The sequence below is a fragment of the Macrococcus equipercicus genome (assembly GCF_004359525.2).
GTDB lineage: Bacteria > Bacillota > Bacilli > Staphylococcales > Staphylococcaceae > Macrococcus > Macrococcus equipercicus.
Genome location: NZ_SCWC02000003.1, coordinates 1 through 57671 on the forward strand (window position 1 = coordinate 1; position 57671 = coordinate 57671).

A 57671-nucleotide genomic window follows, 5' to 3' on the forward strand; every position below is an offset into this window, starting at 1 on the left:
AAACTCTCCATAATAGTTTGTCTGATAAAAGCTCGTTGACTGCTTAAGCCAGTCACTCTGAAAGTACTAAAGTACTCAAATTATTGGAATTAACGTTGACATATTGTCATTCAGTTTTCAATGTTCATTTTTCGTCTCACAAGATTTAACTATACTCTCTTTCGTTTTGAAAGTCAACTCTTTTTTAAATTTTTTTTAAAATCAAGTTTTAGTATGTTGTTATATCTCTGCCGGACAAGATTTAATTATACTCTCATGTGAAGTATAAGTCAACTCTTTTTTTAATTTCTTTTTTTGAGCTGCCGTTATCTCTGCCGGACAAGATATAACTATACAGGGTTGCAAGCCCTTCTACAAGCGCAAAATTTACACTTTTAACAATTAATTAATATTTCTTAATGCATTAATTTTATCCAGTGCTTTCTCGGGATCGCTGTAACCTAATTGATAGAGATCGTCGAGCTTTCCTTTATCTTTCTCCATGCGATCAACTTTTAAATCAGCTGATGGCCGGATGACTACTACATTGCCCACTTCTTCCTGACGATTAACATAGTGGAGTGTTTCATTATAGCGGGCCGGCCGTCTGCGCATTGCTTCATCAACTTGCGGATAACCTTTCACTTTAAACCATTTAGCAAGACGGCTTGATTTCTTCACGTAACCTTTTGGCCGTGTCAGTATAACGACATTTTTAGTAATGCCGTCTGCCTGTGCCTTACGCAGCGGGATAGGATCAGTCACGCCGCCGTCCAGCAATTTCTTACCTTGATAGTCAACGACAGGTGCCATTAACGGAAGCGAGCTTGATGCTCTCAAAATTGTGAGCAGATCTTTGTTCAAGTAAGACTGGTCAAAATACTCCGTCTCTCCCGTTTCACAGTTAGTACACGCAACGACATATTGTCCTTCATATAGAAGAAAGTCCTTCATATGAAAAGGTACATGAACACTTGGAATTTCATTGAAGATAAAGTCCATGCCGAACATTTCACGGTTTTTAATATAGTTCTGAAGAGATAAGTATCGTTTGTCCCCTAAAAAATCAAGGCTGACCTGCCTATTACGCCCACGCTGCTTCGATAAATAGGAAGCTGCCATATTGGCTCCTGCAGAAACACCGATGATATAGTCGAACTCGATACCTTTATCCAGAAACAAATCCAGTACACCCGCTGTATATATACCGCGCATACCGCCGCCTTCTAATACTAATCCTGTCTTATTCATTATGTCACTCCTTTGACTATTCCATATTATAGCAAATAGCACTTTATAAAAAAAGCGGCCGATTATCGGCCGCTTCACTATACAGTCTTTATTTAATCGTAAATGCTTCTGTGTAAAGAGAGGATGTGCCGCGTTTTAATCTAATATTCGCGTTCCCTGTTATTCCTTTAGTCGTCTTTGCTGTGATAACCGTTGAAGCAGAGCCTCGAGCATCTGTAGTCAAAGTAACAGCCGGACTGTAGCCCACTGCACTCCATTGATTGTTCATATAGAAAGAACCGAGCTGAGTGCCTGCCGTATTATAGATGCCTACTTTTAAATCATTATAAGTTGTATTAGGTGTCAGACCATTCAATACAAGTGTCGTATTAAATGACTGACCATTTGTAACTACAGGCAGTACAAAGTCATATCCAGTACTCGAGACAAGGGAGGAATAACCATAGCTGCCTTGCTTGAAAGTCGACTCATCATACCATTTATAAGTCGCTGCCGGTGTAGACCACGGTTCAGTTGCAGGTTCTGTAGATGCTGCCGGCACTTCAAAGGAAAGTATAGGTGATGCCTGATCCAGTGTCAGTCCTTTCTCCTTGAATGAAGTATAGGACTCATCGCGCGACAGCCAGCTGACGATATTAGTTAACAATGTGCTGTCATCTTGTTCTTTATAACCGTCATAAGTCTTTTTAGTCTGGCCGTTATCTTCTCTTAAATATTTAGGAGTTGCATCTTCTACCATAGAAGAATCACCGATGAAGGCAGCTTTTCCTAATCCCACTTTACTGATAGCTACATAAGCACCTTCATCTTTACCGCCGCCGAAGTATACTCCTTGATCGACTGCCGGTCCCCATTTGTCCGCTGTTGTTAATCCTGACGGGACGTACACGAGGCCTTTAGCGATGTCAGGGTTGGTCAGTGCGATAGTAGAGCCTGCATGCATCGCTACGCTGTTGATACCGGCAGTGATACCGAATGCTCCTGCATCTTTGACGATATCTGTCGCGACAAGGTCACTTAACGCATTATATCGGAATCTCACTCCGAAATTATTGGACAGCCAGTCAGAACTTGTAACGCCTGACATTCTGACAGATTGCGCTTCTTCTGCTGTCATTCCTTTAGCAGGTGCCCCGTAAGCACCTCGACGATAGCCATTAAAAATTTCCGAAGAATCATAGCGGTTCAAATTTCTATCTGCATTATAATGATCGGCGATAAAAAATACACTACCGCCTTCTTTAACGTATTTTAAAATTGCATCTTGTTCCGATTGTTTGAATGGAATGTTCGCTTCCGGTATAACAAATACATCGTACGGTGCTAAATCTTCATAAGTGACTGCTGTTTTTTTACGAAGCTCTTTAACTTGATAGCCTTTTGCTGCTACACCCCGACCGAAATCAGAGAACGCGCCGTCAATGACCCAGTCTGCTGCTCCTGCGGTCTGCCCATGTGTATTGTCAACGAGTACGCTTTGTCCATTAGAAACTGCCGGATTAATGACTGGCGCCTGATCGTTGTAAGTTTCTGCATAAAGAGCCGGTGTGCCGAGCATGAACGTTGTCATTGTAGCAATAACTGCTTTTTTAATCATTAGTTTTCCTCTTTTCACTATGATGGCATAGATCCATGACACCCTCTTATTATTAGCAAAGTAGTTTTAATTCTGTGTAAATGATATGTAAGTAAATAGGCGATTTCGTTTTCAATCTTTACAGGATTGTTATAACCGCTCAAAGACTTCTTTTGTTATCATTTACTAGAACGTTACAAAAATAGGAATAGGAAAAGGAGCATCATCATGTTTAAAAAAATCGTGAAAACTTCTGTCCCTGCTTTAATGGCCGTTGCAGTACTTGCAGCTTGTGGCACGACAGACAATAAATCAGAAACTCAAAAAGATTCTACTGCGTCATCAAGCAAAGAAGGCTACACGCCTGAAAAATTAACTGTGCAGTTCGTTCCTTCTCAGAATGCTGAGACACTTGAAGCAAAAGCGAAGCCCCTTGAAAAGTTATTAAAAGCTAAACTGGGCATCCCGGTTGAAGTATCTGTATCTACTAACTACAATACAATTGTTGAAGCGATGAAGTCTAAAAAAGTAGATGTCGGTTTCCTGCCGCCAACAGCTTATGTGTTAGCACATGATCAAAAAGCGGCTGACGTCCTGCTGCAGGCACAGCGTTACGGTGTTAATGATGATGGTTCTCCAACTAAAGAACTCGTTGATTACTACAAATCTCAGTTTATCGTTAAAAAAGATTCTGGAATCAACAGCCTGAAAGATATGAAAGGCAAGAAAATTGCGATGCAGGATGTCACTTCTACAGCGGGTTATGTGTTCCCTGCGGTCGATTTGAAGAAAGAAGGCATCGATCCACTGAAGGACATGAAAGTGACAACAGTTAAAGGTCATGATCAGGCAGTCATTTCATTATTGAACGGCGATGTGGATGTCGCAGTAACATTCCAGGATGCACGTAGTATTGTTAAAGGCGACCAGCCAAACGTCTTCAAAGATACTAAAATCGTCAAATATACAGAAAAAATTCCAAATGATACTATCTCTGTTCGTTCAGATATGACTGACAAATGGAGAGATAAATTAACAACAGCGTTTATCGATATCAGCAAAGATAAAGAAGGACAAAAAGTTATCCGCGAAGTTTATTCACATGAAGGTTATGTGAAATCAGATGATTCTAAGTTCGATGTTATTCGTGAGTATGACAAAAAAGTCAAAGAATAATTTCTTGAGCATAAATATGCTACTAAGAAGGCTAAACTCACATGTGTGAGTTTAGCCTTTTATTATAAAGGAGTGTCATGATGAGCCAAATCATATTTAATGATGTCAGCAAAGTGTATCCAAACGGCCATGTCGGACTGGATCACATCAACCTTGAAATCAATCAAGGAGAATTTATAGTGATTGTCGGTCTGTCAGGTGCCGGGAAATCAACGCTGCTCCGTTCTATTAACCGCCTGCACGAAATTACATCCGGCGATATCTCGATTAGCGGACAGTCGATTACGAAGGCTAAGGGAAACAAGCTGCTGCTGATGCGCCGGAATATCGGTATGATCTTCCAGAGTTTTAATCTAGTGAAGCGTTCTTCAGTCATCAGAAATGTACTGTCAGGACGTGTGGGCTATCATCCTACTTGGAAAATGGTGCTCGGTCTATTTCCGAAAGAGGATAAGCAGATTGCTCTTGAAGCGCTTGACCGCGTCAACATCGTTGAGAAAGCTTATAACCGTGCTGACGAACTGTCAGGCGGTCAGCAGCAGCGTGTATCAATTGCACGTGCACTGGCACAGGAGCCGGAAATTATTTTAGCTGATGAACCGGTTGCCTCTCTTGACCCGTTGACTACTAAGCAGGTTATGGACGACTTACAGCGCATCAATAAAGAACTCGGCATCACTATCATCGTCAATCTGCACTTCGTCGACCTGGCTCGTGAATATGCGACAAGAATCATCGGACTGCAGTCAGGCAGAATTGTATTTGACGGACCAGTTGAACAGGCAACAGACGATGCTTTCAGCCGCATATATGGACGGGAAATTAAAGATGATGAGAAAATGGGGGTTAACTGATGAACCCGTCAATTAACAATGCTAAGCGCTATAAAACCATCTTCTCCCTGCTGCTGCTCACGGCTTTAGTCATCTGGAGCGGCTTTGAGACAGGATTCAGTTTAGAGAGCCTGGCGCTCGGCGCACCGGAAATGATGAACCTTGTTAAGGAAATGCTGCCGCCGGACTGGTCTTATTTCAAAGAAATTATTGCACCGATGCTCGACACTATACGTATGGCTGTTCTCGGCACGACATTCGGCTCACTGCTTGCACTGCCCGTCGCTCTGCTGTCAGCAAACAATGTCTTCAGATCACGCTGGGTGAACATGCCCGTACGTTTTTTACTCAATATTGTCCGGACGATTCCCGACCTGCTGCTCGCTTCTATATTCGTCGCAGTCTTCGGTATCGGTGCACTGCCCGGTATATTCGCGCTGACTGTACTGTCATTCGGCATCGTCGCCAAACTGTTCTATGAGGCACTGGAGAATATCGACAACGGGCCGCTTGAAGCGATGACGGCAGTCGGTGCCAATAAATCAAAATGGATAGCGTTCGGTGTGCTCCCGCAGGCACTCGCACCTTATCTCTCATTTGTATTATTTACGTTTGAGATCAATATCCGTGCGGCTGCCGTCCTCGGTCTTGTCGGCGCCGGCGGTATCGGATTGTTCTATGATAAGACACTCGGTTACTTTGAGTATCCGAAAGTGACTGCGATTATACTGTTCACTCTGCTTATTGTAATAATCATCGACTATACGAGCTCGAAAGTGAGGAAGAAACTGTTATGATTAAAAACTATGATCATTTAAAGCCTAAATCATCAGCGCCTGTTATTATCAGAAATATCCTCCTCATTATTCTGCTGCTCGCCGTATACATATGGGCATTCAGTGGCATGCCGGCGATAGCAATAAAAGAAAAGTCATGGGAGATTCTGTCAAACATATTGTCCGGTATCATCCACCCGGACTGGAGCTATGTCTATATGCCTGATGGCGAGGACTTGCTGCGCGGTCTGCTTGAGACATTCGCTATCGCCTTTTTAGGTACTATCATCTCAGCGGTTCTATGTATTCCATTCGCTTTTTTAGCGGCGCGCAATATTTCCAACCGCTTGCTGTCAGAGCTCAGCAAATTTCTGCTCAGTGTCATCCGCGTATTCCCGGAGATCATTATGGCGCTGTTATTCATTAAAGCCGTCGGTCCCGGGGCATTCGCCGGGGTGCTGGCAGTCGGGATCCATTCAATCGGTATGCTCGGCAAACTGTTTGCTGAAAATATAGAGAACCTTGACCTCGGACCGTCTGAAGCATTAACGGCAACGGGGGCAAACAAGACAAAGACATTGATGTTTGCCGTCGTGCCCCAAATACTGCCGGCATTCATTTCATTTGTGCTCTACCGCTTTGAGATCAACTTAAGAAGTGCATCTATCCTCGGCTTAATCGGTGCAGGCGGTATCGGTACGCCGCTCATTTTCGCACTGCAGGGAAGAACATGGGAGCGCGTCGGCATTATCCTGATCGGCATCGTCATTATGGTCATCATCGTCGATACTTTGTCAGGTGCCATCCGGAAGCGGCTCATCTAATACTATTTCACAAAAAAGCAGTGAAGCTGGATGCTTCACTGCTTTTTTGAACTTCTTTATATTTCTGTACGTCCTGATATAGCTTTAGACAGTGTCACTTCATCCGCATACTCAAGGTCACCGCCGACCGGCAGGCCATGAGCAAGACGCGTCGTCTTAATGCCGATTGGTTTGACGAGGCGCGAAATATACATAGCTGTCGATTCTCCTTCGATGTTCGGATTCGTCGCCAGAATTAACTCCTGTACTGTTTCATCCTTTAACCGGTTCAACAGACTTGGAATGTTGATATCTTCAGGTCCAATGCCTTCCATCGGAGAGATGGCACCTTGCAGCACATGATACAGCCCTTTGTATTCACGCATCTTCTCCATCGCAATGACATCTTTCGATTCCTCAACGACGCAGATCATCGAGCGGTCGCGCGTCTTATCCGCACAAATATAACATGGATCCGTGTCCGTAATATGACCGCAAATAGAGCAGTATGTCAGCTCACGCTTTACGTCGACGAGCGCTTTCGCGAAGTTCATGACGTCCTCTTCCTTCATATCAAGCACATGGAACGCAAGTCTCGCCGCTGTTTTCGGGCCGATTCCCGGCAGTTTCATAAAGCTGTCTATGAGTCTTGAAATAGGTGCAGGATAATGCATTACATCATTCCTGGAATGTTCATTCCTTTAGTATGCTGACCTAAACGCTGAGCCGTCACATCATCCGCTTTAGATAATGCTTCGTTTGTTGCTGCCAGTACTAAGTCCTGTAACATTTCGATATCTTCTGGATCTACTACTTCTTCCTTGATGATGACATCAAGCACTTCTTTATGACCTGAAACAACAACAGTCACCATACCGCCCCCTGCTGTTCCTTCAATACGTTCGTCTTTTAATTTTTCCTGCTCTTCCGCCATTTTCTTCTGCATTTTCTGCATTTGTTTCATCATTTGCTGCATATTTCCGCCACCGCGCATAATTAGTTCCTCCTATTAATCAATTAAATTTATTGTATCTTTACCAAACAACTCTTCTGCCGTCTTGATGATATCATCTTTTGGCTCTGCCTTCACTTCTGACTGCTGCTTCTTGTTTTTAATGTAGTCATGTCTGACCTGCAGCCACTGTGAATCAGGTACACCTACCATTTTAACTTTTTTATTGATGATTGTGTATACAATCGACTCAATCTGTTCACGTTTATCGTCACCTTTATTGACGAGTTCACAGTGAATATCTTCCTCGAACTTGATCAATACATGCGTGCTGCTCGCTGCCACCGGTTCTGAGTTCTGCAGCAGGCTGACGAGCGCCCTATCATTTTGCTTCACATGGTCAATCAGCGCCTGCCAGTTCTCCTTCAAATATGTCAGATCTTCGCGATTGGCGTTATCCAGTACATTTTCTATTTGTGCAATTGAGAACTTGTTTACATGGCGCTCTGCTTTCGGTTTTGCCTTAGCCGGTGCTGCTGTCGGATTCAGCTGAATATTCGAAAGCTTCTCCTCGAACTCTTTCATCCGCGCATCGATGTACTCGGTACTCGCACCTGCCCCTTTCTCGTGAGACTTCACAAGTTCAGACAGTTTGACGATGAGCACTTCAAAGTGAATGTTCATATTGACTGCAAACCGCATCGACACAAGCGTGTCATTAATTTTATCAATCATCTCATAAATGACAGACAAGTCGACTTCATATATTTGGCCGTCTCCTTTAGTGCCTGTTGCAACATCAACGATGACGTCACGTAAATAATAAATATAGTCAGTCACAAGACGGTTTACTTCCTTGCCGCCGCTTAACAGCTGATGATATAACTCAAAAGCCGTGCGTACGTCATGCGTTACAATCGCATCAGTCAGCTGCCGCAGATCTTCTTTACCGACACTGCCCGTCACGTCCAATACATGTGCCAATGTCAGCTCTTCGTCTCCGAACGCAATCGCCTGATCTAAAATACTAAGTGCATCACGCATACCGCCTTCTGCTGTCTGGGCGATAAATTCAAGTGCCGGCAGTTCAAACGAGATGCTTTCCTTGTCACACACATATTTCAAATGCTCGACAATATCAGGGGTAGCAATTGCCTTGAAATCAAATCGCTGACAGCGGGAAATAATCGTCGGCGGTATTTTGTGCGGTTCTGTCGTCGCCAGAATGAAAATAGCATGACCCGGCGGCTCTTCCAATGTTTTTAACAAAGCATTGAAAGCACCTGTCGTCAGCATATGCACTTCGTCAATAATATAGACTTTATATTTGGATTCACCTGGTGCATATTTCACTTTATCTCTAATATTACGGATTTCATCAACGCCGTTGTTACTCGCTGCATCAATTTCAATGACGTCCGAGTTTGTCCCATTCGTGATTGACAGACATGATGCGCATTCATTGCACGGTTCACCGTCATGGCGTTCTGTACAGTTGATAGCTTTGGCGAATATTTTCGCGATACTTGTCTTCCCTGTACCACGCGGTCCGTTGAATAAATAAGCGTGTGATATTTTGTTTCTCGCTATAGCGTTCTTCAGCGTAGTCGTAACATGCTTCTGCCCAACTACTTCTTCGAAAGCCTGGGATCTGAACACACGATATAAAGCCTGATAACTCAAGACGTCCCCTCCATCAATATTGGTCCTTTTATTATACCATTAGACATAACCGCTTCATAACAAAAAAGAGGAGACTTATCGGCATGAGCTGCTGATAAGTCTCCTGAAACGTTGTTATTTCTTTTTCATTTTTTTGTAGAGCCAGTATGCTGCTGGGTTCAGCGGCTTGATGAAATCGCCGAGCTGTTCATCAATATAGGCGTTGAACCCTTTCTTGAACTTCGCGACACCCAGGTCAGGCGATGATTCTGTAAAGTCACCGCTGACGCCATAGAAGTTATAGCGCTTCAGGCCAAGCTGATTGGCAAACTTAATCATTTCCCACTGCATGTTGTACGCGCCCATGAACTGATTATAGGCAGGATTAGAGCCGCTTGATAAGTAATACAGCTCATGATTGTTGAAAACATAAATAGCACTCGCCAGCTCAAGTATATCGCCGTCACTTGCTCTTAAAGCGTCCGTTTCTGCGACTTTCTTCTCGAGCTGTGCTACCGCCTTCTCGAGTTCGGCTGTTTTATTTTTCAGCTTTCTGTAGTCGGGGTTCTCTGCCAGTTCTGCTGCTGCCTTGTCATAATCCGTACGTTTTGCGCTCAGCTGGTCGTTCAGGCGTTTTAAGTAGTCATTCAGATCGATATACGTCATTACGACGCGCGCGTTATCTCCGTACATTTGTTTCATGCGCTTAAATGTCTGCAGGTCAAACAATGAGAAATCATGCTTGTCTTCCGCCATCTTATACAGTCTGAAAAATTTCTTTATCTCATCATCTGATAAGTCACGCATCTGTACGCCCATTTCGATAGTCTTATTAATGTTTCGGCGCGTCTTATACTCCATTTCTTTCAGCAGTTCAGCATCTGTCTTATCCGTTAAATCGAGCACTGACAAGAAGCGTGCCTGGGAATCCATGGAGTAACCGACACTGTAGCCTTGGTGCTTATAACCGAGGCGTTCCATTCCGGTGATAATATCGTCAACTTCAAATGACTCAGTGACATGGCCGTCGCCGTCCAGATGGTTGCGTGTAACATAAGGGTCCACTAATACAAACAGCCCTTTATGCTTCTTCAAATAATTAGTTAAATGCGTGTAGAAGAAATCGACAAGTGCTTTGTCATGATGATCAAACACCGGCCCTTTATGCGTATAGAAATAATTGAAGAATTTAAAGCTCGGCGCACCGTTCAACAAGCAGGCGGCCAGCACTTTATCCCCTTCTTTCACTCCTACGAGATGGACATCGAGGTTTAATGCCTGACGACCCGCGTAGTGAGCTTTAGATTGTGTATAGTGACTGAAATGGTCGTTAACAAACGATTCAAATTCATCTATCGTCAAATTACAAAACTTCATTAAAAAACTCTCCCGTTCTGTGATTGTTTCTATGTCGTTATTTACTATAACACTTTCGTGTAATAAATATGTAGTAATACTATTTCTTTATCTTATATCCAATGTTATTGAAAGCTCCACTCAGCTGAAAATGTTCAAAAAAAAGACCTAGTCTCCTAGGTCTATCTATTAGATGTACGATTAATTTTTATATAAATACCGTGCACCTCTGCTTCGTTTAACAGTCACAAGCGGAACCTTGGTCGACAGCTCAAAGACGGCTGCCCCAGCCACATATAAGTGACCACTTAATGCTGCTTCCTTCCGGACCTGACATGCTTCATGGGCTTATATTGACTCGGACCGTCTTCTCAACACTACGTGTCAAGGTCAGGCCTCACAAAATGTTACCCTCAGCAGAGGGATTCGGTCTTGCCTAAGCGGCTTGCAAGTACAGGGAACCGCTACCTCCCCACTTAGCACGGCAGAATCTATCATACTATACATTATGAATATTTGGCAAGGAAAACACTGCTGTTTTTTGATTATGCTTTCTTATGAGCTGGACGTCTGGAAAAGTCGACGAACTTAAACTCGCTGGCACAGTGCTTTGATATATTGTACTGAAAAGGCAGCGCATTAGCCAGATGGACAGTTGAGCGGACAGTTGCTGCATAAGGCGGCGTCACTTCTCCGAACAGCTCTAGTTCACTTGCTGTCATCGGTTCAAATGTGATAGCTTTGTTGGAGAAGCTGATGGTCTGTTCCAGCTGATTCTCTATATAAGAATAAATGGACTGCCGGGCAATTTCCTTCGTTAAATTCGGCATAAGACTAACTAGGAAGTAGTCAGTATCGATAATATTGACTTTTCCTCCTTTACGCCTTGTTCTGACGACTCTAAACAATTCTGTCTGCTCTGCAAGGTCAAGCGCTGCCATCACGACAGGATAATCCCCGGCGTTCACTTTCTCGAATATTTCTACAGCTGTCACATAGTCCATATTGAGTGATTCTTTAATTTCTTCAAAGCTGATGAGCTGAGATACAGGGAAATTCATTGATTCATTGTAAATAACTACAGAACCTTTACCTTTTAATTTCTGGATAAAACCATTTGTTTGCAGCAGACTAAGCGCTTTTCTTACTGTTTCACGTGAGACATTGTATTGCTTCACGAGTAAATTTTCAGAAGGCAGCTGTTCATGCTGCTTATATTCACCATTGACGATCTTACCGCTCAGCTCCTGATAAATTATTCGATACTTATTTCTATTCATTTTATCGGTCACCCCTTGTTTCCAAATCATCTTAACATAAAATAACTGTTTTGGAACAAAGTGATTGCAATTATTTTTTAACAGCTACTGCCTGATAAGGCTTAAGCGTACGGCTATATGATTCGTAATTGTTAATCAGTACAGTTCCTTCAAGCGCTATATCATCCGGCACAGTGACTTCCTGCGCACTGAAGTTGGCCACTATAATCAATGTATCATCGTCCAGCCTGCGCTCATAAGCAAATAATTCAGGGTGATTTTCCAGTAACGGCAGAACTTTGCCGTACGTGATAATCTCAAAGTTATGTCGCAGCCTGATTAAATGCTGATACGTATAGAAGATAGAATTCTTATCTGCAAGCGCCTGTTTGACATTGACCGTCTTATAGTTTTTCGCCGTTTCAATCCACGGTGTTCCAGTTGTAAAGCCGGCATGCTCACTATCATCCCACTGCACAGGTGAACGCGAGTTATCCCGTGATTTATGCTGCAGTATACGCATCGCCTGATCGTCTGAAATGCCGCGTTCTTTCATAATAGAATAGGCATTCAATGACTCCACATCACGGTACTGCTTAATATTGTCGAAATACAAGTTCGTCATGCCGATTTCTTCGCCCTGATATATATACGGCGTACCTTGCAGCAGATGCAGCGCTATCGCGAGCATTTTAGCACTTAACACACGGTTCTCTTCTGTCGAATCATCACCGAAACGCGACACAACACGGGGCTGATCATGGTTGCACCAGAAAATAGCGTTCCAGCCGCCTCCTGCTTGAATACCGAGCTGCCACTTGAAGAGAATCTGCTTCAGCTCAACAAAATCAAATGGCTGTTCAGACCATTTTTCACCGTCTTTATAGTCCACCTTCAAATGATGGAAGTTAAAGACGCTGCTCAGCTCACGACGTTCAGGATTTGTGTACTTAATGCAGTGCTCGAGTGTCGTTGAACTCATCTCACCGACTGTCATAAACCCTTCTTTATCGCCGAATGTATTGCGGTTTAATTCATGTAGAAATTCATGAACTCGTGGTCCATCTGTATAGAACTCCTTGCCGATTGCTTCAGAATTCTTATATTCTGCTTTAGAGATCAAGTTGATGACATCGAAGCGGAAACCATCCATCCCGAAGTCAATCCAGTAATTGATCATATCATAAATTTCCTGGCGGAGCTTACTGTTCTCCCAGTTCAAGTCTGCCTGTGTGACATCGAAGAGACGGAGATAGTACTGGCCTGTCACTTCGTCTTTCTGCCAGGCATTGCCGCCGAACTTCGACTCCCAGTTCGTCGGCGGATTGCCGTTGTCTCCGTCTTTCCAGATGTAATAATCACGGTAAGGATTGTCCTTCGACTGACGTGACTCTACAAACCAGCGATGTTCTGTTGATGTATGATTGATGACGATGTCAGACATAATCTTAATACCGCACGCATGGGCCTCATTAAGCAGACGTCTGAAATCCTCTTTCGTACCGAAGTCAGGATTGATTTCATAGTAATCGCTGATATCGTAGCCGTTATCGTTCATCGGAGAACAATACACCGGCGTCAACCATAAATAATCCACGCCGAGCGTCTTCAAATAGTCCAGCTTGTCGATAATCCCGTTAATATCACCGTGGCCGTTACCTGTCGTATCATTGAATGACTTCGGATAAATTTGATAGACCACTGATTTCTTCCAGTCGGAAACTCCCAATTAAAAAACTCCTAACGTTTTGAAATAGTTTCAGTTGAACAAGATTTATAAGTTAATCGATTTCTCTGATGACTTCTTTATTATTCTTCTGAGCAAATCTTGAGAAGATGAGTGTCAGCACAATCGGCAGAATCACAGCGATCACCATGCCGAGCAGGAACGTCAGGCGGAATCCTTCATTGATCGAAATGATACCTGGCAGTCCGCCAACCCCTACTCTACCGAGCAACTGCTGTGAACCGAATATAGAACCGACAATCCCTGTCGTGATAATTGCTGCGACGAAAGGATATTTAAGCGGGATGTTCACACCGAACATCGCAGGTTCTGTGACGCCTAACCAGCCTGATATTCCCGATGTCAATGCCAGACCTTGTTCTTTAACCATGCTGCGTCGTTTGTACAGCCACCATGCAGCGAATGCCGCTGAACCTTGTGAGATATTTGAAATAGCAAGTATCGGCCATAAGTACGTGCCTTTTAAATTTGAATTCATCAGCTGGAAATCTACCGCAAGGAACATATGATGCAAACCCGTGACGACGAGTGGTGCATAAATAAGGCCGTAAATCAAACCGCCTAACCAGCCGGCTCTTGTGAAGATCCACTGAATGACATCTGTAATCTGTGTACCGAGCCATAAAGCGACTGGTCCGATAAGAATGAATGCAAGAAAACCTACTAAGAGTAATGAGACAGGCCCAACAACAAGCATTTTAATCGAATCATGGACGCGTCTATTTAAGAAGCGTTCAACTTTCGCCAGCACCCACGTTGCAATCAATACAGGAAGTACTTGCCCTTGATAGTTCAATTTCTCAATATGCAGTCCAAAGACGTTCCATTCAGGAATCTTTGTCAGTTCACCTGTATCTTGATCACCAAGAGTGTACTGTGACGCAAGACCCGGGTGACACATAACAAGACCGAGCACGAGACCGAGAATCGGACTGCCACCGAACACCCGCATCGCTGACCAGCCGATTAATGCCGGCAGGAAGATAAATGGTGCCGCTGCAATAAAGTTAATAATTTCAGCTAAGTCTTTTAACTGCGGGAACATCTTAACAAGCGGTTTATCGCCGAACAGTCCGCCGGCTGTTAAAACGTTGTTTACACCAAGTAGTAAACCAGCTGTAACGATAGCCGGCAACAACGGGATGAAGACATCTCCTAATGTTTTAATTGCACGCTGCAACGGATTCATCTTTTCTGCCGCTGCCGCTTTGACATCATCTTTCGTGCTTTCTCCGATGCCCGTTTCCTCTACAAACACTTTGTATACGTCATCGACTGTACCCGGCCCGATCACAACCTGGAACTGATTGTTTGCTGCAAATGAACCTTTGACAAGATTTAACTTATCCAGTGCAACTTTATCGACTTTCGTCTCATCAACCAATGCTAAACGTAATCTTGTGACACAATGTGTTGCTGCGTTGACATTCTCTTTACCGCCGACCGCTTCAATAATTTGTCTGACTTCATCTCTATTGACCGCCATTTTGCCATCTCCCTTATTTTTGTTATCCTCATTGTAATCTGTCTATACAAGTATGTAAAGGCTTTCTGAAAAGGGTTACAAATTCTTCAGGCTATATAACAATAACCAGCTGGGCAATTATCATTGTTCACTGGATCATCTAATTATTTTTTAACACAAAAAAAGATGCCCCGGAGAGGACATCTACATATCAAAAAATTAGTCTTGGTTTTAAAATAATGGCGGAGGAAGAGGGATTCGAACCCCCGCGGGCCGTTAAGCCCCTGTCGGTTTTCAAGACCGATCCCTTCAGCCGGACTTGGGTATTCCTCCAAATAAGACAATAACAATCTTATAACACCCATTATTTTTTGTCAATGCTTTTCACGAAATTTATTCATATTTATTAAAGGCATAGAATCACTTAATGCTGAATAATAGACTAATCTATCTTTTTAGCAAGCGTCGTAATATATTCAAAAAATTGCTCACGGTCTACATCATAAACTACATTTACTGGCCGGCCATTTTCTTCTTCATATGTTCTTCCTTGAGCAGGTCCTTCTGTAATCACATTTGACTGAATGACTTTTGATTTCACTAAGTCAGGGTTGCCGAGAGCAGCAGTTGTTAAGACATCCCACAGATAATAAGTGGAGTTTGTCGCGAAATGCTTAAGCGGCGGCACCATGGCATAACTTACTCCTAAAAAATCGACTCCTTCAAATGCTCTTTCATCCGCCCACATTTGACGTACTTCTGTCGTCAAAGGAACTTGTAAAGTGCTCTCGAGTGCCACCATGTCTATAGCGATAGATGACTTAAAGACGACACCTACTGCTTCTGGATCCCAGAAAGCATTCCATTCTGCTGTCCCATCGTGCTCTGGTTCATGGACATTACCTTCTGCAAGATAAGTTCCACCCATCCAGACTAGACGCTCAATTTTCTCAGTAATAGCGGGTTCCACTTGAAGTGCTTTAGCTAGATCTGTCAGCGGACCTGTGAATAAGAGTGTCGTTTTCTCCGGTTCTGCCATTACTTTATCAATTAAGTGCTGATAAGCTTCTTGTTCTGCAAGCGGTGCCAGTGTCTGGCGTTCATTTAATATCGGTAATGCATCCATAAAAAAGGCATGCATCCGCCAGTCTTTTGGAAACGGATTTTTGCCTCGTTCCTTCGACATGGCCGTCTCAATTTTGTTGTCACCAAATCGTGCAATAATTTTGCGGCTCGCAAAAGTAGCAGGTTCAATATAGCAGTCAGCATCGATTACACTGACGCCTGTCAGTTTTATATTGTCCATCTGCAGCAATAAAAATAAAGAAATTAAATCGTCAACTCCACCATCATGATTAAAATATACATTTTTCATATCAGTTATCCCCTATATTGTTGATTTGTCTTCTTAACTTTATAATTATAATATAACTATTAGTTGAACACACCTCTTCAAAAAGCTTTTCCTGTAAGTTTAAAATTTACAGTACAGCGCTACATTACGCATGACGAAGGAGACCATATGATCAGTTCTTACGAAGTGAAGGTATATGCCAATCGACAGGCATTATCGAAAAAAGGCAAGATTGCTTCATTTGTGCTTGAGGCATTTAATGCTAAGAAAAAAGATGAAGATTTTCTTGTCCAGTTCATCGACCATGACAAGACGCATTACATGGAGAATATGACTTATCGTATCCGTAAATCAGAGGATGAAGATATCTATCAGCTGCAGTTCAAAAAACGTTACCCTGTTACAGCATCGGTTGACGAAGCGGTGAGCCAGGCGGAGCAGGACGGCTTTAAGGATGGCAGCTTTGAGATCGAATACGGTGCCGGCAGACAGACGCTCAGTGTCTACTACGAAGCGGAAGTGTCAGCTAAAGACCACGTGCTTCCTGACCTTGCAACAAGTCACCTGCACTTAAAAGAGCAAGTTCATGACGCCTTCAAAACGTATTTAAATACTATTACTGCCCCGTCTATCATCGGTCCTATTGAGTTTGAACGGCATATAGGCAGACTTGATGATTATAAGATTAAACTCGAGAAGTGGGATATTAAAGATAAACATATTATAGAGTTATCCGCTAAAGTATTGACTGAACAGGAAGCCAGAAAGCTACAGCAGTTACTCATCGAAAAACTACAGTCACTTCACGTTTATGAACCAGAAGATCAGCTGAAAACGACGATGATCTTTAATCATTACTGAACACTGTACAGCGCAGCATTCAGCCGGATGCTGCGCTGTTATTTTAAAAATAATGTTTGAATGACTTTCATTACTCATGTTGACTTTTATACTCAATGTGATATTATCACTTTTAAGCGTTAAAGTGAAAGAGAGGATTTTACATCATGGATCATAAGTCACAATGGATGTCATCTACAGGTTTTATTCTCGCAAGTGCAGGCTCCGCTATCGGTCTCGGTGCCATCTGGAAGTTCCCTTATATGGCCGGCCAGTATGGCGGTGGTGCTTTCCTGCTGTTATTTCTATTATTCACCATACTAATCGGCTTACCGCTCTTAATGATGGAGTTCAGCATCGGTAAATTAGGACAGACATATACGACTGCCCTATACGATAAACTGACCGGCTATAAACTATTCAATTTAATCGGCTGGAATGGCAATCTTGCTGTCTTCATCTTATTCGCCTTTTATAGTGTCATCGGCGGCTGGATCATCATCTATATCGGCAGAACGCTGCTAGCATTCGTTAACATCATTCAGCCGCAAAATGCAGCAGCATCATTCAACTGGATTATCAGCACGCCATGGACCGCTTTACTTGGTCAGTTTCTGTTCATCGCAATTACTGCACTTATCGTCTCGATGGGTGTCGAAAAAGGCATCGAACGCGCATCAAAATGGATGATGCCGCTGCTCTTCCTTTTATTTATTGTTATCATCATCCGTTCACTGACGCTGGAAGGTGCCGCTGAAGGGGTCCGTTACTTTCTGACGCCCCGGTTTGAAGATATTACTTTTGAGTCCATCGTCTTTGCGCTCGGGCAGTCATTCTTCGCCTTATCACTCGGAACAACTGGCATGATCACTTATGCCACTTATTTAAACAAAGAAGCGAATATCGGGACTGCTTCTTTCTCCATCGTCATTATGAATCTGCTCGTCTCCATTATGGCAGGACTTGCAATCTTCCCGGCAACCGCATCGTTTCACGTTAAACCCGAGCAAGGACCTGGCTTACTGTTCATTGTGCTGCCGCAGATTTTCAACCACCTGGCATTCGGTAATGTCTTCTACTTACTGTTTTTAATATTATTTCTATTCGCAGCACTGACATCTTCCATCTCGCTGCTTGAACTCAATATTTCAAACGTCACGAAAAATGATAACTCGCAGCGCCGCCGCTGGTCACTGCTGCTCAGTGGCTTTATTATTATCGCAGGCATACCTGCTGCCTTGTCGTTCGGTGTATTAAATGATATCCGCTTCGGCGCTGGCACGATATTCGACAATATGGATTACCTCGTATCGAATATACTGATGCCACTCGGTGCTTTAACGACTACTATAGCCTGCGGACACTTTATGGATAAAGACGCCATCATCAGCCAGTTCAACAGTAAGACTAAAACTATCAGCGTCTGGTTTATAGCGATTAAATATATTCTGCCCGCTGTCATTCTGCTGGTCTTTATAATGCAGTTCATATAAAAAAATCCTGCCGCTCAACTGAGCAGGCAGGATTTAATTAATAAAGCGGCCGTTATAAGGATTATTAGCACGGCGATCTATAATGAACATGACGATTAAAAACAGCAAACCTAATGCGATAAAAACAAAAGCTCCGAATAATGATGTTTTATAAACAGCGAAACCCGCAATAATTTCAATCAGTCCAAGGACGAAGACAAACAACTTCTTGTATGTTGTGCTCATTCATTTCACCTCTTCACAAAATTCTATAAGCCTATCATACAACAAACCCTCTACAAAGTACGGCTGAAAGATTGCACAATTTTGTGACATGATTTTAAAAATTTCACTTCATTAACATCTCACAAACAGTTGCAGGCAGTTCTTTTGTCACCTTTTTTATAGATGCTATACTGATTGATATAAGGAGGCATCACAATGAATACTAAATACAATGATTTATTTCAACCTTTACAATTAAATAACGGTGTAGCACTGCGCAATCGCTTTGTTCTTGCACCACTGACACATATTTCTTCTAATGCAGACGGAACAATCTCGGATAGAGAGATTCCTTACATGGAAAGCCGCTCAAAAGACGTAGGCATGGCGATTACAGCTGCGTCTCATGTCACTGAATTAGGCCAGGCCTTTCCAGGACAGCCTTCCATCGCCCGTGACAGTGACATTGAAGGACTAAAACGCTTAGCGGCAGCAATGAAAAAGAACGGCGCAAAAGCTATCATCCAGATTCATCACGGCGGCGTCCAGGCATTGCCGGAGTATACTCCAAACGGTGACGTTGCAGGACCAAGTGCGATGGCGCTCAAAAGCTTCCGTCAGGCGCACACGCACACTGCCAGAGAAATGACAGAAACAGAGATCAACGAGACAATCAAAGCATTCGGCGCAGCGACACGGCGTGCCATTGAAGCAGGATTCGATGGTGTAGAGATTCACGGCGCAAACGGCTATATTATCCATCAGTTTGTCTCTCCTCACTTCAACAAGCGGACAGACCAGTGGAAAGATCCATTGCTATTCGCTCTGAAAGTTGTCGATGAAGTCGTCAACACAGTAAAAGAATACGGCAATGAAGAATTCATCATCGGTTACCGCTTCTCACCAGAAGAAGCGTTTAACCCGGGCATTAAGATGGAGCTGACTGAAGAACTGATTAAACGATTAATCGAAAAGCCGCTCCACTATTTACACGCTTCACTGATGCACATTCATGGTGAAGTCCATGAAGGTAAATACGAAGGCCAAAGCCGTATCCAGCTGCTTCATCAGTGGGTCGATGGTCGCATGCCATTGATCGGTATCGGTTCCATCTTCACAGCAGACGAGGCTATTGACGCTCTACATACAGGCGTAGAACTGATCGCAATGGGCAGAGGACTTCTGCTCGATCACGCATTTGTCAGCAAGATCAAAGAAGGCAGAGAAGACGAGATCATCTCTTACTTCGACCCTCACCACCCAAATAAACACGACCTGCCTGACCCATTATGGCAGCAGTTCAAAGCCGGCTTCTATCCACTGCCTTCTAAAGAAGATGCTAAATAGCACGAAAAACCTCTAACCGTGATGGTTAGAGGTTTTTATATCTATTCCCACTCAATCCAAAATAGAAAATAAAGAAATTTCATAGAGTTTCAAAACCTTATATATCAAGGGTTTGAAGCGTTGCATATCTTAAATGTGTTTCCTGGCGTTGCCCCGAGTCACAAATATCTGCCCTTTTTTTGCTCTTTTATTCAAAATCAAAGTATCCTTCTATACTTTTATATAACTTCGGCCTGCTACCCTCTACTTCTAACAAGCCCATGTCTACAAGATCATTTAATACTTTACGGGCCGTTATTTCAGCTACTTCTAAATAACTTGCCATCGCCTGGACTGTCAAATCATTATCAGTGAATAGCTGGATTTGACCAATAATAAATAAAGCATCGAAATATTTTTGATCTTTGTTCTCTAACTTTTTCTCTGACGATAATTTTAAAAATGCACTATCTATCAGTCTAAGCTTTATGACTAATTCATTTTTGACTTCTTCTTGTCCCTTGATGATGTATTCTAAGAAGGTTTCAATAAACTCATTTAGTTCGCCGGCATTAAGCGTACTGTTAGTATGCTCAAATATTTCATAATATTTTTTGGAGTTATTATTTATAGCTCTTGATAAGGAGATAGATGTTAAGCGGCTGTGACTTTTAGAAAGGTATAAACTATTTATAAATCTTGAAGTCCTACCGTTTCCGTCATAAAAAGGATGTATATATCCAAAAATGTAATGGGCAACAGCTACTTTTATTATTGCTGAAATTTCTTCGTACCCGTTAAGAATATCTAACATCTTATCTATGGCGATTATAATATTTTCATGCCCGTTTATTCCTTGGTGTATTACCTTTCCTGTGCTAGTTTTAACATCCACACCATCTAACCTGAAATACTTTCCGTCTATCTTATCTTCTTCCTCCACTTCTGAAGCTGAAATTTTATCGTAAATTTTTCTTATATCTTGTGGTGTCGAAGGGAGTTTAATTTCATTAAGATATAAACTTAAATAAGAGTTAGCCATGCTCAAAAAACGTGTAGTTTTTTTAGTTTTTTTATTCTCTTTAGCAAGCTTCACACTTTCAGCAATTTCTCTCTTAGTACTTTTCACACCTTCTAAATCATTAGTTGAAAATAATTCGTTAGTTATTACTTCCCTCTCAAAAGCTTCACGAGCTGAATCAGGAAGAGCATCAAAATATTTATCTAGTAATCTATCACGTTTAGCAATGGCTTCAACCATTTTTATCATCTTTAAAGTAGGAATAAAATATAGTCTATGCTTATCTTCTCTTTTATATTGTTTTACTTTAAAGTTAAACTCTATTCTTGAAGGAGCTGAAAGACGTTTTTTTACTTCTTCTTTATAATCTTTTTGTTCATTATTGTAATAATATTTATATAAATATTCCATCTTCTCTCTACCTTTCTATAAAAAGCTTTTATATTTTATACTTTAAATTATTTATTGATATATATAAAGATAATTTTAAGCTTTTTTTATACATACAAATTTTATTATCTCTATATAAACATAAGATATGTAATTATTCTTCTTTTAAACCTTATTACTTTTAAAATCTTAATTTGGGCGTTATTCAGCATTTTTATACAGGCCGATATACTTTTGGAAATTAAGGATCCTTGGTTTTTCAAGGCCTTCCTTATATGCGAGAAGTGAATAAGTCTGAAAATTAGAGACTTCCCTACCTGTTCCCAGCTACACGAAAAAGCCTCCAATTTGTTTTAACAGGGCTTCTTTCTGCTTGATTACCCATATTACTAACTTGTCTTAAAAATAATTACTGAAATTAAATTTTTACATTTTAATATACAATAAATTACAGATTGAGCTATAATGATAAATAAGACAATCTATTGTTTTTTATGATCTAGACTACAGTATGAAAAATGTACTTAATATGGAAGCGTCTTATAGGACTATCTCACTGACTACTAGAAGCTGTGACATCTTGCGTAAAGTCATGTTAGAGAATAAGAAAGCGACATAGTGGGAGAGCAACTATATAAATCATGGCTTTATCCTCACTAACCACTACGGCAATCCTATGGCCCTTACTTCCGTCAATCGCAACATCAAGACGGCTGTAGATGAGTTAAAGGACGACCAGGATGGGAAGCTGATTAATAAGCATGTGACGACGCACACGCTAAGGCACAGCCATATATCGCTGTTGAGTCAGTTAGGTGTGTCATTACGGGCTATTATGGATAGAGTAGGTCATACAGACCACAAGACCACATTACAGATATACAGCCATGTAACTGAACAGATGGATAAAGATGTGATGGATAAGCTGGAAGCAGTGAGCGGATAAATTTATAGTAGTTTCATGAGAAACATCCAAAATTTAACGATTGACTTATAAAAGCTATTTGTGTATCATTTGGACATGAGATAGTTGTTCGCTGAAACGACTCGATGAAACTCCTGTGCTAAGCATGGGAGTTTTTTCGTTATAGAAAGGAATAGAATATGAGGAAGATTGCGGAGATTAAAAGTTATTTAAATCAGTCTGAATATAGTAAGCCTTATTTAAGCTGTGACGATCAGCTAGTTCTTTTAGAAGACAGAGGTCTGATTATACAAGATAAAGTATTCGCTTTAGAACAGCTTAAAACCATTTCTTATTATTCGCTTATTAATGCCTACTATGACATTTATAGAAGCGAGGGAGATGCATTTTATAAGCCAGGCACTACTTTTATGGACTTCTATATTTGCTATAAATTTGATACTCGCTTAAAAAATACATTATTTAAATATATCATCTTGATAGAACAATCTTTAAAAACAAATCTATCTGCTGTCGTTGCTAAATATTATGGAGTTCAACAGCCTACGGAAAAGTTTAGAGATCAGCATGGTAAAGAAAAATATGATAGAAAAGATACATACCTTGATACCAAACTCTATGACCAGCACAAGCCCAAACGTGGCGGTATATTAAATGATGTGAGTAAAACACTAAATCTTAAATATAATGATTCGATTAATCACTATCTTAAAAATCATAATCATGTGCCCCCTTGGATTATTATACTACCTCATAATTTTGGCCAGACTATCAAATGGTTCAGCATATTGCAGAAAGAGCATAGAGAAGAAGTAACTTTAAACATGACTTCTCTAAAAAATTACTCACCAGGGCAGAATGAAATTAATATCAACCAGCTTAATGTTAATCTCTTTAATTTGTTAAGAGAGTTTAGAAATAGAATCGCTCATGGACAAAGATTTTATTCATATAGATCAACCGAACATGAAGCCCGTATCTCACAGAGTGACTTTAATCAATTGCTCGGTTATCCTTTTATTACGGATTTAGATTATAAGCAAGGTATCGGTAAAAATGACCTATACGCTTTGTTTATTGTCGTCCTACTATTTACAAAGAGTTTAAATATAAGAACGAATCTAATTAATGAGCTGATAGATATTCATAGAGGAATGGAAAACGAGAGCACTGTTAATTTATTTCAGAAAATCGGCATTACCCCACAGCATTTAGAGCAACTGAAGACGCTTAATAGCATCCTCGAAAAGTAAATTTATAATCTAACAGATATCCCACTTAAAATCACTTAACAACAATATTCGTTGAGTGATTTTTTTATTTATCATTTTTTTATTATTAGAATCAATATCTGACTTATATAATCCATAAGTGAGATAAGTAGATCTAATAAAATAAGGACGAGATATTGGCCCTACTCGAAAGCTCGAAAGATAGTTTTCGAGTTCGCTTCTTAAAGGACCTAAACATTATTTTCATCCTTATATAAGGGCGTAAGGATTGTTTACGCTGATCAGTTTCCCTAGCAATTATATGCCATCCTATTTTAGGACTTCACGTCGCATAATATTCATTTTATTATCTCTCAGCGTTCCTAGTAATTAAACTAGTATGCCCTTTTTTTGCCCTTTTTTAATCAATTTTAAAAGAAAAAGAACCCTCTAACACTTGATGTTAAAGGATTCTTATTATTTTTACAACTATTCCCACTCAATCCAAAATAGAAAATAGAGAAATTTCATAGAGTTTCAAAACCTTATGTATCAAGGGTTTGAAGCGGTGCATATCTTAAATGTGTTTCCTGGCGTTGCTGTTTTTCTCAGAAGCGTGCTGTTTTTTTGCTGTTTTTATCTGTCCTATTCCATAAATAACTCCCGTCATATAAACAAGGCTTACTCACATATCTTATTCAGTAGATCATCATATAACTGTCTTACTCGTTCCCTGGATAATAGAACTCGCTTGCCTGTCTCTTCTAACGTCAGACCCTCACACAGCATATAAAAAACGAACTGCTGTTTCATCGTTCCTACTTGCTCTATAACCGCTTCCAATTCATTGAAGAACGCTATTTCATCTATATGCGTGCTGTCCTCCATGTCATAGGCCACGCTGTCTGTAATGCTAAAGAAGTCATCTATATCTTCTAACTGGTCTATGTCCTGGCTGTCACTATGTTTGTGATAATTCTTTATGAACAGCTTCACCGCTTCTTTATCGTATTTCATATTAGAAGTATGGCGTTGGCCACTAGCTTTAATATCTTCATTCTACGGGCTTTTATATGACTGACTTTAACACCTAGCACTTCCGCTATAATTTTATCATCTTGAATATCCCAATAAGACAGCTTAATGATATTCTGCTCAAAGGCTGTACACTCGTTGTATGCTTCCATTATCCCGTTAACGATTGTCCCTACATTCTGATAATAGAGATCTGACCACTCTTTAGGTCTATTCTTATATACTTTAGCAAGTTGATGATAGGACTTTAGCCGTGATTCTAATACCCTAATATCATTCTTAGTTAACGGCTCCCACCTCACTATTTCAATCATATCGCCAACACCTCACGCTCTTTATTGATGGTCTGCTTAATCAGTGCTACGTGTTCAGATACAGCCCTCTGCTGTGCTTCTCTACGCCCTCTATTCCGCTTCTGACGGGCGTTATTCACTGTTCTATATAAATCTACCTGTAGCCGTTCTATCACGCCTATAGGTCTGTAACGGCCATTAGAAGCCATGTATCTGATAATGTCTTTCTGTTCCTGGGGCGTGTATCTGCTGACTATTCTTTTTAGTGTTGCTAGATTGCCACTAGAAGCGGTCTTATATCGTTCCAGGGCTTCTTTCTGCTCGATTATCCATATCACTAACTTATCTACTGGGTAGCTGACACTAATCACACCCCTCACGTCACAGCTTACGACATGCGACTGATTAAGTGAGTACATGGCATTAATCTGATATTGAATAGCCTGTATCTTACCGTTGATGAAACGGGGGTTATATCGGGTCAGTAGTTCGTATTCTGTTATCTTGCCACCCTCATAGTGAAGTATCTGATTACACCGCTTTAGCTTCATTGATAACCTCCTTAATAGATTGCTTATTATCTTAAAAGGTGAAGTACCCCCCTTACGTGTGAGACAGCTATATTTTTGAACAGTCGATAGTCTAACCGTTATGATTTTAGGGGGGTGGGGTCGTACGTGAGACTAGAAATTTCTAGACAGTCGAGACCTACACCGTTCCTTGATTTCTGTCTTGATAGCCGATTTATTCTAAGGGGGAGGGCTTACCATATAGCTGTTTTCTTATTCTTTCTATAGTCGGTCCTATCATGGCACTGAATTTTTTATGTGCTGAATGACTGGCTTTCTCGTATTTATTCCTTATCTTCTCATACGTCTTATAGTGCATGTGCTTAGGCTTCCAGGGGCAAGGCGTTGTAAAGTCCACTAAATGATAATTAGGGTCTAACATACGACCATACCGCTTCATTAAATGGTATTCATACGCTAGATCAGTCTTAGTCGCTTGCTGTGAAATATAGTTCAGTTCTAAACAGTGTCTACAGCCTGTCGTGTGCTTCGCTGTCGGCTTCGGTACTGTATAGAGTTTAGTCACCCTGGCATTACATCGGCCACACCTAAAGAAGTAACGTGTACCATATCCCACCTTTACACCCTCTACATAACATGGCATTGTAAAATCAGCGAAGTCTAATCCCAACCGCTTCACCCCTATGAAGCTGTCCTCTACTTTCATCTTATTGATATTGATCTCGAAAAGTTCTGACGTGCATAGCTTTCTTGTACCTGTATAGGCCATCTTGTCACCTCGCTTGTCATATAGTGCTGAAACACCTAAATATATTGAGAAATACAACATTAAAAAAGTCGCTGAAATTTGCATTAATTTGCATTATCATTTAACTAAAATCGCTCTATATCAAGGGTTTAAGGGCTGTTAGGCCATGCAAAGCGTTAGTATTAATTAGTAAATGTTAAGTTTTGTGAGGTTTTATGAGGTTTTATTAGGTTTTTAGTCCCTCTATATCTCTGAAAAGTTCAAGTTTTATCAAGTTCTGTACTTCAAAACGTTAGCATTTGTTAGCTTTCCACCCCTAGACACTTCCCCAGGCGGTCTAATATCTTCTGCTTCCGATTGTAGAAGTCCCGTCTTGATATGTGTAGCTTGTCGGCCACGCCATCGCCATTAATCACACTACTGTTATCAAAGTAATAAAGTTCTATAAGCTGTCTGTCTAACTCGTCTACACTCTCATAAGTCTCTTCTATCACTTCTATGACGTGCTTTCTATATCGACTACGCCTGTAACGTTCCAGGGCGGTCATATCCTGTGCTGTGAAGCGGTCTAGCTGTCGTCTATCCTCTAATGCCTGGCGTTGCTTCATGGCCTTATAACACCTTAATTCATACTCTAAATAGTTGCTCACTGCTTTATCCATATAGACCACCTTTAGTAGAAAGACCGCCATATTATAGACGGTCTAGTTAGGTTAGTTTTTAGCGAACGGGTTATTGACTTTCATCGGCTCATACATCACCATAAGTTCACAGTAGACACCGCCACCGTCCTCGTCCCAATCACCGCTGTAGATAGGCTTAATATCTATAATGTGGTGCTGTTCCAGGAATTCATTCAACCGTGCTTCATACTCTTCTTGTGTCTCTTTACGTCTGTCTGTCATACCACCATATCTATCGGCATAGGGCTGACAATCCACATAACCTCTTTTAAACAGCTTTACATTCATTGATAATATCCTCCGTTAGTACGTGTGTTATCACTTCTCTGATCTCTTCCGCTATTGTGAACTGAAAGACCACGCTTTTAGTCACTGTCCCGTCATCGTGGTAAGTCGTTTCTATAAATTCTTTCTCGATACTGGCTACTTCCCACCGCTTCTTGAAATGTTCTATCATTCTATCCATTGTCTTTAGCTGTTCCTGGGTGAGCTTCTCACCGTAAAACTCTTTATACATGCGATGACCTCCTAATGTAGTGAAATGTAGTATTTATGTCGCTGTGTATGTCATTTTTTTTGCCATACAAAAATATATTTGCCATACGTTTAAAGTCTTATATATCAAGGGTTTTAACAGTTGTATGGCAGTATGGCAGAAAAAAACGCCAAAACCTTTATATATTACTTGCTACTTCTTATTTAAATAATATTTTTTGATTAAAAAGTTGCATACATGCCATACAATACGTTTAATCGCTTGTCGTTACTGGTTTTAAGCGTATGGCAGAATGTATGGCAGTATGGCAGAATACTAACCTTTTTTATATATTCTTATCTTAGTTGGTCTATTATTGATACGTTTTGAAGTTTCACCCTTTATCAGACCATAAGCCTTTTCAAGTTCTGCGGTTAAAAACTTCTTAGACTTCTTATTAAGCCCGTTCTCTTCTAGCCATGTTAGGAAATCATCAAATACTAATCTGTCATCTCGGTCTACTACCTTATCCATTCCGACATCTTCCACAAACTCGACCACGATATTATTATCTTTCTGATACTGCTGTAGTGCGTCTGTGACTGCTTTAGGTTCGGTGAACTCTTGTTTTTCAAGTATTCTATCTAAGCCCTTAATCGCTTCATTGAATAAGTGAGATCTAACAATGTGATTATCTAACTTCTCATTGATGGATAAGTCCAGGTTGCCTTTCTCTTTGCTGAATGTATTCATAAAAGGAATGATGGTTAAGCGTCTGTATAACCCGTGTGTCGTATCTTTAATGTTGGGTAACTGGTTACTGGAATACATCAAGGTAGCATAATTGTGTAAGGGTAGAGGGCTTTCATACTTCCTATTACAATAGATAGCGTCCCCCGTGACCAATTTTTTTAGGTTTTCTGCGTCCTCCAGGCGTGTAGCTGAAATATCATCACCTATTGCCACCATCTTATTTAAGAGACCGAACAACTTAAATTCATGCTCTGTATCTTTCAGACTTAGGGGTGTGATATTATCTTTACCATAAAACTGATAAAGCAAGTTAAACCATGAAGATTTTCCGTTGCTTCCTGGTGCATAGAGAATGAAACATTTTTGCATGAACGGACTAGCATAGAGACCATAACCGACACTTTCTAATAACAACTTCTTAATCTGTCTATCGTTGTTAGCAATATCGTTTAAAAACTTGTCTAAGTCCTTGCTGTAGGCTTTAGGGTCATAGATCACATTAATGTGATTAGTGATGATATAGTCGGTACTGTTAGGGTGTAGCACTTTCTCCTTAACATCAAACACACCATTTTTAAGTGATAGATAGCGAGGGTGTGAGCGTTGACGTTGCTTAGCCCTGGCCATCAGACTGTAGTAGACCTCTTTCCGCTGTGCTTCTTTCAGTATCGGCATATCTTTAACTAAAATACGTCTGAACTTAGCCATATCGACATATACATAATGTGTTTTTTCAAAGCAATGTAATGCGTCATCATCTAATACGATGAAGTGGTACTTCTGTAAAATATATTGAGCGAACTCATCATGTTTGAATGCTTGACCGTCCCAAAACTCTGAATGACCTTTCTCAAACTTCACTAATTTACTGCTGTGTTCCTGTCTGACTTCGTTAGCGTATTCTATTAATTCAGTCGGTTTCTGTTTTGTTGTCATATGTTACTAATCTACCTCCTCCGTCTAGGTGCTTTTTCAGTATGCTGTCGAGTGTCTTTTTAAATTCTTTCTCGTCCATCGGTACATCATTATTATTGTTCCAACACCATAACAGACCCGTGACCGCTTCTATCGGTACACCTCTATAAAGTAGTAGCCCTGTAATGCTCGCTAAACTGCTGTTACGCTGTCCCTCGCCTACCCCGTAACAAATACTTGACCAATGGCTAGCGTCTCTTCTCGGGCTTCTCGTGGCCATCAGTGGCTTATCTTTAGGCTGTCGCTGTTTAATCATTTCTACTAGCTTAGTCGTATCAAGTAAATGTGTTTCATTATACTCAAACACACGATCACTTGAAGCGGTTTTGAGTACCTGGCGTGCTTGTGCTTGGCTTAGCTTCACACTGCTCGGGTCTGACTTCACGCCTAATGCTTCATCTATAACAGCTATAGCGTGGCTGTAGTAGTCGTTATGCAGTGGACTTGATAAGGGTATAACCAGGCGTAAACGTGGCTTGTCTGCGGTGTGATTATGCGTTGAGAAGCATATCCACGAGAAGCCTAACGTGTCCTTAATCTGCTGTATTAAATCAAAGCCCTCGGGTAACTCGTCATAATCTATCGCTAAAGCGTGCTTATTGATGATATGGTCATTGATACGGTGCGTGTCGGACATGTCACCTATAAGGAATAGACCATTTTTATATTTATTATCTGATACAGTATTTGTATCTAGGTACTCGACCAACTCTTTAAAGTCCATGTCCTTGCTGTCTACATAAGAGTTAGCGTCAAGACTGGCATAATGGTTAACGGTGAATAGAGTATTTTTCATCGGCATAGTCGCCCCTGGCATGATATAATTAATGTAAAGGGCTATTCCTTTCTGTTAAAATACAAGTAGGACTATTAGAAAATAGTCCTCTTTTTGTGGGCTTAGTTACTTACTAACTTTGGACGGTGAGTTAAGTAACTAGGCTTTTTTTATTTTCGTAAATAATCTGCTCAATAATGACTGCTTCTTTTTCTGCTGATTGTAGCTGACCGCTTCTTTCAGATAGCTTTCTAACTCGCTGATACGTTGTTTTTCTTCAATCGTCTTCACATTCACTTGTAGCAATAAGTTATTTAATACCAGGCTTTCTTTACTGCCATCTTCATACTTCGGTAACTCTTCCTTAATCAGTGCTTCTACTTTCTCGTAACCTGTGGCCATGCCATTGTTAAAACCTAACTCGATTAGTGGGGCGTGTTTTACCTCGGGATAATTGATAAATTCCATGTTCTTTTTCCTCCTAATAGTGTTATGTGGCTCATATAAGCCGTGTGTGAAGCGGTTTAACTTTATAGATACTTCTTATGCTTACTTCTTAAAAACTCGCTGAACGTGTCGATATGAACTAACGTTAAAGTCGCTGATACGTCTGTACAGATACGACCTTTAAACTCTTCCATATCCTCCGCTTCTTTAAGAAATCGGTATGCTGTCGCCTTGCTGATATTGAATAGCTTCGGTAGTGTCGAGATCTTACAGTAAATCATCTTTACGGGTGCGACCTGTTCATCTTTAAGTACACTGTTCTGTGGTGTCGGCTCTTCTCGTAACTTAACGATATTACTCATTTGTTTGTCCCCCTTTACTATCTAACTTCATCGCTTCGTAGGTGATAACACCCAATAAGCTAAAATACATAATTGCTACGCTGTGCTGTCCTGTCATATCAAAGGTCTGTCCCAGGCTGTAAGCAATGATGAGATAAAGCGTTGTTTTAATGACTGTCTTCATGAAATCACCTCCCTTAATGGTTTTATTTTTTAGCTTCAATCGTAAAGATTTGTTCAATCTCTACGCCCAGGCTGTCCGCTATACGTTTGGCAAGTTTGGGGCTAGCATTAACTTTTCTATTTCTAATACTACTTAAATGCTGATAAGTAACGCCCACTGCTTCTGCTAGTGTCATGTTTGTATATCCTTTTAAGGTCATACGCTTATCTAACTCGGTCTGAATGGAATAGCACTTAAACAATAAATCACCTCATTTATCACTTTATTTGTTATAAAAAAATGTTTATTACAAGTAATATGATATATCAAGATTAAATAACTTTCAAGATGTATATCATATTTATTTAAGATAAAATTAATGTTATTATATATTTGTGATAAAAATGACTATTAAACAAGGAGGTTGAATATGATTAATGAAGAAGCTAGACAACTAGGAGACTACATTAAGAAGTTAAGAAAAAATAAAAAAGTTACTGCTAAAGAATTAGGTAGTTATGTCGGTTATAGTCAGTCCTATATCAGTGCTATAGAAAATAACAACAATAACAATGTACCTAGTAAAAAAGTACTTAATAGACTTGCTACAGCATTACGGCATATCGGCTATGATCATGCTGACGTAGAAGAAAAATTATATAGTATAGCTGGTTATCCATCACGTCGCCATATTGCCCATGATGATGATTTTAAAATAAGCTACAGTAAATACTTAGGTGCTTACGATAATCTTTCCAACGTACCACTTGAGAAACCATATTTAGATTTATTTTATGTATTGGATAATAAATTTGATTTAAAATTTCAATACAAAAATAATGGTTTTGATGAATATGTCGAATTAAACGATAAACATAAATCATTTATTAAGAACATGATTACTCAATTATTATTTATGGAAGATATAGAAGAAAATATAAAAATTGGATATGAGAAAGCGTTAGAAGAGCAAGCAAAAATTAATCATATAGAAGTATATTATGATGAAATAGCCCAAAAGCTAGACAGACTTCGTAACGATTTACGTGTACTCAATGACTTGAGAAAAAACTTCTCGGAAGAAAATTTCAAATATGAATATGACAATACATTACAAGTATTGTCAATGGAATTAGAAGAACATGAAGAAGAATTAGATTTTAGTAAAGAAACCTTATTAAATGCGATTGAATTTATATCTAGTGAGATAGCCCGTCTCACTGATGAATATGATAAAGAAACAGACAAGGAGGACTAGCCTATGTGGTCAGTACCATTCACAGACAAGCACGGGGTAGAGAAGTACCGCTTCTATGAGAAGTATAAAGACCCTTTAACAGACAAGTGGCGTTATGTATCTGTAGTGATGAATAAGGACACTAAGCCCTCACAGAAAGAAGCACAGAAGCGGTTGACGGAAAAGGTTAAAGAGAAGCTGAATGACAGAACACCATCGACACTTAAAAGCCTTACGTTTCACCAGGCGTGCGATGAATGGTTTTCTAACTACAAAATAGTATCGGGGTCTAAACAGTCCACCATCGCCACTAAGTATTATAAGATTGAACACATTAAACGGAATGTAGATAAAGACATACTGGTTAAGAATATGACGGCTGAAACGTTCCAGGACTTCATCAATTCCGCTTCCAACGACAATCTAAGCCATAAGGTCATCAAGGACGCTATGAGCATTGTCAGAAACATCATGAAGTACACACAGAAACGTTATAACTTAACTGATATATCCTATCTGGAGGACGTAACTATCCCTAAGCAAGCGAAGACCAGGGACGAGGTAAAGGCTAAACGTGAGAACTATTTAGAAATGTCACAGATCACGATGATAGTGCATAAGCTGAACGCACTCGCTGACGAGAAACGGGCGGGCTACATGAAGCGGTCATATTTAATCACTGCTTATATTGTCGAGTTCATGGCTCTTAACGGTATGCGTATCGGTGAGTTACTGGCCATACAGCCTAATAACATCAACTTTGATAAACAGACACTAGAAATAGACGGTACTATTCACTGGATAGATGACGACCAGGGGCATGGTTTGAAAGATACAACTAAGACGGAAGCGTCCTATAGAACTATCTCACTGACCACTAGAAGCTGTGACATCTTGCGTAAAGTCATGCTAGAGAATAAGAAAGCGACACAGTGGGACAGTAACTATATAGATCGCGGCTTCATCTTCACTAACCACTACGGCAATCCTATGGCGTTATCATCGGTCAATCGCAACATCAAGACGGCTGTAGACGAGATAAAGGACGACCAGGGCAAGAAGCTGATTGATAAGCATGTAACCACTCACACGCTACGACATAGCCATATATCGCTGTTAAGTCAGTTAGGGGTCTCGCTACGGGCTATTATGGATAGAGTAGGCCATACAGACCATAAGACCACATTACAGATCTACAGCCATGTGACCGAACAGATGGATAAAGACATGATGAGTAAATTAGAAGCGGTTAGTTATTAAGGAGGGTCGATAAATCGGCTCTTTTTTTATGCCTGGAGAACAGTTTTTCTCACACTTTGCTGTTTTTCTGCTGTTTTTTCTAATTTCAGAACACAAAAAAGACCCTCTAACCGCTGTGGTTAAAGGGTTTTACTATTTTATAGTTCTATTCCCACTCAATCGTGCTCGGTGGCTTAGAGGTAATGTCATACACCACACGGTTAACGTGATTCACTTCGTTGACGATCCGGCTGGATACTTTCTGCAGCACTTCCCAGTCGATTCGTGCGAAGTCGCTCGTCATGCCGTCAATACTTGTCACGGCACGGACGCCGATTGTATAGTCATATGTTCTGTAGTCGCCCATGACACCGACGGAGCGGATGTCAGGGAGGACCGTGAAGTATTGCCAGATGTCGCGTTCAAGTCCTTCTTGTGCAATGACTTCTCTTAAAATAGCATCTGATTCACGGACGATTTCCAGTTTCTCTTCTGTGATTTCACCTAACACACGGATTCCAAGACCCGGGCCCGGGAACGGCTGACGCCATACGAGGTGTTCTGGGATACCGAGTTCGATACCGAGTGCACGTACTTCATCTTTGAAGAGTGTGTTGATCGGTTCGATTAATTTGAACTGCATGTCTTCTGGTAAGCCGCCGACGTTGTGGTGAGATTTGATAGTCTGAGCGGTCTTTGTACCTGATTCGATGATATCTGTATACAGTGTACCTTGCGCCAGGAATTCAACGCCCTGTAATTTAGACGCTTCATCGTCAAAGACATAGATGAATTCATTACCGATGATTTTACGTTTCTGTTCAGGGTCAGAGATGCCTTTAAGCTTGCTCATGAAGCGGTCTTTCGCGTCTACTCGGATGATATTGATGTTGAACCCTTCTGCGAAATGCTTCATGACCATGTCGCCTTCGCCTTTACGCAGTAAACCGTGGTCGACGAAGATACATGTCAGCTGGTCGCCGATTGCTTTATGCAGCAGCACAGCAACGACTGATGAATCGACGCCGCCGCTCATCGCGCATAATACTTTTTTGTCGCCGACCTGCTCACGGATTTTCTCCACTTCGATATCGATGAAGTTTTCCATCGTCCATTCGCCTGTGCAGTTACAGATTTTACGGATGAAGTTGCGAAGTAAGTCGTTACCGTATTCAGAGTGACGGACTTCCGGATGGAACTGCACGCCGTACAGCTGACGTTCTGCGTTCTCTACTGCTGCGTATTTACAGCTTGGTGAATTCGCGATCATGCGGAAGCCTTCAGGGATGTTGATGACTTTGTCACTGTGGCTCATCCATACCGTCTGCTCTTCCGGCAGCAGATGGAAGAGTGAATGTGTCTCAGCCGTGATGACTGCTTTACCGTATTCGCGTTCGTTCGCACGTTCTACAGAGCCGCCGAGTAACTTCGTCATCAGCTGCATGCCGTAACAAATACCAAGAACAGGTACGCCTAAATCGAAGATAGCAGGATCGATTGTGAATGATCCTTCTTCGTATACTGAGTTTGGTCCACCTGAGAGGATGATGCCTTTCGGGTTCATCTTCTTGATCTCATCGATTGAAATCTCGTGGTCATGCAGCTCACTGTACACACCCATCTCGCGGATACGTCTTGTAATCAGCTGATTGTACTGACTTCCGAAGTCGAGGACAAGAATCAGTTCTTGCTCTAATGCCATTTCCATGTATGATATCTCCTTATATTGAGTAGTTAGGTGCTTCTTTTGTAATATGCACGTCGTGCGGATGGCTTTCTTTCAGACCGGCACCTGTCATCTTGATGAACTGTGCTTCTTCTCTCAGCGCCGCTAAATCTTTAGCGCCTGTATAACCCATACCGCTTCTAATGCCACCGATTAACTGATAAATAGTATCCTGCAGTGCTCCTTTGAATGCGATACGTCCTTCGATTCCTTCCGGCACGAACTTCTTCGCTTCTTTGTCGTCCTGGAAGTAGCGGTCTTTAGACCCTTTCTCCATCGCACCGAGTGAACCCATACCGCGGTACACTTTGTACTGACGTCCCTGGAAGATTTCAGTCGCTCCGGGGCTTTCCTCTGTTCCGCCGAGCAGTGAGCCGAGCATAACCGCGTGCCCGCCGGCAGCAAGCGCTTTGACGATATCGCCGGAATATTTAATACCGCCGTCTGCGATAATCGTTTTCCCAAGTTTTTTTGCTTCTGTGGCTGCGTCATATATAGCAGTAATTTGAGGGACACCAACTCCTGCAACGACACGCGTCGTACAAATAGAGCCTGGTCCGATACCAACTTTAACGACATCTGCTCCTGCTTCAATCAATGCACGTGTGCCTTCAGCAGTCGCCACGTTACCTGCAATCAATGTCACGTCAGGGAAGTTTGATTTAAGCTCTGACACCATGTCGAGCACACCTTTAGAATGGCCGTGTGCTGTGTCGATGACGAGTGCATCTGTTCCTGCTTCTACTAAATACTTCGCACGTGTAATTGTATCTTTTGCGATACCGACGGCTGCTGCTACTAACAGACGGCCGTGCTCATCTTTAGCCGCGTTCGGGAATTCAATCACTTTCTCGATATCTTTAATCGTGATTAAACCTTTCAGCATCCCTTTATCGTCGACAAGCGGCAGCTTTTCAATCTTGTACTGCTGCAATAGCTTCTCAGCTTCAGCAAGTGTAGTGCCGACTGGTGCTGTGACGAGGTCGTCTTTTGTCATGACATCATTGATTTTAATAGAGTAATCTTCAATGAAACGGAGATCACGGTTCGTAATAATCCCTGCAAGTTTCATTTCTTTCTCGTTATTAACAATCGGCACACCGGAAATACGGTATTTGCTCATTAAATGTTCAGCTGTAAATACTTGCTCTTCCGGCGTCAAGAAGAACGGATTTGTAATGACGCCGTTCTCTGACCGTTTTACTTTCTGCACTTCATCTGCCTGCTGCTCGATGGACATGTTTTTATGAATAACGCCAAGACCACCTTGACGTGCCATTGCGATGGCCATCTTCGCTTCTGTTACTGTGTCCATACCAGCAGACAGAATTGGAATATTTAATTTGAGACGCTCTGATAAGGCCACTTTTAAATCTACTTGGTTCGGCAGTACATCTGATTTACCAGGAATCAGTAATACATCGTCAAAAGTCAGTCCTTCTTTTTGAAACTTTGTTTCCCACATGTTGACTACCTCCATTTATTATTCTAAAAATCATAAGTTCTTTTCTATCTCTCTATTATTTCATATAATCCGTGTTTTGTTGATTGTTAAAGCCGTTAAATAATAAATTCAGAATAATCGCAGTAAATGTTCCAAGGACAATACCGTTCTGGGTCAACCAGGCAAAGTCATTGCCGAACTTGCTGAAAGCACCGGGTACGGTTGTGATACCGAGACCAAGGCCGACTGAAACCGCGATAATCAGCAGATTGTCCTGCTTCGTAAAGTCAATGGCACCGAGCATTTTAACGCCGTATGCCATGACCATCCCAAACATCGCAATCATCGCACCGCCGAGAACTGCTGCCGGGATAATAGTCGCAATAGCACCGAGCTTTGGAATAGAACCACAGAATAAGAGCAGTGCCACCATGCCGTACATTACTTTATTGGACTTGACGCCTGATAATGAGACGAGACCGACGTTCTGTGAATACGCCGTATACGGGAAGGCATTGAAGATGGAACCGAGTATAATCGCAAGTCCTTCAGCCCGGTAACCTTTTCCGATATCTTTACGTGTCAATGGGGTTTTCGTGATTTCACTGAGTGCTGAATAGACACCAGTCGATTCAATCAAGCTGACAATGCCGACAATAACGAATAATAGTATGGAGCCAAGTTCAAACTTAAAGCCGCTGAAGCGGAACGGTCGTGGTAATTCAAACCAGTTAGACTGCGTCACTGCATCCATATGCACAAGACCAAAAAACGCTGCAATAACTGTTCCTGCGATCAGACCGAGCAGGATTGCAATTGATCTGATAAATCCTGAAGACAGACGGTGAATCAATAAGATGATGATCAATGTAATTAAGCCGAGCATAATGTTAAGAGGACTACCGTAATCTTTTGAGCCTTGACCACCAGCGAGATTATTCATCGCAACCGGCATTAATGTAATACCAATAATCGTAACGACACTGCCAGTGACAACGGGCGGGAATATTTTAACTAAATAAGAGAAAAACGGTGCAATCAGTACAATAATAATCCCGGAAACAAAGAGCGAGCCATAGAGTACACCTATGCCATGCTTCGAGCCGACTATAATCATCGGTGTTACTGCTGTAAATGTACAGCCAAGTACAACCGGCAGACCGATACCAATTCCTTTATAAACTTGCAGGAATGTCGCTACCCCGCACATAAAGATATCGATTGACACGAGATACGCAATCTCTTGCGGCGTAAAATGAAGCGCACCGCCAACAATGATCGGTACGATGATAGCACCTGCATACATCGCCAGCAGATGCTGAATACTCAGTAACAAATTTTTCATCATTCTTCTCCCACTAATGTCACTTTATTATTTTCAAGTGAAGCAATACGGCAGAGACTTAATACATCAAGCCCTTCATCTTTTAAGCGGGCTGCGCCCTGCTGGAAACTTTTCTCGATGACAATGCCGACGCCGGCACAGTCAGCACCAGCCTGTCTCACTAGATCATACAGACCAAGCGCTGCTTCACCATTGGCAAGAAAATCGTCAATAATCAGCACATTGTCATCCGCACTGAGAAACTTCTGGGAAATTACTACATGACTTGTTTTATTTTTCGTATAAGAATGGATATCTGTCGCATAGACGGCTTCAGTCAGCGTAGAAGGCACGGCTTTTTTCGCAAACAGACACGGTACATCAAAGACGAGTGCTGCCATAATCGCCGGTGCAATACCTGACGCTTCAATCGTCAATATTTTAGTGACACCTTTCTTATTAAAATAATTATAAAATGTCTGTCCGACTTCTTTCATTAGATGGGCATCAATCTGATGATTTAAAAATGCATCGACTTTTAAGATCGCTCCATCAATAACGACACCTTCATCTTTTACCTTTTGCTGTAGTAATTCCAATTGAGTCCTCCTTAAACAAAAAACTCACTCTATTAAAGAATAGGTGAGTAAAAAAAGAAGATTCAATATATACTTCCTGGTCAAAAAGGATATAGCGAATCCAGTCTTTTATTACTCATAGTCACATCATTTACGGTAATGTGGTAGAAACTCTAAAGCCATATCCTTTATATTATATGAGTGTTTTTGATTTATTTTATCTTATGATGATAACAAAGTTATCTCAGGATATCAACAGGAAATCCGCATAATATAAGGCTTTCAAGAGAAATATCTCCGCAGCTCAGTCACATAAGTCGCCTGCGATTTCAAAATATTTTGGTTTTAGTGTTTAGCTTTTTTAAAGCACGGGTATCAATTAACTATCACAAGAAAATTACAACGACATCTTAGAGCATCACAATCACATTAAAAGTAATTGGGAGGTATACGCTGAAATGAGAAACATTGAATCGTTTTCAAGCGAACAAGCACTTTTAAGTAGAATCGACAACTTGAAATCACAAGGTATCGCTGAACGCGACATGCATGTAATTTCGAAGAATAAGCTTGAAGGTTCGGCGCTGGATTATACAGATGTCCAGTATAAGAATGCAGATGGCTCATTCGGTGACAAAGTGGCTTCCTTATTTACTGGTGAAGACCCACAGCATCGTGTATTTGAAAGATTAAATTTATCAGATGCCGAACAGAATCAGTATGTGAGAGAAGTTGAAAGCGGCAACATCCTATTATATGTAGATAACAATGCAACATATAATAACGATACAACGACTACAACACGTGATCATCATTACGTGGAAAGTAACGAAACACGCCGCGTTGGTAATACGAATGGTGTTGTCGGCGGATTTGCAAGCGCAGACGCTGTAAACAATGACAAAGGCCGTACGTTAACGAACGAAAGCTATGGTCATCCAGATGATGGCACTACAGGCTTAAGCAACAGAGCAAGCTATGAATCAGATACTGATGCACAGTATTCATCACACCACCGAGAAAGTAATCTTAATAACAGAGAGGAACGAGTAGACATGAGAAACGAATTTAATAACACAAACGATTTTGACAGAGTAGATAACGACCGCTTAGATAACAATTTAGTTGGAGGACGTGACGGAGCTTTAAATAACGACCGCCGCGATTATGAATTCGACGAAGATATTAAAAACCGCGCTGATTTATCAGATGACGAAAAAATCCGTTTACACGAAGAACGTTTACGTGTAGGTAAAGATCAAGTTCAAACAGGCGAAGTACGTATCGACAAAGATGTAGTTGAAGAGCGTCAAGAATTCGATGTACCAGTAAGCCGTGACGAAGTGACGATTGAACGTCGCCGTGTTGACGAAAGAGTAGACGGAGATGTTGACTTTGACCGTTTAGATAACGATACAATCCGTGTACCATTAACTGAAGAACGCATCAACGTTGAGAAAGAAAACGTTGTAGCTGAAGAGTTAATCATTAAGAAAAACCGTGTTCAAGATACAGCGCATGTATCTGAAACAGTACGTAAAGAACAGGTTAATATCGACGATACTCAAAACACTCATGTTGATAACGACCGTTTAGATAACGACTTAAATCGTCGTTAATATTAAAACATTAAATATCAACCTCGGAGGCTCTCCTTCGAGGTTTTTTTGGAGGCGTTTTTATGGGAATGGCGTTACTTTGGGGACTCGTCAGTGGTGGTGCTGTACTATTAGGCTCTATTATCAGCCTGCTTGTTAAAATACCGAAAAAGCTGCTTGGCTTTATTATGGCTTTCGGTGTAGGTGTATTAATCGGTGCGGCAACATTTGAACTGCTGCAGGAATCGCTTGCTAAAGGTGAAATCGCCAATACGATTATCGGCTTTTTAGTAGGGGCTGTTGTCTTTACTGTTTTAGAAGCTATTATTTCCAGTAAAGGCGGAAAACATAGAAAGAGATCAGCAATTCCGGATGAAGAGAATAATAAGCAGGACAGTAAAAAACAAAGTAATAATCAATCAAGTGATGCTGAATCTGGTGCCGGAATATTCATCGGTACTGTCATGGATGCAATTCCTGAATCCATTATGCTTGGTGTCAGCTTAATCGGCGGAAAAGGTGTCAGCCTGCTGCTCCTCCTTGCCATCTTTATCAGCAACATACCAGAAGGCTTATCAAGTACGTCAGGGATGCTAAAAAGCGGGAATTCTAAAAAGAAAATCTTATCTTTATTTATAGCGGTCACAGTTATTGCAGGATTAAGTTCACTTGGAGGCTACATCTTTCTTGATAACGCAGATCCAAAAGTACTCGCCTTCATTTCAAGTTTTGCGGCAGGCGGTATCATTACAATGATTGGTGCTACAATGATGCCGGAAGCTTATGAAGACGGCGGTGCACTGGTCGGTTTAATTACAGCCTTTGGTGTACTGACTTCTGTATTATTAGATCATTTAGGATAAGGAGCGGGAAATTTCCCGCTCCTTTTATTTATGCGTATAGCAGTTCAATATAGACTCAAGCACCTCGTATGTTAAATAGTCATCGTATTGGTAAGGATGATAAACCTTCAACATATCGCGGTAACTACTCAAATAACTTTTCTTCTCAGTTCTTAAATGATAACTAGTCAAGTCAAGATCCTGCTGTTCATCCAGCCGTCTTAAGTAATGCTCAGCATAACGAGCATGATGCCACTCATCATCATCATGATGATTAAATCCTAAAAAATAATACGGAACTTTCATTTCATAATGAGAGACTCTTATAGATTTCCCTATATGTATAAACATATGGACAATCTCGATGACCTCTTCGCTTATTTCAAAAGGAATACAGTCTTCTTCCCGCGGTAATTCATCAAACATCGTGCTGTAATCATATACAATACCTTCTCTTAAAATCTCTTTGTACTGCTGATAAAGTTCTGCTTTATCAGGGTCAAGTCTCTCCAGCAGCTGATAATTTTGTAGCAGAAGTAATTTCAGCGTCCTGTCATCCATTCTCATCCTCCACTTTCGTCGATTTAATAAGAAATGCTGTATCATAATTGTAAACACATCCAATAACGTATAATATTACACATTATCTTTTTTATTATAATTATTGTACATTTATTAATCAAGAAAATTGTTATTCATTGTATTATATTTTTAATAAAAGTTGATAGTTTAACAGATGATATAATGCATATATGTATTTTAATGAAAGGATGATGAGATGACTGTTATCAATATTACAGAAGACTTTTATTTTGAAGAGGCAATGACATTGTACGGCCAGACCTTCCCTGCAGAAATCAGAGAGTCAGAAGAAGTTTTTCGCCGCAGTCTGCAGTTACTAAACGACCGTTATCAATTCATCGGTCTGACGATTGACGACCAGCTCGCAGGTTTTATTACATTTCATGTGGAGAAAGACTATCATATCGGCTTTATCGTTTATTTAGTCGTTCATCCTGCATACAGAGGACAACACGTCGCTTCAAGGCTGCTTGCTTATGCAGAAGAACGCATGACAGCTATTGACTGCAGTCTTGAGACCATTATGCTGGAATGCGAAAAAGATCAGTATGGCGTGAGCCCGCTTGAATCGTTTTATAAGAAGTTTAATTACGTTAAATATCCAATTTTCTATATGCAGCCCGGCTTACAAAATAACGACCCTGTGCCGATGAATCTCTTTATTAAGAAGATAAAAAAGAGCCGCCAGCTGTTTCTCGCTATCACTCAAATGTATATAGCAAAGTATCACGACGCAAACGGCATCCCTCTTACAAAGCTCCAGGACTATATCAATAACATGTAAAAAAAGACCTTACAGCATAGCTGCAAGGTCTTCAATCTTATTGCTCTTCTTTAACATATGGTAATAAAGCCATATGACGTGCACGTTTGATAGCTACAGTTAACATACGTTGGTATTTAGCTGAAGTACCTGTTACACGACGTGGTAAAATTTTACCGCGTTCAGAGATGAATTTTTTAAGCATTTCTGAGTCTTTGTAGTCAATTTGTGTAATACCGTTTGCTGTAAAATAACAAACTTTTTTACGACGACGTCCGCCTCTTCTTGGTCCACCTGCCATGATTGCTGCCTCCCTTACAATAGTCTATTAGAACGGTAAGTCATCATCGCTTATATCAATCGGTCCTGTTGCATTGGCAAAAGGATTGTTTGATGGAGCGGATGATGCCTGATTTGAATTATTTTGATTAGTGTTGTTGGATTGATAATTCTGACCTTGTGTTTGTCCACCGAATCCTGGATCATAGCCAGAATAGTCATCATTATTATTCTGACGGTTCTGGTTAGCGCCTTTAGGTTCAAGGAACTGCACTGAGTCGCAGACGACTTCAGTCACATACACTTTGCGGCCTTCTTGATTATCATAACTGCGAGATTGCAATCTGCCGTCTACACCGGCTAAGCTGCCTTTACTTAAGAAGTTATTGACATTCTCTGCCTGCTTGCGGAAGACGACACAGTTCAGAAAATCTGCCTGGCGTTCTCCCTGTGCATTCGAAAATGTACGGTTAACTGCTAATGTAAATGTGGCTACTGACACGCCTGATGGTGTGACTCTGTATTCTGGATCCTTTGTTAAACGACCTACTAATACAACTCGGTTAAGCATGCAATCGCCCCCACCTGTTATTATTTTTCTTCTTCGCGTACAATGATATGACGGATAATATCGTCATTGATCTTAGCTAAACGATCGAATTCGTTAGTGGCTTGATCCGTTGAGTTAACACGTACGATTTGGTAGAAACCTTCTTTGAAATCATTGATTTCGTAAGCTAAACGACGTTTACCCCAGTCCTTTGCTTCGATGATTTCAGCTCCGTTAGAAGTTAAGATCTCGTTGAAACGTTCTACTAACGCTTTCTTCGCATCTTCTTCAATGTTCGGGCGTACAACGTACATAATTTCGTATGTTCTCATCTATTACACCTCCTTATGGTCTATGCGGCTTTACTACGTAAAGCAAGGAATAATTTTCATTACTCACAATTGAATATTATAGCATAGAGTTATACAGATTACAACATTAGTACAATACTTCATTCAACTTATAGACGACCATGTCTTTAACATGGAACAGCTTCGTGTCCTTTGTTCTGTAAAGATAGTCATATAAGTGGTAATCGCTGTCTCCGGGCTCTATTTCATCGCAGCTGATGATATCTAAGTAGCGTATGGCAGTAGCTGCATAGCTGATTTTGTCATAGATGTCTTCATTCAATGTCACATGCTCATCTGGCAGTACTGCCTGCACGAAATAATAATAAGTGACATGATACATTTTCTCTTTCTTGTCGTCAGACTTCGTGATGACTTTAATACCATAGATAATCCGTTTTAAAGGCTGCATATAAGTCCTCCTTAGACATTAAATCTAAAATGTACTACGTCGCCGTCTTTCATCAAGTATTCTTTGCCTTCCAGTCTGACTTTACCCGCTTCTTTTGCGCCTGTCATACCATTGTTGTCGACTAAGTCATCATAACTTACAGTTTCCGCACGGATGAACCCACGTTCAAAGTCTGTATGGATAATACCTGCACATTGAGGGGCTGTCATGCCATGTCTGAACGTCCAGGCACGGACTTCCTGTTCACCTGCTGTGAAGTACGTTGCAAGACCAAGTAAATGATAAGATGCTCTAATCAGCTTATCAAGACCTGCTTCTTCAATACCGAGGTCTGTTAAATATTCTTTTTTATCGTCGTCGTCAAGCGCAGCAAGTTCTTCTTCGATCTTCGCGCTGATCACAATTACTTCTGAGCCTTCATTATCCGCATACGCTCTGATGGCTTTCAAGTAATCATTCTCATCGCCGCTCACTAAGTCATCTTCTGATACATTCGCGACATAGAGCATGGGTTTAGCCGTCAATAAGTGCATGCCTTTAACGAGCTTTAACTGTTCAGGCGTAAAGTCGATGCTGCGTACCGGGCGTTCATTTTCAAGTGCTTCTTTGACGATAGCAAGTATTGCTTCTTCAGCTATTGCATCTTTATCTTTCTGCTTGGCCATCTTCTGAACACGTGCATAGCGTTTTTCCACTGACTCAAGGTCAGCGAGAATTAATTCCATATTAATTGTTTCGATGTCATCCACTGGATCTACTTTTCCTGAGACGTGCGTAATGTTCTCATCATCAAACGCACGGACGACTTGACAGATTGCATCGACGTCACGAATATGAGATAAGAATTTGTTGCCAAGGCCTTCACCTTTAGAAGCCCCTTTAACGATACCGGCAATATCTGTGAACTCAAACGCTGTCGGTACTGTCTTCTTCGGTTTCACGAGTTCTGTCAACCGGTCCAGACGGTAATCCGGCACTTCTACGATACCGACATTCGGGTCGATCGTTGCGAACGGATAATTGGCCGCCAGCGCCCCTGCTTTAGTAATTGCGTTGAATAATGTTGATTTCCCGACGTTTGGGAGACCTACGATTCCTGCTGTTAATGCCATGTTTTTCTCCTTTAAGCTTCGTCACTGGACGAAATTATTTTTTTCATTTTTTTATTGAATTCATGCCGCGGCAGCAGAACGCTTCTGCCGCAGTTTTCACATTTAATTCTAATATCAGCACCCAGGCGGATAATGCGAAAAGCATTTGTCCCGCAGGCATGCTGCTTTTTCATCTCGACAATATCATTCAGCTTGTAGTTACTGTCCATCCCCAGGACCTCCTTTCGGCTGATTGTACATGACCATGCGCGGCACCGGTGCTTTAATACCATGTGCGTCCAGGAAGTCCTTTAAATCACGTCTCAGCAGGCGGGCAATCTTCGCATGATTATTAGGTAGTGTCTCAGCCGCAATTTTAATGACCGCTTCTCCTGCTTTGACCATTTCAACACCAAGTATATCCGGGACTGCTGTCAGCTCCTCATATTTCTCCTGCAGTGATTCCAGATAAGACTCGAGCAGCTGCTCGACGTCTCTTAAATTCTCATCGCTTGATACTGACACTTCAAACACAGCAACAGAATTGTTGACTGAAAAGTTGACGATTTCATTCATCGTCCCGTTCGGCAGTATCGTCAATTCTCCTGTAAACGATCTAATGCGCGTTGAACGGAGGCCGATTGACTGCACTGTTCCTTCTGCGACTTTTGTTCCCGTCGTATTAATTCTGACATAGTCACCGACGTCGAACTGGTTTTCAAAGATGATGAAAAAGCCGGTGATAATATCTTTAACAAGTGTCTGTGCACCGAAACCGATGGCAATACCTGCTACACCCGCTCCTGCGATAATACTTTCAACTTTAATACCGAAGTTGCTTAATATTGTTGTAATAACGATAAACCAGACGACATATGAAGCGATATTCTGCAGTAGTTTGACGAGCGTAATGTCTCTCTTCTCAGAATGCGATAAATTCGATCGTCTTCTGACATTAAAGAACTGTTCGATGAACTTATGGACGAGTTTTACGACAACCATCGCCAATATAATTGTAACGACCGCCCAGAAAATGTTTTTAAGAATCATCGTCCATAGTTCAGGATCTGTAAAAGGTTTTACGACTTCCTGCATAAATTCATTGAAATAATTCATCAGTCGCTGTTAACGGCCGGCGCTTTCCAGTAAGGAAATTAACCGGTTGAATTCTTCTTCTGATGTAAATTCGATGGCGATTTTTCCTTTTTTGCGCGACTTTGAAATTTCAACTTTTGTACCGAGTCGTTCTTTTAATGACTGCTCATGTTTCACGAGAAACTTCGGTTTTGTCGCTTCTTTCTTATCTTTGACAGGCTGGTCACTTAACGACTTGACGTAGAGTTCCAGCTGGCGGACACTCATTGCTTCAGTGATGACTTTGGCGGCAGCTGTCTGCATTGTTTCAGTATCTTTTAAGCCGAGCAGTGTCCGGCCGTGACCGCCTGATATTTTCTTATCATTAATCAGCTGTTTGATGTCGGCCGGCAAGTTCAACAGACGCAGCATATTAGCGATATATGGTCTTGATTTACCGAGACGGTCAGCCGCTTCTGACTGCGTTAAGTTTAAGTGTTCCATCATTAATTGATAACTTCTCGCTTCTTCGAGCGGGTTTAAGTCTTCACGCTGCAAGTTCTCGATGATCGCAAGTTCCATCATCTGCTTATCCGTCATTGATTTGACTATCGCAGGAATATCCTGTTTACCTGCAAGCTTGCTCGCTCTATAGCGGCGCTCTCCGACGACAATGTCATAGCCTTTAACAGACTTTCTGACAACAATCGGCTGCAGGACGCCGTGAATTTTAATCGATTCAGCAAGTTCGTGCAGTGCTGCTTCTTCGAACTCCTGACGAGGCTGATAAGGATTAGGGCGAATAGTATGTAAGCGGAGCTGTTCTACTACTTCATCACCTTGATTGTCCTGAAAGAGCGCATCAAGCCCGCGCCCTAAACCTTTTCCTAAACTTTTAGCCATGGCTGATGACCTCCTCTGCTAATTCGTTATACGTTTTTGCACCAGCAGAGCGGGCATCATATACATTGATCGGCTGGCCATGAGACGGTGCTTCTGACAGCCGGACATTTCTCGGGATAATCGTGTCGTATACTTTGTCACCAAAGTGTGCACGCACTTCAGCCATAACGTCATTGCCGAGGTTCGTGCGGGCATCGAGCATTGTCAGCAGTACGCCTTCAATCTCGAGCGACTGATTCAAGTGACGCTGCACGAGTTTAATCGTGTTCAGCAGCTGACTCAATCCTTCAAGCGCATAATATTCACACTGCACAGGAATGATGATGCCTGTCGCCGCTGTAAATGAGTTAATCGTCAGCAGACCAAGAGACGGCGGACAGTCGATAATAATATAATCAAAATTCTGCTCCAGTTCTTTAAAAGCATATTTTAAGCGGACTTCACGGCTCATCGCTGACACAAGTTCAATCTCAGCGCCGGCAAGTGCGATATTCGCCGGGATAATCCAGAGATTTTCCTGTTCAGTCGGCAGCACGACTTTGTTAATAGACACATCTTCAACCAGCATGTCATACACTGAGTATTCCACATTATTTTTATCGATACCGACACCACTCGTCGCATTACCCTGGGGATCTGTGTCGACTAATAGTACTTGTTTTCCCTGTGCTGCAAGAGCGGCACTTAAGTTCACGGACGTCGTTGTCTTACCTACGCCGCCTTTCTGATTCGCAATAGCCAATATTTTCATGTAACTTCTCTCCTCGCTTGTAGTACGGCCCTATTCATACTACTGATTATATCAATTTTAAGCGCAAACTGCACAACCTAAAATATTTGCCATACATTGCATTCAAGTGCTCAATCATAATAAAACAGACAGTCACTACTGTGATTGTCTGTTTTTCTGAAAATATTACTTGCTATCCGGGTTTTTGAACACTTTGATTGAGATCTCATAGAAGTTCTCATACTCAGTATCTTTACGTTTTACTTTAATACCGCTTTTTTCTACTGTTCTGACGCTTTCGCCGATTGTGTTGAAAGCGAGTTTGATATCACGTGTAAAGGCGATACGTGTTGGTTTAACATCTTCTCCGCCGAGCATGCGCTTCACGCGCTCTTCCGTCTGCTTGACATTCAGGCTCTGACTTTTAATGATCTGAAGCATCTCCAGCTGCTGTTCAGGCGACAATGCTAATAAACTTCTCGCATGACGTTCTGTAATCATGCCGCCGCCTAGAGCATCCAGAATAGGCTGTGACAGGCGCAGCAGTCTCAGTTTGTTGGCAATAAATGACTGACTTTTACCTAGGCTGACTGCAAGATCCTGCTGAGTGATCCCGTCCAGGTCAAGCAGTTTGCGATAAGCCTCTGCTTCTTCTACAGCTGACAAGTTTTCACGCTGAATATTTTCAATCAGCGCAATCGCTGCCGTCTGCTTGTCATTCATCGGTTTCACAATCACTTCTGTTTCCGCTGTGCCGTTTAATTTCATCGCACGGAAACGACGTTCCCCGGCAATGATCTCAAACATACCTTCTTCAATTGGTCTGACAACGATCGGCTGCAGCAGGCCATATGATTTAATAGAATCAGCCAGCTCCTGAATTTTCTCTTCATTAAAGACTTGTCTCGGCTGATAGCGGTTCGGCACAATGCGTTCTATCGGCAGAATAATGACGTTGCCTTTTTCGCGTTCACGCTCTACTACAACATCTTCTTCCTTATCTCGTAATCCAAATAATTTAGAAAAGGGTTTCTTCATGACAATCGGCTCACTTTCTTAAATCATATCATTTTACTTCATCAGAGGTTCTTTATTCGGTGTTCCGGGTTTTCTCGGATATTTCTTCGGCGTTTGCCGGCGCTTCTCAATGTCGACAATATAACGTGTGCTTTCTTCCATCGGTAAAGTGAACTGATGATTCGCCACTACTTCTCCGCCTAGTATATGAACAGCGAATAGACCTTCGTCAATCTCAGCTTCTCCCTGAGCACCTTTGAGCGCCAGGAAATGCCCCCCTTTTTTAACGAGCGGCAGACAGAGCTCACTCAGCACAGACAATCGGGCAACGGCACGTGCCGTCACTACGTCGAACTGCTCACGCTGCGGTGATTTACCGAATGTCTCAGCGCGGTCATGGACGAAACAGACTTGTTCAAGGTTCAGTTCTGCCGCCAGATGATTGAGAAAGTTAATCCGTTTATTCAAAGAATCAACAATCGTCAGCTTAATATGAGGAAATAGAATTTTAATAGGAATGCTCGGGAACCCCGCTCCTGCACCGACGTCACACATCGTTTCGACCTTACTGAAATCAAAATAGAAGCTTGGTGTAATAGAATCAAAGAAGTGCTTTAAATAAACTTCATCTTTGGCAGTCACTGCTGTTAAATTAATTTTCTCATTCCACTCTACTAAATTCTTATAGTAGATTGCAAACTGTTTCTGCTGTGTCTCTGTTAATTCAAACCCTTTTTCAGCTAAATTATTAACAAATTGTTGTTCGTTCATCTAGTTCACCTTTGCGATTTTACCTTGCTCGATGTACACAAGGAGAATGGATATATCTGCCGGATTGACGCCGGAAATACGAGATGCCTGACCGACGCTGAGCGGTTTTACTTCTTTAAGTTTCTGACGGGCTTCTGTCGCCAGACTATGGATTGCATCATAGTCGATGTTCTCAGGAATCTTTTTATCTTCCATACGTTTCATCTTATCGACCTGCTGCAGTGATTTCTGAATATAGCCTTCATATTTTGTCTGAATTTCTACTTGTTCGGCCACTTCAGGATCTACAGTCACTTGTTCGTCCATCAGTTCAATAATAGCCGCATAATCCATTTCCGGACGGCGCAGTAAGTCGATCGCTAATATACCATCTTTTAATGCTGCACCACCATGTGATTCAATAATCGCCTGTGTTCTGTCATTTGGTTTAATACGATAAGCAGCCAGCCGGCTTATTTCCTCGGAAATAGCATCTAATTTGAGCAGGAATTTCTGATAGCGTTCATCTGAGATCAAGCCGATCTGATGACCTATTTCTGTCAGGCGGATATCTGCGTTGTCATGGCGCAGCAGCAGACGGTATTCTGCACGGCTTGTTAAGAGACGGTACGGTTCATTTGTTCCTTTAGTTACAAGGTCGTCGATTAACACACCGATATAAGCATCAGCACGTCCTAAAATGACCGGCTCATGATTCAGCACTTTAGCCGCTGCATTAATTCCAGCCATGAGTCCTTGTCCAGCCGCTTCTTCGTAACCTGATGTCCCGTTGATCTGTCCTGCGGTAAAGAGGCCGTCAATTTTTTTCGTTTCTAATGTCGGCCAGAGCTGTGTCGGTACGACCGCATCGTATTCTATCGCGTAACCCGCACGCATCATATCCGCGTTTTCAAGACCTGGAATTGACTGCAGCATTTGACGCTGGACGTGTTCAGGCAGACTTGTAGACAATCCTTGAACATATACTTCTTTCGTGCTGCGTCCTTCCGGCTCAAGGAAAATCTGGTGCCGTGGTTTATCGTTGAAACGCACAAACTTATCTTCAATGGACGGGCAGTAACGCGGGCCTGTCCCTTTAATCATGCCTGAGTACATCGCAGACAAATGAAGATTATCATCGATGACTTGGTGCGTCTTATCATTTGTATAAGTGAGCCAGCATGGCAGCTGGTCTAAAATATATTCTGTCGTTTCATAACTGAATGCCCGTCCGACATCGTCACCCGGCTGAATTTCAGTTTTTGAGTAATCAATCGTTCCACCGTTGACACGTGGTGGTGTACCTGTTTTAAAACGGACAATATCAAAGCCGAGGTCACGCAGATGATCCGCAAGTTTAATAGACGGCATCTGATGGTTCGGGCCTGATGAATATTTAATATTGCCAAGAATGATTTCACCGCGCAGAAATGTCCCAGTGGTCAGCACGACTGCGTCTGCGTAATACGTCGTACCAATCACTGTTTCCACACCTTTGACTTTACCGTCCTCGATAATCAGACGTTCAACCATTCCCTGCATAATATCCAGGTTCTCCTGATTTTCAATGACTTCTTTCATTTCCTGCTGATAAAGTACTTTGTCGGCCTGTGCACGGAGCGCGCGCACCGCAGGACCTTTACCTGTATTCAGCATACGCATTTGAATATGCGTTTTATCGATCGTTTTGGCCATCTGACCACCTAATGCGTCAATTTCACGGACAACGATTCCTTTAGCCGGTCCGCCGACTGATGGATTACATGGCATGAATGCGACAGAATCTAGACTGATAGTCAGCATTAAAGTTTTGGCGCCTTTACGGGCAGAAGCAAGACCTGCTTCTACACCCGCATGACCGGCACCGACGACAATGACATCATAATGTTCCACTTTATTTCCTCCTTATTTACCGAGACAGAACTGACTGAATAACTGATCAATCAAGCTGTCTGATACTTCTTCTCCAATGACTTCTCCGAGCAGTTCCCACGTTCTGATCAAATCTATTTGCACGATATCGATAGGGACACCTGATTCTGCAGCTGTCATCGCATCGTTAATCGCTTGTTTCGCTTGTTTCAGCAGACTGATATGCCGTGCATTAGAAACATAAGTCATGTCCTGAGCCGCGACTTCGCCCTGAAAGAACAGTCTGCTGATTTCTTCTTCCAGTGCATCAATACCACTTTGAGACAGCATCGATGTCTGCACCATCGGCACATCGCCGACCATCTGCTGCACTTCCTCGAGATCAAGCTGCTGCGTCAAATCGGTCTTGTTGATGATGACGATGACATCTTCACCTTTAATCAGTTGAGCCAGCTGATAGTCACTTGCTGTGAGCGGCTCATTATAATTCAGCACATACAAAATGAGATCTGCTTTTTTCAGTGCTTCACGGCTGCGCTCCACCCCGATTTTTTCAACGATATCTTCTGTCTCACGAATACCTGCTGTATCGACCAGTCGGAGCGGCACACCGCGGACGTTGACGTACTCTTCCAGTACATCTCGTGTCGTTCCTGCGACTTCCGTGACAATCGCTTTATTGTCCTGAATCAAATTGTTCAGCATCGAACTTTTACCGACATTGGGCTTACCGATAATAACTGTGGATAACCCTTCACGCAGTATTTTCCCCTGTGCACCTGTCTGCAGCAGACCATCGATTGCTGAATCAATCTGTCGCGCTTCGCTTAACAGAAACTGCGTCGTCGCTTCTTCTACATCATCATATTCTGGATAGTCGATATTGACTTCCACCTGCGCCAGTATTTCGAGAATAGATTGACGCAGCCCTTTGATCATTGTCGACAGCCTGCCCTCTATCTGATTCATCGCAACTTTGCTTGCGCGGTCCGTTTTAGAGCGGATGAAATCCATAATCCCTTCGGCCTGTGATAAATCAATACGGCCGTTTAGAAATGCGCGCTTTGTAAACTCTCCCGGTTCAGCCAGCCGTGCGCCGTTCGATAATGTCAATTCAAGAATGCGGTTGACGGTCATGATTCCGCCGTGACAATTGATCTCTACTATATCCTCACGCGTAAATGTTCTCGGTGCACGCATCACCGCGACCATCACTTCTTCTATAATATCTCCGGAGACTGGATCGACGATATGGCCATAGTTAATCGTATGACTCTGCACATCATTCAATGCAGTCTTTCCTTTATATAGACGGTCAGCAATTGTGACAGCGTCCGGCCCTGATAGTCTGACGATGGCTATAGCCCCTTCACCCATCGGTGTCGATATGCTCGAAATCGTATCAAAATCCATAGTATCTCCTCCATAATAGTCATTTGTTGATTGTAGAACGAACGCCCTGAAATTAAAATGAATATGCTTTAAATAAACAGATTAACTCTAAAAACAAAAGTTTTTAGAGTTAATTCGCTAATGGTTATTTAGCTTTAATGACTAAATATCTGTTAGGTTCCCGTCCTTCTGAGTACGTTTCTATATCTTTCATGCGCGTTAACATTTGATGCATAATTTTTCTCTCATAGTTCGGCATCGGTTCAAACTTTACAGGACGTTTCGTTGCTTTAGCTTTACCGGCCATGTTCAGTGCTAATGTCTCAAGTGTTTCTTTTCTTTTAGCCCGGTAATTTTCAATGTCAATCGTTACGGTAACGAAGCTCTTCTGGATGTTCTGAAAATATGTTTGAGCCAGCACTTGCAGCGCATTCAAAACTTGCCCGTGCTTGCCGATGATTCGCGCCGCTTCATCAGAAAACAGTTCAATGGTTATGTCATTGCCCTTAATACGGCAGGCGCTTGTAACTTTAATATCCAGCGCACTGATGACTGCTTTAACATAATCCGCTGTTTTTTCTGCGTTATCAGAAATGTTGAGGCGGCCGTCAGCTGGTTTCTGCTCTTTCAGCAGTTCAGCTGCTGTGCTCTTTTTCAGTTCTGAAGTGTCTTTAATGAAAGGTTCACGCTGAATTGCAACGACAGACCGGGATTTTTCTGCGGGTGCTGCAGTAGTGTTCAGATCAGCCAGCTTCTTCAGTTCAGGATCAATAATCGTCAAGTTCACTTCTGCATCACACTGTCCGAAGCCGAACCAACCTTTTTTACCCGGTTTCAGCACATCTATTTTGACCTGGTTTTCAGTGACGTTCATTTCGCTTAAGCCCAGTTGAACCGCTTCTTCTACTGTTCTGCCTGTGAATGTCTTCTGCAGCACAAGCACAGCTCCTTTCTACTTAATTCGTTTATTGAATCCTTTAGCGAGTTTCATGACATGTTCAAGACTGCTGTTAATCTCTTCAACGGACATATCGTTTGCCGGCTTTCTAGCAATGACAATAAAATCTGCCGGAACAATGTCGTGCTTATGTTTGGTGAAGCTTTCTCTGATGGAACGTTTAATGCGATTTCTGACAACGGCGTTCCCGAGCTTTTTAGAAACGGAAATGCCAAGTCTGAAATGCTCAAGCTGGTATGCATCATACCGATAGACAATAAACTGACGGTTAGCTACTGATTTACCACGCTTGTAAATCGTCTGGAAGTCTTCATTTTTTTTAATCCGATAATTCTTTTCCACTGTTTTCACTCACTTCCAGGCCCGCATTTTATACAATTATACTAGATGAGACCATCGTTTTAAACCAAAAAAAAGACCACTGCAAGAGTGATCTTAAGCTGATAATACTTTTCTGCCTTTACGACGACGACGTGCAAGAACGCGACGTCCGTTTTTAGTGCTCATACGTGCACGGAAACCGTGAACTTTACTATGTTTACGTTTATTTGGTTGATAAGTACGTTTTACCATTTAGGACACCTCCTATTAATATATTCCTCTATTTTCACTTTATATGTGATTGACAATAACTACTGAAGTATAACAAATTACATTTCAACTTGCAACTACTAAATCAGCTGATGATATTAAAAAAGTTATACACTTATCCACACTTTAAACAATAAAAAATGTGGATAATTAAAAACTGAATTTCTGTTATTCACATTTATTTTTTGTGTCACCCACAAATCCACAGGTGTGTATAAATAGCGGGGTGAGTCATGGTAACTTTGTGGATAACTTTACAAATATGTTGATATTATCGTATTTATTTGATAATATCTTGTTATATTTCGTGTGAAAAACTATACCACTGGATTTATTTATCCACACAATGTTAATAATATGTGGATAATTATTCACACCTTGTGCTTAAGCTTATACACATGGTGAATAGCTGTGTATAACTTCAGAAAAAATTTTAATGAGAAAGAGGCACATTATGAGTGGAATTGATTCTATTTGGAACAAAGTCCTGCAAAATCTCGAGAAAAAGTTATCAACCCCAAGCTATGAAACATGGTTCAACCATACAGCCATCAGTTCATTGAATAACAATCAGGTTGTTATTGAAGCGCCGACTGCTTTTCACGCCAGCTGGCTCAATAAAAACTATATCACCATCATCCAGGAGACGATTGAGGAGACGATCGGAGAAAAGCTGGATGTCAAAATCATCTCCGGTGAAGATGTACTGGAAGACAAACTTAAACATGAACCTATCGTAAGTCGCAAAGAACAAGAAGTACTGCCAAGCCAGCTGAACATCGATAACACGTTTGATACGTTTGTCATCGGCAGTGGCAACCGCTTCAGCCATGCTGCGTCGCTCGCTGTCGCTGAAGCACCGGCGAAAGCATATAACCCACTGTTCATATACGGCGGTGTCGGCCTCGGAAAAACACATTTAATGCATGCTATCGGGCATTACGTGATGGAGCATAAGGACAACGCCAAAGTCGTCTACACATCCAGCGAGAAATTTACGAATGAATTTATCAATTCTATTAAGGACAATAAAACTGAGGAATTCAGATCTAAATACCGTAATGTGGATGTGCTGCTGATCGATGATATTCAGTTTCTTGCCGGCAAAGAATCGACGCAGGAAGAATTTTTCCATACATTCAATGAACTTCACCAGAACAATAAGCAGATTGTCATCTCAAGTGACCGAGCACCAAAGGAAATACCGACACTAGAAGACCGTCTTCGTTCACGCTTTGAATGGGGTCTAATCACAGATGTCACACCGCCTGATCTAGAAACACGAATTGCGATATTACGCAAAAAATCAGAAGAAGAAAAAATTGATATACCAAACGAAGCGATGCTTTATATCGCCAATCAGATCCAGTCCAACATTCGTGAATTAGAAGGTGCATTGACGCGTGTCACTGCATATTCCAAGCTCGTAAAACGTGAACTGACAGCTGACCTCGTTGCAGAAGCGCTGAAAGACATTATCTCAACGAGCAAGCCGAAAAAAATCAGCATCCAGGACATCCAGACTATCGTCGGTTCGTTCTATAATGTCAGAATGGAAGATTTCACAGCTAAAAAACGGACAAAATCCATCGCTTTTCCAAGACAGATTGCGATGTATCTCGCCCGTGAACTGACAGATTACTCCTTACCTAAAATCGGTGAGGAATTCGGTGGCCGTGACCATACGACTGTCATCCATGCCCATGAAAAAATCAAAAAGCAGATTGAACATGATGCAGGTCTCAAAAAAGAGATTGATAATCTTGAAAAAGAGATTACAGGATAGCTGTGGATAACGTGAATAACAGTGCTGCAGTTATAAACAGTTTATACACATGTGGATATGTTGGCTGTTATGCGTTTACTGCAGTTATCCACCTATTCACACCCCCTATTACTATTACTACGAACTTAAAAGATATAATATAATATATATAACGACGATAAGGAGTTTTCCTACTATGAAATTTACCATCCAAAGAGATTATTTCATTACGCAATTAAATGACACGTTAAAAGCTATCTCGCCTAGAACAACACTGCCGATTCTGACAGGTATTAAAATCGACGCGACTGACAATAAGCTGTTACTGACAGGTTCAGATTCAGAAGTATCGATTGAAATCACTATCCCATCAGAAGTGAATCACGAGGAAATTGTCACTATCGAAGAAAAAGGCTCTATCGTGCTGCCAGGTCGTTTCTTTGTAGATATCATCAAAAAACTTCCGGCTGCAGCAGTCACTATTGAGACAAATCATCAGTTCCAGGCAAAAATTACTTCCGGCCAGTCAGAATTCAACGTATCAGGACTTGATCCAGACCAGTATCCGCTGCTCCCTCAAGTTTCTGAAGAAGACGCTATGACACTGCCGATCAATGTGCTGAAAAACATTATTAGACAGACTAATTTCGCTGTGTCCACCTCAGAAACACGTCCAGTGTTAACTGGTGTTAACTGGCTGATCAAAGACGGAGAACTGAGCTGTACTGCAACAGATTCCCATCGACTAGCGCTGCGCCGGCTGAAACTTGAGAACAGTCTGGACAATATCAATGCGATTATCCCGGGTAAAGCTTTGAGTGAACTCAATAAGATTATCAGCGACGAAGATGAGACAATCGATATATTCTTCGCTTCTAACCAAGTCCTTTTCAAAGTAGGACATGTGAATTTTATTTCACGACTGCTTGAAGGGAATTATCCAGATACATCCCGTCTCTTCCCGGACAGCTATGAGACGTCGCTTGCTCTCCATAATGGCGATTTCTTCCATGCGATTGACCGTGCCTCACTCCTTGCCCGTGAAGGCGGCAATAATGTCATCAAACTGTCAGCTGACCCGCAGCATGTAGAACTGTCATCTACTTCCCCGGAAATAGGTACGGTGAAAGAAGGCGTCGCGACATCAGCATTTGAAGGACAAGGCTTGAAAATCTCCTTTAACTCTAAATATATGATGGATGCCTTGAAAGCTATCGATAACGATGAAGTTTCTATCGAGTTCTTCGGTACGATGCGTCCATTCATCTTAAAACCAAAAGATGACGAGAATGTCATTCAGCTGATTCTGCCGATCAGAACATATTAATAGGACAACAGACGACTCTCACAAAAACGTGAGAGTCGTCTGTTTGTGTTTGTAAATAACATCCATCATTGTTAATATTAAAAAGAAAAGGAGGGTATATATATGCTAGCTTTGCAGCACGTAACGAAACAATTCGGCAACTACACAGCAGTTGATGATTTGAACATTGAAGTGCCCAGTCATGAAATGCTGGGATTCCTTGGCGGTAATGGTGCCGGCAAGACAACGACGTTCCGCATGATTTTAGGTCTTCTTGAGAAGACGTCAGGCTCTATTACATATAATGGGAAGCCGATTGATTACAGTGTGACAGACGAAATCGGCTATCTGCCCGAAGAGCGCGGGTTAAACCCTAAATTAAAAGTGTCAGAACAGATCAACTACCTCGGCCAGTTAAAGGGCATGAAACGCACTGAAGTGAAACGAGAACTGAACTACTGGCTTGACCGCTTTGAAGTGC

At 41.6% G+C, this 57671-nt stretch carries 61 protein-coding genes, 1 tRNA gene, 1 other RNA gene, 1 pseudogene and 1 riboswitch (1 of these 65 running past the window's edge); of the genes and pseudogenes, 17 read left to right on the forward strand and 47 right to left on the reverse strand.

What is annotated here, in order from left to right:
• Positions 1-381: 381 nt before the first annotated feature.
• Both ERX35_RS05090 and ERX35_RS05095 read right to left on the reverse strand, forming a co-directional pair.
• Positions 382-1233 (reverse strand): patatin-like phospholipase family protein, encoded by an 852-nt coding sequence (locus ERX35_RS05090; RefSeq protein WP_149459103.1) that lies wholly within the window; start codon positions 1231-1233, stop codon positions 382-384.
• A gap of 85 nt (positions 1234-1318) precedes the next feature.
• A complete protein-coding gene (locus tag ERX35_RS05095; protein WP_149458856.1) occupies positions 1319-2827 on the reverse strand; it encodes a DNA-binding protein in 1509 nt (502 codons plus the stop codon).
• Between the two features lie 207 nt (positions 2828-3034).
• On the opposite strand from ERX35_RS05095, the gene ERX35_RS05100 reads away from it, so the two are divergent.
• The 4 genes from ERX35_RS05100 to phnE (ERX35_RS05115) all read left to right on the forward strand — a co-directional run bounded on the left by ERX35_RS05100 (position 3035) and on the right by phnE (ERX35_RS05115) (position 6415).
• Positions 3035-3982 (forward strand): phosphate/phosphite/phosphonate ABC transporter substrate-binding protein, encoded by a 948-nt coding sequence (locus ERX35_RS05100; protein WP_211359983.1) that lies wholly within the window; start codon positions 3035-3037, stop codon positions 3980-3982.
• Positions 3983-4062: 80 nt separating this feature from the next.
• On the forward strand, positions 4063-4836 hold the full coding sequence (gene phnC, locus ERX35_RS05105; RefSeq protein WP_149458857.1) for a phosphonate ABC transporter ATP-binding protein: 774 nt from the start codon (positions 4063-4065) through the stop codon (positions 4834-4836).
• The gene (gene phnE / locus ERX35_RS05110) at positions 4836-5612 is read left to right on the forward strand and encodes a phosphonate ABC transporter, permease protein PhnE (protein WP_149458858.1); all 777 of its coding nucleotides are present in this window, start codon (positions 4836-4838) and stop codon (positions 5610-5612) included. The genes phnC and phnE (ERX35_RS05110) overlap by 1 nt, the downstream gene beginning before the upstream one ends.
• Positions 5609-6415 carry a phosphonate ABC transporter, permease protein PhnE gene (gene phnE / locus ERX35_RS05115; RefSeq protein ID WP_149458859.1) on the forward strand — a complete coding sequence of 269 codons (807 nt, stop codon included), beginning with the start codon at positions 5609-5611 and terminating at the stop codon, positions 6413-6415. Before phnE (ERX35_RS05110) ends, phnE (ERX35_RS05115) begins: the two co-directional genes overlap by 4 nt.
• A 56-nt stretch (positions 6416-6471) precedes the next feature.
• Here phnE (ERX35_RS05115) and recR read toward each other — a convergent pair whose 3' ends face one another.
• The 10 genes from recR to ERX35_RS05165 form a co-directional block, all read right to left on the reverse strand.
• Complete coding sequence (gene recR, locus ERX35_RS05120) at positions 6472-7068, reverse strand: recombination mediator RecR (protein ID WP_149458860.1); 597 nt, start codon at positions 7066-7068, stop codon at positions 6472-6474.
• On the reverse strand, positions 7068-7388 hold the full coding sequence (locus ERX35_RS05125) for a YbaB/EbfC family nucleoid-associated protein (protein WP_149458861.1): 321 nt from the start codon (positions 7386-7388) through the stop codon (positions 7068-7070). Before ERX35_RS05125 ends, recR begins: the two co-directional genes overlap by 1 nt.
• 15 nt (positions 7389-7403) lie before the next feature.
• Positions 7404-9029: a DNA polymerase III subunit gamma/tau gene (gene dnaX / locus ERX35_RS05130; RefSeq protein ID WP_149458862.1), complete on the reverse strand. Its 1626-nt coding sequence runs from the start codon at positions 9027-9029 to the stop codon at positions 7404-7406.
• Positions 9030-9143: 114 nt separating this feature from the next.
• A complete protein-coding gene (locus ERX35_RS05135) occupies positions 9144-10385 on the reverse strand; it encodes an aminoacyltransferase (protein ID WP_149458863.1) in 1242 nt (413 codons plus the stop codon).
• Between the two features lie 198 nt (positions 10386-10583).
• Positions 10584-10849, reverse strand: an RNA gene (gene ffs, locus ERX35_RS05140) — signal recognition particle sRNA large type.
• Positions 10850-10909: 60 nt separating this feature from the next.
• Entirely contained in the window at positions 10910-11644 is a 735-nt protein-coding gene (gene treR / locus ERX35_RS05145; RefSeq protein WP_149458864.1) for a trehalose operon repressor, read from the reverse strand.
• Between the two features lie 70 nt (positions 11645-11714).
• Positions 11715-13352 (reverse strand): alpha,alpha-phosphotrehalase, encoded by a 1638-nt coding sequence (gene treC, locus ERX35_RS05150; RefSeq protein WP_149458865.1) that lies wholly within the window; start codon positions 13350-13352, stop codon positions 11715-11717.
• Positions 13353-13404: 52 nt separating this feature from the next.
• Positions 13405-14856 (reverse strand): PTS system trehalose-specific EIIBC component, encoded by a 1452-nt coding sequence (gene treP / locus ERX35_RS05155; protein ID WP_149458866.1) that lies wholly within the window; start codon positions 14854-14856, stop codon positions 13405-13407.
• 219 nt (positions 14857-15075) lie between these two features.
• Positions 15076-15168: transfer RNA gene (locus ERX35_RS05160), tRNA-Ser, on the reverse strand.
• A gap of 109 nt (positions 15169-15277) precedes the next feature.
• Entirely contained in the window at positions 15278-16210 is a 933-nt protein-coding gene (locus tag ERX35_RS05165) for a nucleoside hydrolase (protein WP_149458867.1), read from the reverse strand.
• Between the two features lie 147 nt (positions 16211-16357).
• Here ERX35_RS05165 and ERX35_RS05170 point away from each other — a divergent pair, with 147 nt between their 5' ends.
• Both ERX35_RS05170 and ERX35_RS05175 read left to right on the forward strand, forming a co-directional pair.
• Positions 16358-17050, forward strand: a complete 693-nt coding sequence (locus ERX35_RS05170) for a hypothetical protein (RefSeq protein WP_149458868.1) — start codon at positions 16358-16360, stop codon at positions 17048-17050.
• Positions 17051-17196: 146 nt separating this feature from the next.
• A complete protein-coding gene (locus ERX35_RS05175; RefSeq protein WP_149458869.1) occupies positions 17197-18522 on the forward strand; it encodes a sodium-dependent transporter in 1326 nt (441 codons plus the stop codon).
• A 33-nt stretch (positions 18523-18555) separates the two neighbouring features.
• On the opposite strand, the gene ERX35_RS05180 is transcribed toward ERX35_RS05175, so the two are convergent.
• Entirely contained in the window at positions 18556-18747 is a 192-nt protein-coding gene (locus ERX35_RS05180; RefSeq protein WP_149458870.1) for a hypothetical protein, read from the reverse strand.
• Between the two features lie 195 nt (positions 18748-18942).
• On the opposite strand from ERX35_RS05180, the gene ERX35_RS05185 reads away from it, so the two are divergent.
• Positions 18943-20073 carry an NADH-dependent flavin oxidoreductase gene (locus ERX35_RS05185; RefSeq protein WP_149458871.1) on the forward strand — a complete coding sequence of 377 codons (1131 nt, stop codon included), beginning with the start codon at positions 18943-18945 and terminating at the stop codon, positions 20071-20073.
• Between the two features lie 187 nt (positions 20074-20260).
• On the opposite strand, the gene ERX35_RS05190 is transcribed toward ERX35_RS05185, so the two are convergent.
• Positions 20261-21484, reverse strand: a complete 1224-nt coding sequence (locus ERX35_RS05190; protein WP_149458872.1) for a Fic family protein — start codon at positions 21482-21484, stop codon at positions 20261-20263.
• A 493-nt stretch (positions 21485-21977) separates the two neighbouring features.
• Here ERX35_RS05190 and ERX35_RS05195 point away from each other — a divergent pair.
• Both ERX35_RS05195 and ERX35_RS05200 read left to right on the forward strand, forming a co-directional pair.
• Positions 21978-22409 (forward strand): annotated as a pseudogene (locus ERX35_RS05195) (tyrosine-type recombinase/integrase); the annotation flags it as partial.
• A gap of 158 nt (positions 22410-22567) precedes the next feature.
• Positions 22568-23641, forward strand: a complete 1074-nt coding sequence (locus ERX35_RS05200; protein WP_149458873.1) for an Abi family protein — start codon at positions 22568-22570, stop codon at positions 23639-23641.
• 639 nt (positions 23642-24280) lie between these two features.
• Here ERX35_RS05200 and ERX35_RS05205 read toward each other — a convergent pair.
• The 12 genes from ERX35_RS05205 to ERX35_RS05255 all read right to left on the reverse strand — a co-directional run bounded on the left by ERX35_RS05205 (position 24281) and on the right by ERX35_RS05255 (position 31037).
• On the reverse strand, positions 24281-24616 hold the full coding sequence (locus ERX35_RS05205; RefSeq protein WP_149458874.1) for a sigma factor-like helix-turn-helix DNA-binding protein: 336 nt from the start codon (positions 24614-24616) through the stop codon (positions 24281-24283).
• On the reverse strand, positions 24613-24948 hold the full coding sequence (locus ERX35_RS05210) for an SH2 domain-containing protein (RefSeq protein WP_149458875.1): 336 nt from the start codon (positions 24946-24948) through the stop codon (positions 24613-24615). Before ERX35_RS05210 ends, ERX35_RS05205 begins: the two co-directional genes overlap by 4 nt.
• A complete protein-coding gene (locus tag ERX35_RS05215; RefSeq protein ID WP_149458876.1) occupies positions 24945-25478 on the reverse strand; it encodes a pathogenicity island protein in 534 nt (177 codons plus the stop codon). Before ERX35_RS05215 ends, ERX35_RS05210 begins: the two co-directional genes overlap by 4 nt.
• 1029 nt (positions 25479-26507) lie before the next feature.
• Entirely contained in the window at positions 26508-26867 is a 360-nt protein-coding gene (locus ERX35_RS05220) for a hypothetical protein (RefSeq protein ID WP_170234546.1), read from the reverse strand.
• 51 nt (positions 26868-26918) lie between these two features.
• Entirely contained in the window at positions 26919-27176 is a 258-nt protein-coding gene (locus ERX35_RS05225; protein ID WP_149458878.1) for a hypothetical protein, read from the reverse strand.
• Complete coding sequence (locus ERX35_RS05230) at positions 27157-27405, reverse strand: hypothetical protein (RefSeq protein WP_149458879.1); 249 nt, start codon at positions 27403-27405, stop codon at positions 27157-27159. The genes ERX35_RS05225 and ERX35_RS05230 overlap by 20 nt, the downstream gene beginning before the upstream one ends.
• A gap of 294 nt (positions 27406-27699) precedes the next feature.
• Complete coding sequence (locus ERX35_RS05235; protein WP_149458880.1) at positions 27700-29052, reverse strand: DNA primase family protein; 1353 nt, start codon at positions 29050-29052, stop codon at positions 27700-27702.
• The gene (locus ERX35_RS05240; RefSeq protein ID WP_170234547.1) at positions 29027-29728 is read right to left on the reverse strand and encodes a primase C-terminal domain-containing protein; all 702 of its coding nucleotides are present in this window, start codon (positions 29726-29728) and stop codon (positions 29027-29029) included. Before ERX35_RS05240 ends, ERX35_RS05235 begins: the two co-directional genes overlap by 26 nt.
• A gap of 297 nt (positions 29729-30025) precedes the next feature.
• Positions 30026-30334: a hypothetical protein gene (locus ERX35_RS05245; RefSeq protein ID WP_149458882.1), complete on the reverse strand. Its 309-nt coding sequence runs from the start codon at positions 30332-30334 to the stop codon at positions 30026-30028.
• A 62-nt stretch (positions 30335-30396) separates the two neighbouring features.
• On the reverse strand, positions 30397-30675 hold the full coding sequence (locus ERX35_RS05250; protein ID WP_149458883.1) for a helix-turn-helix domain-containing protein: 279 nt from the start codon (positions 30673-30675) through the stop codon (positions 30397-30399).
• Complete coding sequence (locus ERX35_RS11410; RefSeq protein ID WP_170234548.1) at positions 30668-30838, reverse strand: hypothetical protein; 171 nt, start codon at positions 30836-30838, stop codon at positions 30668-30670. The genes ERX35_RS05250 and ERX35_RS11410 overlap by 8 nt, the downstream gene beginning before the upstream one ends.
• A 22-nt stretch (positions 30839-30860) precedes the next feature.
• On the reverse strand, positions 30861-31037 hold the full coding sequence (locus ERX35_RS05255) for a helix-turn-helix transcriptional regulator (protein ID WP_281290582.1): 177 nt from the start codon (positions 31035-31037) through the stop codon (positions 30861-30863).
• Between the two features lie 210 nt (positions 31038-31247).
• On the opposite strand from ERX35_RS05255, the gene ERX35_RS05260 reads away from it, so the two are divergent.
• Positions 31248-32075, forward strand: coding sequence for a helix-turn-helix domain-containing protein (locus ERX35_RS05260; protein ID WP_149458885.1), 828 nt, complete (start codon positions 31248-31250; stop codon positions 32073-32075).
• A gap of 3 nt (positions 32076-32078) precedes the next feature.
• Entirely contained in the window at positions 32079-33314 is a 1236-nt protein-coding gene (locus ERX35_RS05265) for a tyrosine-type recombinase/integrase (RefSeq protein ID WP_149458886.1), read from the forward strand.
• Between the two features lie 145 nt (positions 33315-33459).
• Here ERX35_RS05265 and guaA read toward each other — a convergent pair whose 3' ends face one another.
• The 4 genes from guaA to xpt are packed head-to-tail and all read right to left on the reverse strand — an operon-like array spanning position 33460 to position 38386.
• Complete coding sequence (gene guaA / locus ERX35_RS05270) at positions 33460-35001, reverse strand: glutamine-hydrolyzing GMP synthase (RefSeq protein WP_149458887.1); 1542 nt, start codon at positions 34999-35001, stop codon at positions 33460-33462.
• A gap of 13 nt (positions 35002-35014) precedes the next feature.
• Positions 35015-36484 (reverse strand): IMP dehydrogenase, encoded by a 1470-nt coding sequence (gene guaB / locus ERX35_RS05275; protein ID WP_149458888.1) that lies wholly within the window; start codon positions 36482-36484, stop codon positions 35015-35017.
• A gap of 55 nt (positions 36485-36539) precedes the next feature.
• Complete coding sequence (locus ERX35_RS05280) at positions 36540-37808, reverse strand: nucleobase:cation symporter-2 family protein (protein WP_149458889.1); 1269 nt, start codon at positions 37806-37808, stop codon at positions 36540-36542.
• The gene (gene xpt, locus ERX35_RS05285; protein WP_149458890.1) at positions 37808-38386 is read right to left on the reverse strand and encodes a xanthine phosphoribosyltransferase; all 579 of its coding nucleotides are present in this window, start codon (positions 38384-38386) and stop codon (positions 37808-37810) included. The genes ERX35_RS05280 and xpt overlap by 1 nt, the downstream gene beginning before the upstream one ends.
• A gap of 98 nt (positions 38387-38484) precedes the next feature.
• Positions 38485-38586, reverse strand: a riboswitch (purine riboswitch).
• 237 nt (positions 38587-38823) lie between these two features.
• Here xpt and ERX35_RS05290 point away from each other — a divergent pair.
• Entirely contained in the window at positions 38824-39984 is a 1161-nt protein-coding gene (locus ERX35_RS05290) for a YsnF/AvaK domain-containing protein (RefSeq protein WP_149458891.1), read from the forward strand.
• A gap of 62 nt (positions 39985-40046) precedes the next feature.
• Positions 40047-40826 carry a ZIP family metal transporter gene (locus ERX35_RS05295; protein WP_149458892.1) on the forward strand — a complete coding sequence of 260 codons (780 nt, stop codon included), beginning with the start codon at positions 40047-40049 and terminating at the stop codon, positions 40824-40826.
• 24 nt (positions 40827-40850) lie between these two features.
• Here the strand turns inward: ERX35_RS05295 and ERX35_RS05300 are convergent, their stop codons facing one another.
• The gene (locus tag ERX35_RS05300; RefSeq protein ID WP_170234550.1) at positions 40851-41366 is read right to left on the reverse strand and encodes a YfbU family protein; all 516 of its coding nucleotides are present in this window, start codon (positions 41364-41366) and stop codon (positions 40851-40853) included.
• A 217-nt stretch (positions 41367-41583) separates the two neighbouring features.
• Between ERX35_RS05300 and ERX35_RS05305 the strand changes: the two genes are divergently transcribed.
• Positions 41584-42171 (forward strand): GNAT family N-acetyltransferase, encoded by a 588-nt coding sequence (locus tag ERX35_RS05305; protein WP_149458894.1) that lies wholly within the window; start codon positions 41584-41586, stop codon positions 42169-42171.
• A 37-nt stretch (positions 42172-42208) separates the two neighbouring features.
• On the opposite strand, the gene rpsR is transcribed toward ERX35_RS05305, so the two are convergent.
• The 16 genes from rpsR to rpmH form a co-directional block, all read right to left on the reverse strand.
• Entirely contained in the window at positions 42209-42451 is a 243-nt protein-coding gene (gene rpsR / locus ERX35_RS05310; RefSeq protein ID WP_149458895.1) for a 30S ribosomal protein S18, read from the reverse strand.
• 27 nt (positions 42452-42478) lie between these two features.
• Complete coding sequence (gene ssb / locus ERX35_RS05315; RefSeq protein WP_149458896.1) at positions 42479-43000, reverse strand: single-stranded DNA-binding protein; 522 nt, start codon at positions 42998-43000, stop codon at positions 42479-42481.
• A 20-nt stretch (positions 43001-43020) separates the two neighbouring features.
• The gene (rpsF, locus tag ERX35_RS05320; RefSeq protein WP_149458897.1) at positions 43021-43311 is read right to left on the reverse strand and encodes a 30S ribosomal protein S6; all 291 of its coding nucleotides are present in this window, start codon (positions 43309-43311) and stop codon (positions 43021-43023) included.
• A gap of 106 nt (positions 43312-43417) precedes the next feature.
• On the reverse strand, positions 43418-43741 hold the full coding sequence (locus ERX35_RS05325; protein WP_149458898.1) for a hypothetical protein: 324 nt from the start codon (positions 43739-43741) through the stop codon (positions 43418-43420).
• A gap of 11 nt (positions 43742-43752) precedes the next feature.
• Entirely contained in the window at positions 43753-44853 is a 1101-nt protein-coding gene (gene ychF, locus ERX35_RS05330; protein WP_149458899.1) for a redox-regulated ATPase YchF, read from the reverse strand.
• Positions 44854-44864: 11 nt separating this feature from the next.
• Positions 44865-45062 (reverse strand): DUF951 domain-containing protein, encoded by a 198-nt coding sequence (locus ERX35_RS05335; RefSeq protein ID WP_149458900.1) that lies wholly within the window; start codon positions 45060-45062, stop codon positions 44865-44867.
• Positions 45052-45948, reverse strand: a complete 897-nt coding sequence (locus ERX35_RS05340) for a mechanosensitive ion channel family protein (RefSeq protein ID WP_149458901.1) — start codon at positions 45946-45948, stop codon at positions 45052-45054. The genes ERX35_RS05335 and ERX35_RS05340 overlap by 11 nt, the downstream gene beginning before the upstream one ends.
• A gap of 9 nt (positions 45949-45957) precedes the next feature.
• Complete coding sequence (locus ERX35_RS05345) at positions 45958-46809, reverse strand: ParB/RepB/Spo0J family partition protein (protein ID WP_149458902.1); 852 nt, start codon at positions 46807-46809, stop codon at positions 45958-45960.
• On the reverse strand, positions 46802-47560 hold the full coding sequence (locus tag ERX35_RS05350) for a ParA family protein (RefSeq protein ID WP_149458903.1): 759 nt from the start codon (positions 47558-47560) through the stop codon (positions 46802-46804). Before ERX35_RS05350 ends, ERX35_RS05345 begins: the two co-directional genes overlap by 8 nt.
• A 165-nt stretch (positions 47561-47725) precedes the next feature.
• A complete protein-coding gene (noc, locus tag ERX35_RS05355; RefSeq protein ID WP_149458904.1) occupies positions 47726-48577 on the reverse strand; it encodes a nucleoid occlusion protein in 852 nt (283 codons plus the stop codon).
• 33 nt (positions 48578-48610) lie between these two features.
• A complete protein-coding gene (rsmG, locus tag ERX35_RS05360; RefSeq protein WP_149458905.1) occupies positions 48611-49327 on the reverse strand; it encodes a 16S rRNA (guanine(527)-N(7))-methyltransferase RsmG in 717 nt (238 codons plus the stop codon).
• Positions 49328-51199 carry a tRNA uridine-5-carboxymethylaminomethyl(34) synthesis enzyme MnmG gene (mnmG, locus tag ERX35_RS05365; RefSeq protein ID WP_149458906.1) on the reverse strand — a complete coding sequence of 624 codons (1872 nt, stop codon included), beginning with the start codon at positions 51197-51199 and terminating at the stop codon, positions 49328-49330. It lies immediately after the preceding gene.
• 12 nt (positions 51200-51211) lie between these two features.
• Positions 51212-52591, reverse strand: a complete 1380-nt coding sequence (gene mnmE, locus ERX35_RS05370) for a tRNA uridine-5-carboxymethylaminomethyl(34) synthesis GTPase MnmE (RefSeq protein ID WP_149458907.1) — start codon at positions 52589-52591, stop codon at positions 51212-51214.
• 124 nt (positions 52592-52715) lie between these two features.
• Positions 52716-53507, reverse strand: a complete 792-nt coding sequence (jag, locus tag ERX35_RS05375) for an RNA-binding cell elongation regulator Jag/EloR (RefSeq protein WP_170234551.1) — start codon at positions 53505-53507, stop codon at positions 52716-52718.
• Positions 53508-53522: 15 nt separating this feature from the next.
• Positions 53523-53870 carry a ribonuclease P protein component gene (gene rnpA, locus ERX35_RS05380; protein WP_149458909.1) on the reverse strand — a complete coding sequence of 116 codons (348 nt, stop codon included), beginning with the start codon at positions 53868-53870 and terminating at the stop codon, positions 53523-53525.
• 93 nt (positions 53871-53963) lie between these two features.
• Positions 53964-54101: a 50S ribosomal protein L34 gene (gene rpmH, locus ERX35_RS05385; RefSeq protein WP_133417655.1), complete on the reverse strand. Its 138-nt coding sequence runs from the start codon at positions 54099-54101 to the stop codon at positions 53964-53966.
• 472 nt (positions 54102-54573) lie between these two features.
• Between rpmH and dnaA the strand changes: the two genes are divergently transcribed.
• The 3 genes from dnaA to ERX35_RS05400 form a co-directional block, all read left to right on the forward strand.
• Positions 54574-55905 carry a chromosomal replication initiator protein DnaA gene (dnaA, locus tag ERX35_RS05390; protein ID WP_149458910.1) on the forward strand — a complete coding sequence of 444 codons (1332 nt, stop codon included), beginning with the start codon at positions 54574-54576 and terminating at the stop codon, positions 55903-55905.
• A 175-nt stretch (positions 55906-56080) separates the two neighbouring features.
• On the forward strand, positions 56081-57211 hold the full coding sequence (gene dnaN / locus ERX35_RS05395; protein ID WP_149458911.1) for a DNA polymerase III subunit beta: 1131 nt from the start codon (positions 56081-56083) through the stop codon (positions 57209-57211).
• 102 nt (positions 57212-57313) lie between these two features.
• Positions 57314-57671, forward strand: partial view of an ABC transporter ATP-binding protein gene (locus tag ERX35_RS05400; RefSeq protein WP_149458912.1) — the beginning only. Its footprint extends 536 nt past the window's final position; only the first 358 of its 894 coding nucleotides appear in the window; the start codon lies at positions 57314-57316; the stop codon falls past the right edge of the window.

Bases quoted from the DNA above. Each gene is read 5' to 3' on its own strand.
- ERX35_RS05095 (WP_149458856.1), bottom strand. From the start codon at position 2,827: ATGATTAAAAAAGCAGTTATTGCTACAATGACAACGTTCATGCTCGGC.
- ERX35_RS05100 (WP_211359983.1), top strand. From the start codon at position 3,035: ATGTTTAAAAAAATCGTGAAAACTTCTGTCCCTGCTTTAATGGCCGTT.
- phnC (WP_149458857.1), top strand. From the start codon at position 4,063: ATGAGCCAAATCATATTTAATGATGTCAGCAAAGTGTATCCAAACGGC.
- phnE (WP_149458858.1), top strand. From the start codon at position 4,836: ATGAACCCGTCAATTAACAATGCTAAGCGCTATAAAACCATCTTCTCC.
- phnE (WP_149458859.1), top strand. From the start codon at position 5,609: ATGATTAAAAACTATGATCATTTAAAGCCTAAATCATCAGCGCCTGTT.
- recR (WP_149458860.1), bottom strand. From the start codon at position 7,068: ATGCATTATCCTGCACCTATTTCAAGACTCATAGACAGCTTTATGAAA.
- ERX35_RS05125 (WP_149458861.1), bottom strand. From the start codon at position 7,388: ATGCGCGGTGGCGGAAATATGCAGCAAATGATGAAACAAATGCAGAAA.
- ERX35_RS05135 (WP_149458863.1), bottom strand. From the start codon at position 10,385: ATGAAGTTTTGTAATTTGACGATAGATGAATTTGAATCGTTTGTTAAC.
- treR (WP_149458864.1), bottom strand. From the start codon at position 11,644: ATGAATAGAAATAAGTATCGAATAATTTATCAGGAGCTGAGCGGTAAG.
- treP (WP_149458866.1), bottom strand. From the start codon at position 14,856: ATGGCGGTCAATAGAGATGAAGTCAGACAAATTATTGAAGCGGTCGGC.
- ERX35_RS05165 (WP_149458867.1), bottom strand. From the start codon at position 16,210: ATGAAAAATGTATATTTTAATCATGATGGTGGAGTTGACGATTTAATT.
- ERX35_RS05170 (WP_149458868.1), top strand. From the start codon at position 16,358: ATGATCAGTTCTTACGAAGTGAAGGTATATGCCAATCGACAGGCATTA.
- ERX35_RS05175 (WP_149458869.1), top strand. From the start codon at position 17,197: ATGGATCATAAGTCACAATGGATGTCATCTACAGGTTTTATTCTCGCA.
- ERX35_RS05180 (WP_149458870.1), bottom strand. From the start codon at position 18,747: ATGAGCACAACATACAAGAAGTTGTTTGTCTTCGTCCTTGGACTGATT.
- ERX35_RS05185 (WP_149458871.1), top strand. From the start codon at position 18,943: ATGAATACTAAATACAATGATTTATTTCAACCTTTACAATTAAATAAC.
- ERX35_RS05190 (WP_149458872.1), bottom strand. From the start codon at position 21,484: ATGGAATATTTATATAAATATTATTACAATAATGAACAAAAAGATTAT.
- ERX35_RS05200 (WP_149458873.1), top strand. From the start codon at position 22,568: ATGAGGAAGATTGCGGAGATTAAAAGTTATTTAAATCAGTCTGAATAT.
- ERX35_RS05205 (WP_149458874.1), bottom strand. From the start codon at position 24,616: ATGAAATACGATAAAGAAGCGGTGAAGCTGTTCATAAAGAATTATCAC.
- ERX35_RS05210 (WP_149458875.1), bottom strand. From the start codon at position 24,948: ATGATTGAAATAGTGAGGTGGGAGCCGTTAACTAAGAATGATATTAGG.
- ERX35_RS05215 (WP_149458876.1), bottom strand. From the start codon at position 25,478: ATGAAGCTAAAGCGGTGTAATCAGATACTTCACTATGAGGGTGGCAAG.
- ERX35_RS05220 (WP_170234546.1), bottom strand. From the start codon at position 26,867: ATGGATAAAGCAGTGAGCAACTATTTAGAGTATGAATTAAGGTGTTAT.
- ERX35_RS05225 (WP_149458878.1), bottom strand. From the start codon at position 27,176: ATGAATGTAAAGCTGTTTAAAAGAGGTTATGTGGATTGTCAGCCCTAT.
- ERX35_RS05230 (WP_149458879.1), bottom strand. From the start codon at position 27,405: ATGTATAAAGAGTTTTACGGTGAGAAGCTCACCCAGGAACAGCTAAAG.
- ERX35_RS05235 (WP_149458880.1), bottom strand. From the start codon at position 29,052: ATGACAACAAAACAGAAACCGACTGAATTAATAGAATACGCTAACGAA.
- ERX35_RS05240 (WP_170234547.1), bottom strand. From the start codon at position 29,728: ATGTCCGACACGCACCGTATCAATGACCATATCATCAATAAGCACGCT.
- ERX35_RS05245 (WP_149458882.1), bottom strand. From the start codon at position 30,334: ATGGAATTTATCAATTATCCCGAGGTAAAACACGCCCCACTAATCGAG.
- ERX35_RS05250 (WP_149458883.1), bottom strand. From the start codon at position 30,675: ATGAGTAATATCGTTAAGTTACGAGAAGAGCCGACACCACAGAACAGT.
- ERX35_RS11410 (WP_170234548.1), bottom strand. From the start codon at position 30,838: ATGAAGACAGTCATTAAAACAACGCTTTATCTCATCATTGCTTACAGC.
- ERX35_RS05255 (WP_281290582.1), bottom strand. From the start codon at position 31,037: ATGACCTTAAAAGGATATACAAACATGACACTAGCAGAAGCAGTGGGC.
- ERX35_RS05260 (WP_149458885.1), top strand. From the start codon at position 31,248: ATGATTAATGAAGAAGCTAGACAACTAGGAGACTACATTAAGAAGTTA.
- ERX35_RS05265 (WP_149458886.1), top strand. From the start codon at position 32,079: ATGTGGTCAGTACCATTCACAGACAAGCACGGGGTAGAGAAGTACCGC.
- guaA (WP_149458887.1), bottom strand. From the start codon at position 35,001: ATGGAAATGGCATTAGAGCAAGAACTGATTCTTGTCCTCGACTTCGGA.
- guaB (WP_149458888.1), bottom strand. From the start codon at position 36,484: ATGTGGGAAACAAAGTTTCAAAAAGAAGGACTGACTTTTGACGATGTA.
- ERX35_RS05280 (WP_149458889.1), bottom strand. From the start codon at position 37,808: ATGAAAAATTTGTTACTGAGTATTCAGCATCTGCTGGCGATGTATGCA.
- ERX35_RS05290 (WP_149458891.1), top strand. From the start codon at position 38,824: ATGAGAAACATTGAATCGTTTTCAAGCGAACAAGCACTTTTAAGTAGA.
- ERX35_RS05295 (WP_149458892.1), top strand. From the start codon at position 40,047: ATGGGAATGGCGTTACTTTGGGGACTCGTCAGTGGTGGTGCTGTACTA.
- ERX35_RS05300 (WP_170234550.1), bottom strand. From the start codon at position 41,366: ATGGATGACAGGACGCTGAAATTACTTCTGCTACAAAATTATCAGCTG.
- ERX35_RS05305 (WP_149458894.1), top strand. From the start codon at position 41,584: ATGACTGTTATCAATATTACAGAAGACTTTTATTTTGAAGAGGCAATG.
- rpsR (WP_149458895.1), bottom strand. From the start codon at position 42,451: ATGGCAGGTGGACCAAGAAGAGGCGGACGTCGTCGTAAAAAAGTTTGT.
- ssb (WP_149458896.1), bottom strand. From the start codon at position 43,000: ATGCTTAACCGAGTTGTATTAGTAGGTCGTTTAACAAAGGATCCAGAA.
- rpsF (WP_149458897.1), bottom strand. From the start codon at position 43,311: ATGAGAACATACGAAATTATGTACGTTGTACGCCCGAACATTGAAGAA.
- ERX35_RS05325 (WP_149458898.1), bottom strand. From the start codon at position 43,741: ATGCAGCCTTTAAAACGGATTATCTATGGTATTAAAGTCATCACGAAG.
- ychF (WP_149458899.1), bottom strand. From the start codon at position 44,853: ATGGCATTAACAGCAGGAATCGTAGGTCTCCCAAACGTCGGGAAATCA.
- ERX35_RS05335 (WP_149458900.1), bottom strand. From the start codon at position 45,062: ATGGACAGTAACTACAAGCTGAATGATATTGTCGAGATGAAAAAGCAG.
- ERX35_RS05340 (WP_149458901.1), bottom strand. From the start codon at position 45,948: ATGAATTATTTCAATGAATTTATGCAGGAAGTCGTAAAACCTTTTACA.
- ERX35_RS05345 (WP_149458902.1), bottom strand. From the start codon at position 46,809: ATGGCTAAAAGTTTAGGAAAAGGTTTAGGGCGCGGGCTTGATGCGCTC.
- ERX35_RS05350 (WP_149458903.1), bottom strand. From the start codon at position 47,560: ATGAAAATATTGGCTATTGCGAATCAGAAAGGCGGCGTAGGTAAGACA.
- noc (WP_149458904.1), bottom strand. From the start codon at position 48,577: ATGAAGAAACCCTTTTCTAAATTATTTGGATTACGAGATAAGGAAGAA.
- rsmG (WP_149458905.1), bottom strand. From the start codon at position 49,327: ATGAACGAACAACAATTTGTTAATAATTTAGCTGAAAAAGGGTTTGAA.
- mnmE (WP_149458907.1), bottom strand. From the start codon at position 52,591: ATGGATTTTGATACGATTTCGAGCATATCGACACCGATGGGTGAAGGG.
- rpmH (WP_133417655.1), bottom strand. From the start codon at position 54,101: ATGGTAAAACGTACTTATCAACCAAATAAACGTAAACATAGTAAAGTT.
- dnaA (WP_149458910.1), top strand. From the start codon at position 54,574: ATGAGTGGAATTGATTCTATTTGGAACAAAGTCCTGCAAAATCTCGAG.
- dnaN (WP_149458911.1), top strand. From the start codon at position 56,081: ATGAAATTTACCATCCAAAGAGATTATTTCATTACGCAATTAAATGAC.